The sequence below is a fragment of the Aliikangiella coralliicola genome (genome assembly GCF_007004725.1).
GTDB classification, from domain to species: Bacteria; Pseudomonadota; Gammaproteobacteria; order Enterobacterales; family Kangiellaceae; genus Aliikangiella; species Aliikangiella coralliicola.
The window spans coordinates 403,701-461,371 of sequence record NZ_ML660162.1 but is presented as its reverse complement, the minus strand read 5'-3'; the positions used below and the strand labels follow the sequence as shown (position 1 = coordinate 461,371).

The window sequence follows — 57,671 nt, the reverse complement described above, 5'->3', positions numbered from 1 at the left end:
TCCTCACCCAGTGGTTTACAGTCAATTACTGACACCGGAAGGCTTGTTGTTAGGTACTCGAGCCGGTGTTGCAATTTTTAAAGATGACAAAATTTTCTCGCCCCCCGAGTTCGAACCGCTCGCTTACAGTCATATCCGAGGTATTTTACGAATTGCCCCAAATGAATATTATTTCGCAACCGACTCCGGGTTATTTTATACCAAAAACCAACAAACAATACTTTATTCTCAAGATAATTCCGGCGCAGACGTCTCACTTCGTTTTGTAATGAAGTCATCCAAAAATAAAATTTTAATCGGCGGCGCAACCGGCGTCTATGAACTTAAAAATAACAGGCTAGTAAAGCTTTTTCCGTTAAAAGAAGTTGATGAGTTGTTTGATATTACGACGATATATGAGAATCTCGATGGATCTTTTTTAATCGGGACAACTGCATCAGGACTTGTCCATCATATCAATGACGAATGGGTTCATTTTGGACCAGAGTCTGCTGGACTACCGACGCCAGGCGCTTTTTTTATTGTTCGAGATAAAAATGAGTTTGTGTGGGTTTCTTCGTTTGATGGGTTATATCGATTTCCTTACGAGCAATTGCGCGCATTTAAAGAAGGAAGCATATCGCGTTTACAAGTTGACCATGTGCTGGAAGATACTGGCAGGGTGTTAGGCGCTGAAAAATCAGACTGTTGTACCGGCGCCGGGACTTCCAAAGGATTTTTTTACAATGATGTGATTACACTGCCTTCGCGAACCGGTGTCATTAATATTGATACACTCGACCTCTCTAAAGATATTGGCGCACCCGGCTCTTTGGTTGAGTCTATTAACATTAATCAAAAGTGGGACGAAGTGAGGCCTGATAAAAACTTTTTGATTAATAATGATTATCGTGATCTGGAAATCCGCTTTACAACGCTTAGCTTTGTTAACTCTCATAACATTCAACTTAGCTATAAGTTGATTGGTTATGATAATGACTGGAAATTGCTGGAAGATCCAACTCGCCGCCAGGTTTCATATACAAACCTTCCCCATGGCCGCTATCAGTTTGTAGTCAAAGGCAAAAATGATTCCGGGGTGTGGGGAAAAGAATCAGCGCCTTTGTCATTTTCAATTGAGCCTTATTATTATGAAACCTGGTGGTTTTACCTGCTGGTTTTGTCCATCGTTTTTGCATTGGCACTAGCGCTTCATCGTTTTCGAATAGTCAGTTTGAAAAAACAGCAGATTAGTCTGGAGGCTGAAGTTGGTAGTAAGACCAGTATTATATTGGCGGTGGCTGAAGCCGGCCAAAAAATTACTTCTGGTTTTGATTTTGAACACACCATGGAGACGGTTTATAACAACATAAAATCTTTTATGTCGGCGGATCATTTTGGTATCGGTATCTGTTCTGAAGATAATCAGGAAATTGTTTATGATTTTTGTGTCTCATTTGATAAAAGGTATAAACCTTATAAAAGAGATATGACGAACAAAAAATTGCTACCTGTGTGGTGTATCGACAAACGCAAGCCGGTATTAATTAACGATATCGAAACTGAGGGAAAAAAATATATCAAAGGTTATGTTCATAACGATCTTGAGGAAAGTAGTTATGAATTGGAAGACAACACTAAACCGAAAATGCCGAAGTCGATGCTTTATGTGCCGATCATGATGAATGAAAAAGTGCTGGGCATTATGGGCACGCAGAGTTGCCTACGTAATCAATATGAAACGCATCACGTTGATATGTTGCAGTCAATAGCTAACTATACTGCTATCGCGTTACATAATAATAAAATGCATCAACAGATGCTTGCGGCAGAAAAGCGCGAAAGTAAAAGAATTGAGAAACAAAAGAGTTTAGCTGAAGCTGCTAATAGAGCTAAAAGCCAATTTCTTGCTACCATGAGCCATGAAATTAGAACACCAATGAATGGTGTCATTGGAATGGTAGAATTGCTTAGAGCAACCAAGTTGCAGGATACTCAGCGCCACTATGTTGATATCATTTCTCGCTCTGGAAAAACACTTCTTAATATTATCAACGATGTCCTGGATTACTCGAAAATAGAGGCAGGAAAAATGCAGTTAGAGTCGGTTGATTTTTCTCTTCATCACCTTATCGAAGACTGTACCAATCTATTTGAAGTGACGGCCAACGAAAAATCGATTTGTTTTATAGGAAATTTGTCACCGGCAGTTCCTGCTTTGTTAGTCGGCGATCCCACCCGACTCACTCAACTTCTTATTAATCTATTGGGCAATGCATTTAAATTTACCGAAGGAGGAACTGTTGCGCTCAATATCGAATTAGTTGAAGCCTATTCTAAAAAGGAGGTTAAGCTGCGTTTTTCTGTCAGAGATACTGGCATTGGTATCTCTGAAGAGGCGCAGGAAAAGCTATTTGACTCATTTAATCAAAGTGATAGTTCTACAACACGAAAATACGGTGGAACTGGTCTGGGGCTCGCAATCAGCAAACAATTGGTACAGCTAATGCACGGTGAGATAGGTGTTGACAGCCAACCGGAGCAAGGGGCTGACTTCTGGTTTACCGCAAAGTTAAAAGTTGCTGACAATCAGCCGAAGAGTAAATCACAACTAAATAGCGAAAACTCTTCTGAGAAAAAAAATATATTGTTGATTAGCGATAACTTGATTTTCTACGAAAATCTGAAAAGTTATATGTCTCATTTTCACGTTGTGGTGAATCGTCAAAAACATATTGAGGGAAATGAGCTTGCAGAAGATTGGATGAAAGAACAATTTAAAGCTTTTGAATGTGTCGTTGTCGATCGAGAAATACTAGGTAAGTTATCGAGTGAAAGTATTGAGATTTTCACGCAGCTTATAGAGTCTATGCAGGTTAAATTAATCTTGTTTGGTACCTTTTTTGAGCGTGAAAACTTAACTCAAGTTTTTCTAAAGATTCAAAATCTGTCATTGAGAAACCCTATTAACTTTGCAGAGATAAAATATGTTCTTGAGCAGCCGATATTAAGCTTCTCCCGCTCTGAATATTCTGAATTTGGTCAATATGAAGAGCGAGACTTAAGCGGTAGCCCAAATAAGGGAATCGAAAAAGAACTACGAGAGCTGCCCGATTTAAACCATTTGAAAATTCTGGTAGCAGAAGATAATGCTATCAACCAGACAGTTATTAAAAGCATGCTAGAAAAGCTGGGAATCGATGCGGTCATTGTAGAAAACGGCGTGATGGCTGTGGAGGCGGTTAAATCGGTTAACGAGGCCTTCGACGTGATTTTTATGGATTGCGAAATGCCTGAAATGGATGGGTTTGAATCAACTCGAATCATTCGCCAGTATGAAGCACAGTCAAATCAATCTGCAACGACGATTATTGCGTTAACAGCTCATACCATGCAGGAACATAAGACCGCAGTTTATGAGGCGGGAATGGATTATCATTTGGCAAAACCTGTGACTCTCGCGAATTTGATCGGTGCGTTGAAAAATATGGAACTTGCATAGCCCGTCTGATGTCAGGTTAAGAATTTCCATTCCTTATCACTATCTCTAGAACCAAACTCTATTCTAGTTTTTGGCTCAATTAAATTTTGAGATAATAGTTGTATTTTATCTCTTATCGTAATAGCAGATAAAAAAGTAAAGAAGTTGGGGTATATTAGAACAATTTAAAATAAAACAGGTTAGCGGAATGACTGAGATGAGTGAAATAAAACATCGCCTCAAATCAATCGATATTCTACGTGGTATTATTATTGTTCTAATGGCCCTGGATCATACTAGAGATTTTTGGGGGCCTACCAGTTTCGATCCGACCGATTTAACTCAATCTGACGCGGGATGGTTTTTTACCCGTTGGATCACCCATTATTGTGCTCCCTTGTTTATTTTTCTTTCGGGAATAAGTGCCTATCTTTATGGTCAAAAAATCAATTCAAAGTCGGCGTTGAGAAATTTTTTGTTAACACGCGGATTGTGGCTGGTATTTGTCGAAATTATCATTATCAATGTTTCCTGGCAGTTTGCTTACCAGTTCATTATTTTCCAGGTTATCTGGGCTATAGGTATATCCATGATAATTCTTGCGGGTCTGATTTATCTACCGCAGAAATGGATATTCGTGATTTCGCTATTGGCTATTGGATTGCATAATGCGTTGGACGATAAAGCGATGTCGAGTCTGATGGGAAGCGTCGACTGGGTTTGGGCGCTGTTACATCACCAAAAATGGGTGCCTCTCGGTGCTGATGGATTTGGGCTTTTTATTGGATATCCTATTATTCCCTGGTTCGCGGTGATGGCGTTAGGTTATACCGTGGGAGCGATGTATTTAAGACCTCAATTGGACAGGCAACGAATGTTCCTGATCATTGGTACGTTATTGATTGTACTATTTGTGTTGCTTCGAACTTTGATTGGCTATGGTGATCCAACAACCTGGAGTTCTACGCCCGAACACGACCATTATATTTTGTCTGTATTAAATACCACAAAATATCCGCCGTCACTGCAATTTCTCTGCATGACATTAGGACCGTGTTTTATTTTGCTAGCATTGCTCGAAAATTTAAAAGCAAATAGTTCGTATTTCTTTCTATTCCGTTGGTTTCAAAACTTTGGCAAAGTCCCAATGTTTTTCTACATTTTACATGTCCCTTTAATTAATTCTGCAGCCCACATTTATACTTATTTTCGTTATGATCAAGCGGTCAATTTTATCCAGGGACCGTCAGCGTGGCCTGGTGGTTATGAACCGAGCTTAATGTTGGTCTATGGCGCCTGGCTTGCAGTGATTCTGCTGCTTTATGTTCCATGTAAAAAATTTGGTGAATATAAGTGGGAAAATCGCAATAACGAGCGGCGCAAAGCCTGGTTAAGTTACCTGTGATAAATAACCTCAGCTGCGCATAAGAAGAGCCAGCCAATGCAGCGCTTTGAGCGGTTTTCTTCGTTGAGCTTGTTTTTAATAGTTTGCTATTACTGCACAAACTCGCCTTGCTAACCACTCAAATCGCTGCACTGGCTTCACATTGAGTGACCCAATTGTCCTTAAGACTTGTTTTTTGGTGTTAATGCTTACCAATATTGACCTTCAATGACTCTTCTTATGCACAGCTGAGGTTAATTAAGCTGAACTGCTGATTAACGCAAATTTGCTAAGCAAAATGCTGCTAAAAAGCTAAAAATATCAAATTATTATCAGTTATTGTGTTAAAAAGTGCCGCTGCTGGTTGTAAATTACACAACCTTTAAATAACATGGCACGGTGACTTCTAACTCTTTTTGCGATTTTTGGATTGGTGGTGGTCGATTGAGATCATAAACGACACCTTTGCTATCGAATTAACCAGGGCTGGAGAACCACGGAATTTATTTGCTTAATAAAATATTTTATCAAAAATAAAAGCGCGATAATTAAAAGCAGTCATTGTTTCAGTTTTTGGGAATAGGCAGTTCGAACAAGTGAATATTAATCAGATCAAAAAAACGAAAATAAAACAATTAGCGATGACAACTCTGGCGTCACTGATTGCTTTTAAAGCCGGCGCAGCGGTTGATGGAGAATTATCGAGTTCATCCACTGGTAATATCGATATTACTTTAGCGCTTGGTGTGGCCGGCGTTATCGTTGACCTGCGTGACTTCAATTTTGGAAACTGGTCCGGCACCGGCGAGCTGAGAGATAACGACGATTTGTGTATTGGCACAACGGGAACCTCTCAGTACATCATCCGTGCTGACGGGCAGGGTGTCGGTAACGATTTTATTTTGTCAAACGGCTCGAACGAGCTTGCTTATCGAGTATTCTGGAACGATACCACAGGAACCGCTGGTAACTTTGAATTGTTTGCCGGCGTTCAAGTTGATAACTTAACTAATCCACCTAATAGTTTTACACCCATTGGGGGCGGCGGTTACATATGCACCGGTGCCAGAGATGCCAATGTTGAAGTAGTGATTGAAGAAAGCGCATTACAGGCTGCTGAGGCAGGGAGTTATTCCGGAGTGTTGACATTAACGCTGATCCCACAATAGAGAACCTGAGTTTGGGATAAAAAGCCTCAGTTTCTTGCCAGTTTTTCGAGAGGGTAGCCACTAAAAGACTTGTTTCTCTCGATAACTGGAAAGGTATTAAGTTTTACTACACCCAATTTAGATTCAAGGATCCGATTAGAAAGATTGCGCAATTCAGTCATATCAGACACCACAACCTGTAATAGATAATCAAAATTTGAGCCGACCACAAAGCTTTCAACGACTTCGTCGATTTCCTTGATAAAACCGTCAAACTTTTTAAAATCTTCTGGAAAATGATTGCCCAGGGTGACTTCCATAAAAGCCATTAACACCGGACCTAGTTTCTCGAGGATAATTTTGGTGCGGTAGCCTTCGATAAATCCTTGTTGTTCGAGTTTTTTTACGCGTGCCAGACATGCGCTAGGCGACAATGCAATTTTGTCGGCCAATTCTTGATTACTGATACGTCCGTCTTTTTGCAGCAGTTTAAGGATCTGCAAATCTCGCCGATCGAGGCTCATGGGTAGAATGCTCCGAATTTTCTGCGGTATTTTTTCAATATACCAAATTTGATGTCGTAGATCTGTTTATCTTTAACCACCCATTTCGTTTAAATTATGGTTTGATAAGCAATTGTAATTTATTGAAAATTTAACCAGGAAGAGTCAAATGAGTTCCACTGATATCACTCAACAACAACAACCGAATATTCTGCACCCGGCAACCTCAATTGTGGCTTTGGAACAAAATGGGGCACGTTTGATGAATGATGCGAAGGGGATCCACATCAAAGATCAAGAAGGCAATCAGTTAATCGACGGAATTGCGGGTCTATGGTGCTCGAATATTGGCCACGGTCGGACGGAAATTGCTGAAACATTAAGTAACGCCGCGCGTTCGCTAGATTACTTTCACACATTTAACGGTCATACCAACCAGGCGCAAGAAGAATTGGCGGCACGTCTGGTGGCAATGGCCCCGGAAAATTTAACTCATGTCTTTTTTGGATGTTCAGGCTCCGACGCGAATGACACGCTAGTTAAAATAGCCTGGCAATATCATATTATGCGCGGCAAACCAGAAAAGCGGAAAATCATTTCTCGTTGGCAAGCTTACCACGGTACTTCTATTTCAACCGCTAGCCTGACCGGGCTGAAGGGCTTTCATCGTTCATTCAATCTCCCGTTGGATTTTGCTGTGCATACTGAGTGCCCATTTTATTATGCTGAAGCTAAAAGTGATGAATCTGCTGAGGCATATACTGCCAGGTTGCATACGCAATTGAGGGAGTTGATCGCGCGGGAAGGTGCTGAAAATATTGCCGCGTTCATTGGTGAGCCTATCATGGGGGCTGGTGGTGTTATCACACCGCCGGAGGGGTATTGGAAAGGTGTCGAGTCAATTTGTCGAGAAAACGATATATTATTAATTGCCGATGAAGTAGTTTGTGGATTTGGCCGAACCGGCAAGAACTTTGGGGTCGAGCACTATGAGATACAGCCCGATTTAATGGCGACCGCCAAAGGGTTAACCGCCGGTGTATTTCCGATGTCAGCAGCTTTTGTTTCTACCGATGTGCATGATGTACTACGTCAGGCATCAGCTGAGCTTGGCGGTTTTTCACATGGGTATACTTATTCGGGCCACCCGATTGGCGCGGCTGTGGCGAACAAAGTCCTTGATATCATGGCGAATGAAAATCTGGTTGATAATGCGGCGGCAGTTGGTGCTTACTTACATGAAAAGCTGAATGCATCTTTGGCTGGACACCCGAATGTCGGTGAAATTCGAGGTAAGGGTCTACTCGCGGCAATTCAGTTAATGGATGACGCGCCCAATAAAAGATTTCTGGACCCTAAACACAAAATGGCTGCCAGGGTTTCCGAGGCCTGCTATCGCTATGGATTAATTATTCGCCCATTACCCTCGATAAACTCGCTGGCACTTTCTCCGCCGCTGGTACTATCAAAGGCTGAAGCTGATCAAATTGTTGAAAAAGTAATACTTGGCCTGGAAGAAATCTTTCATTAGAACATCAGGGGCCGGCGAGATTATTTGACTGACTTTATCAATCAGCAAAAGCACTTTTCACCAACACCAGATCACTCTCTGGTGGGCTAGTACCCACCAGGTAAAGATTGCTCAGTTTTTCGTCAACAGCTAACACCGGGTCAAAACGCGGTATATTGGTTGTCGCCTGATAGAGGGTTTCAATTTCTTTGGTGGTAAAGTTTGCCAGTTGGACTTCGCCAAAGCGGGTCGCGCTACGATTGAAATAAACAATACCCTGTTCCACCACGGTAAACGCCGCCCAATCGTCAGCGTGAAGATTTCGATTGAATAGCGTGGCGCTCTTTTCTGCAGGTGTAGCTGAATTCAAGTCCAGCTCCCATAATCCTGATTGGTTACGTCGGCTAAAATAAAGTTGTTTGCCGTCAACGCTTTCCTGGCCAAAATAGCCGCCGTCAGCCGTGATTTTAACTGCAGAACCACCGTCCATCGGTTTACGCCAAATTTGCCATTCTCCGCTTCGATCAGAGGCAAAATAAATAAATCGACCATCGCTGGAAATACTGGGAGCACTGTTAAGAGATTCATGATCGGTGAGTTTTAGTAGTAGACCATCGTGCAAACTGTAGGTATAAATCTGGCTGAATTGGTTTTCGTGAACTTCAAAAACCAGTCGTTGGCTGTCTCGGGAAAATCTTGGGGCAACCACATACTGATTAGTAAAAGTGGTTAAGGGTCGTGTGGCGCCTGAATTAATATCGCCCAACCAAAGTTGAAAGTCTCCGGTTCGGTCGGAAGTAAATACAAACTGTTTACCGTCGGGTGAAACCATCGGGCTCAAGTCCCAGTGATTTGAGTTAAACAGGATTTCTTTGGCGCCGGCGTTTTCAGGTTTAGACGTATTTGCAGCTAATGAAATTCGCGTAATGTCCGTATCGAACTTTCTAACGGTTGCAACCATATCACCGTTGGCGGCGATTTGCGGTTCGATCACTTCGTTAAGCGCCAGCGCCACACTTTCAAGTTTACCAGTTGCTAAAGTTATCAGCTTGAGCTGGTAATTGACGCCGCGCCGAGTTGCCAAGACCAACTGTTCGCCATTCGGTGTCCAGCTAGCGCCCATAATCCCGGAGCGTTGTCGCGTTAACTGTTTTTCCAGTTTGATAGATTGATTGGCTACGTCTGAGTGGGTAGGAATAACAAATAAATCGTGCTGCATCTCGGTATAAGCGCGGGTAAAAACCAGTTGATTACCGGCCGGCGAAAAAGTTGGATTGAAGTCTCCCCAGGCACCGGAAGGAGGTGATGTTAGCTGAGTACGTTGACCATTTTTCACGAGGATAATGGCGTGGGGTTTACCTTGCTCTGGTTGTGCGCTAAACGCAAAGCTCTCGCCATCGGAAGACCAGGTCAAATCTGGAAAGGCCGAACCATTGCAGCTCCCGGCGCTGGTCACCTGTCCACTGATTAGTCCCTTAACTTGAATTTCACACTGGCGACCTGCGCTATAGCGCATAAAAGCGACACGTTTACCATCTGCGGAAAACAAAGGTGACTGGTCGAGATGCTCCTCAGTTAATGTTTGCAGGGTTTGCCCCTGAATATCCTGGATCATTAGTTTGGGATGGTCTTTAGCTGATGACCGTGCTACATAAACCACATTTCTTCCATCGGGTGAGAGATTTCCTTTGTATTCCATGCCTGGGTCGCTGGTAAGAGGGCGAGCAGTCAGTGGAATGTTTTCAGTGTCTTGGTTCTCGTCTCGCTTTTCGGGAAAAATAATTGCTCCAACCGAAACAATTACCAGTAGTAGCAATACTATCGGCAGTCGATTATCTCGTTGAGATGAATGAGTCGATACATTCGCCGCCAGCTCACCATTGATTTCAGCCAGCCAGCGGTAGCCTTTTTTCCAGACTGTTTCGACGTAGCGTGGCTGTTTAGGATCATCACCAAGCACTTTACGCAACCGACTCACTGCCTGGGCAATTGTGTCATCAGAGACAACGCCACCTTGCCAGACTTCTTCAATCAGCTTGTCTTTGGTCACTAAGCCGCCATTTCGAGTCGATAAGGATAGTAATAACGAAGCTAAACGAGGTTCTAGCGAGGTTACCTGGCCAGACTGGCGGTGCTCTAATTGTAGTTCGGTTACTCGAACCACCCAGTCGCCAGTAATGAAGTCTAGCTTGGTGTTCGTGCTGTTATCTGATTGAGTCTGTTTCAAGGTACTTGGCTGTCTGTACGGGTTGTTTGTGGCTTGCTTTTCGGTGCCTGTTGTAAAAAATAATCTTCGATCCTACAGGCTAATAATAGGCCATTTAAGCAAAGAAAAGTGGCGTGTAAAACCCTGATCAGATAAAAGTGAGTGTTTTGTCAGACTTTATTCAAGCTTTAAACCGGCTCATCAGTATGCTGGATGATATTCAACCAATTCCATCAACGGGGAAACTTATGAATATCAACCTGATTGGCCACTTTGGATTAAACAGGCGCTTGGTTTGTACAAAAATTGCCATTCTAACCGTTGTTTTCTTATGGATGTCACCGTCGATAAGCTTGGCGAGTGATACTAAAGTTATCACCTCTAAAGTCCAAAAGCTCGCATCGAAATCTCGTAATCAGAGCATCAATTGGTCAACGTCATCCTATCCAGATTCTCCTCAGGTAGATCAAATCGATGATTATCATGGTCAGGCTGTTGCGGACCCCTATCGCTGGCTGGAAGAGTTGGAATCTCAGCAAACGGTAGCCTGGGCAAAAGCGCAGAACAAGCTCACTGAGTCGCTACTCGATCATCAATCGATTGCCGAAATTAAAAGTAACATACAGGCTTACTCGAATTTCCATACGATAGGTGCGCTCAGTTTTCGGGGAGATTACAAGTTTTACCTTAAAGGATGGTCGGGTACCTCGACAGCGGCGCTTTTTGTTGAATCGATCAAAGACGGAAAACCGCGTCATCTTGCTGGTCCAGATATCTTGAATAAGCCCGCAAAAAAACTCACTAAAAAACCAGAAACCTCAAAACAGGCCGAGCAGATTAGCGGTTATTGGCCAAGTCCCGATGGTAAACACATTGCCGTTTTGCAGAGTAAGATAGGCGAGCGTTGGGGGCAATTACTGGTGATGGACGTGGCTTCTGGCAAAGTGTTGTCTGAAATATCGGAAGGAATAACCGTGGGCCTGACAGGGATTTCCTGGAGCCGGCTCAATAAAAAGTTTTTATTAACTCGCTTTGATGCCGAAGGTAAGCAGCGTAGACCAGTTAATGCCCGAATTGAAGTATTCAAGCTGTCAGACCGTAGCCTCCAACCAGTGTTTGTTCCCGATGAAAAGGAAGATCGAACCCGACTTAGTTTAGGTGCTGCCATGCTCACCGACTCGAATCGATTTGTCGTGAGTTTACGCAATGGCAGCGATGCACAAAACAGAATTATGTTAATGGATCTGGACCACCCCAAGTCTCCTGCGTTGCCGCTTTTCGATAAACTGACTGCCAATCGACTTTACCTGGGTAACAAGGGCGATCAATTATGGTTCTACACCGACGAAGAAGCAGTCAACGGTAAAGTGGTAAGGCTTGATATCAAGCAACCACGGAAGCAACAGGTGGTTATTCCTGAATCTGCCAATCCGATTTCAGCCAACAGTCGTGTGGGTGGCAATGCACTAGGAATGTTCGGTGAACGTATCGCGTTAACTTACCTGGAGGCTGGCGGTTATTTTGTTAAAGGATTTGATCTGAACGGCAAGTCAATTTTTCAGTTCGATGTACCGGCGTCCGGCTCAATTTGGGGCGGATTTAGAGGGGACCCAGAGACAGATGATTTCTATTATAGTTTTCTCGGTGTTGGGCAACCTTCTAGCTTTTATCGAGTGGACAGCAATGGGAAACAGACACTGGTGGCGGCGCCTGAATTACCATTTGATATGCAAATAACAGCCAAACGGATATACGTGAAAAGTACCGATGGAGCAATGGTGCCGGTGGTAATTGCTCATCGAAAAGATTTAGATTTATCAAAGCCGAAACCTTTGTTTCTTTACGGTTATGGTGGATTTGGATGGGTGAGTTTCGCCTGGTATCAGCCGCATTTAATGGAATGGTTTGCGCGAGATGGTATATTTGCTGTGGCTGGCGTTAGAGGTGGTGGTGAGTATGGTACGCCCTGGCATGAAGCCGGTGTTAAACATAATCGGCAAAATGCGATCGACGACTATGTGGCTTCGAGCGAATGGTTAATTGAAAAGGGATTGACCAGTCAACATCAGTTAGTTGCCAACGGTGGCAGTTTTTCCGGCGCCCTGGCCGCCAGTGCCGTTGCGCAGCGCCCTGATCTTTATGCGGCCGCCATTATCGATTTTCCCATCCTGGATCTCATACGGTATGTCGAATTCGGTCAGGCTCGTTTCTGGATTTCTGAACTGGGTGATCCCGCGTTAAAGGACGACTTTGAAGTGCTGCTATCACAATCACCTTATCATGGTTTATCTAAAAGTAAGTGCTTGCCTGCAACTTTAGTTCGAGTGGGCCAATACGACAATATAACTACGCCAATGCACGGCTATAAATATGTGGCGGCGGCTCAGCAAAAACGAAGATGTGAGCAACCTGTATTGCTGGATATTATGGAAGGGGCTGGACATAACTATGGTTCAAACCCGGAAGAAATTGCCCACGCCAATGCCGTTGCCCTCAGTTTTATTGCGGCGCAGTTAGCGAGAAAACAATCTGACGAAAAAAAACTGACCAGACGATAATAGATAGTCCTTAATCTGAACTAACGCATATATTGATTTAGCGATAGATTTAGCGCAAAAGTGTTGACCCGACTATCACTTCATACTTTAAAGTTCTGACTTTCTAGTATTCCTGCGCTCAAACTACCGGCTCTGCTGGTAGTTTGGGCGAAGTTGGTGAGGGTGAATAAATGAGTTTATCGGATCAGCAGTTTTTATATGAATTTGAGAGCAAAACACTTGCTCCTTCCGAATTTGGTCATTTTGGCCATTTGCGCATTGCCTGGCTTTACCTTCGCCAGTTTTCTCTGGAAGAGGCAATTTCAAAAATAACCAATGGTATTAGTGCCTATGCAACCAGTCTTGGTGCTACCGAAAAATTTCACCATACAATGACTGAAGCTATCGTGAGAATTATGCACCGACGTCTTGCCGCTAATTCTTTTGAAAGCTTGGACGAATTTCTTCAGCAAAATAAAACGCTGACCGGAAGCATGCACGAGCTTTTGTACACCTATTACTCTGAGTCATTGTTTAATTCGAAAGAAGCTAGAAAGCAATTTGTTGAGCCTGATTTGAAGCGCTTATAAAGTTTACCTGAGTTTGTTTTGTGGGGCGAATTTGTTAGCATGACAAAAATAAATTTACCTTATTTAAGCCTCAATGAAGATAGGTTATCGACTTCAACAACTCGATAAAATGATTATTCGACAGTATGACCATATATGGGATTGCTGCTGTGATCATGGTTTATTAGGGATGCTGTTGTTAAAGCGAAATGCGGCAACTAAAGTTCATTTTGTTGATGTGGTTGAGCCATTGATGTTTGAACTGGAACGGAAATTAGAACGCTTTTTCCCTCATGATCCAGTCAACCGACGGTGGCAAGTTCACTGTAAGGATATCAGGCAGTTAGATTTGTCCGAAACCGCAGAAAGTAGCCACAATTCTCCAAGCCATTTAGTCATTATTGCCGGTGTCGGCGGTGATAAAGTGATTGAGTTTGTGGATGCAATATTAAGTCGTCACCCCAATAAAAATATCGAATTTCTGTTATGTCCCGTGCATCATAATTATAAAGTTCGTGAAGCTCTAACTCTGTTTGACATGAAGCTAAACTATGAAAAACTAATCAGAGAAAATAATCGTTTTTATGAGCTGCTCCATGTTTCCGAAAATGGAAAATACCCTATTTCATTGGTGGGTTCTTTGATGTGGGATTTTAGCCGTTCAGACGATAGAGATTATCTGGAAAAAAATATTCACCATTTTGCACATAAAGCCAAACAAGGTGATGTAAATTACGAAAAGATACTTTTGGCCTATCAACAACTCAGTAAGGAAATAAGTTGAAAAGAATAATGCTACGCTTGCTTTTGTTATTAACCGGAATATCGAGCTCTTTTGCTAATTCTGTCGGTAACCCTATCTGGGAAACTAAATTAAATGAGGTATTAAACGAAATTATTATTGCTCATAAAATTCCAGGCATGTCTGTTGCAATTCTGGAAAATAATGAAGTTGTTTATCAAAAAGGGTTTGGAATAGCCATTGTTGGTCAATCTAAACCGGTTGATGAGTTTTCTCGGTTCAGAGCGGCTTCAATCACAAAGCTGTTAACTGCTCAAGCGGTAATGATGTTAGTTGAACAAAATAAACTAAAACTTGATCAGACTATTGGCCATTATTTACCACAGTTTAAAGGTAGCGAAATTACCATTTATCATCTTCTGACCCATTCGTCAGGTTTTACTGATCAGGTAAAGCCTGGTTTGAAAGAAAGGCGGATATCGGAATATTTGCATCAAGTTGCAAAAATTAAAAAACTTTCTCAACCGGGGGCAGTGTTTTCATACAGTGACACCGGTTTTAATATCCTTGGTGCAATCATCAGTAATGTGAGTGGAATGAGTTACGTTCAGTATATTGAAAAGTTTATTTTGCAGCCGTTAGCGTTAAAAAACACAGGATTCTATGATGATGTAACGGTGGATGCCGAACCTCACTACAAAGGAACACCTATACCAAAGCATCAGCAGCGGCCGTATGATCGGTCATTTGCGCCTTCAGAAGGATTAATTACTAATGTCAGTGATCTCATCACCTGGACAAAAGCTACAATGTTAATGAAGACGTTGCTTCTCGATAAGAATTCCTATGAAAAAATGTTGGAACCTCAGATTAAAACTTCATGGGGAGAAATATGGATGGGGCTAGGATGGCAAGTTTATCAATCTGATAATGGGCAAGTTGCACGCCATCCTGGTAGCGTTCGAGGATATAAATCGCTGTTACTTATGTATCCGCAACAAAAAAGAGCAATCGTCATATTAACCAATTCAAGTCATACACCACGATTTGAGGTGGCTAAAACGATTGAAAAGATACTCGCTAGTCATCAATCGAAACAGCATTAACTCACCCGGGTTGTGACTAAACTGATTTTACGTAAACAATTATGCTTTAGCTTCGCCGATAGGTTCATAACCAATTTGTGCGTTCAAATATTTAAAAAGCCTGATGATCGGTTTTGCATCATTATTATCGGTCCTTTTAAGACCGAGTGCCTGGTAAATTTCCAACACTATCGACTTTTGTTCTCGAGCTTCTTGTGCAAGGTATTGAAGTTCGAGTGCAAGCTCCCTTCGCTGTAACTCCAGCTTTTCGATTCGTTTGTTTGCTTCAATAAGCAGTTCGTGACTTTTCTTCATCATTAAAGGGGATACCATGAAATATTCTCCTTATTGGTCTTGTGAACATCAAATAGTCATCGTTAATTACTTTGTAGCAATCTTTTGCTGAACGCTGGCTGAAGTTATCGAATTGTTTGATGTCAATTAACCAGTTGTAAGATGAATGAGCTTACGAGACCGAAGAGTGTGATTTTCTTGATATGTTTTTTTGCAAAATCGCAAAGCGGCTGGATTGACAATAGGGGCTGGGGTAAGAACTCAATAAGGCCTGGCGTGACCTTATTGAGTTGATTGAAAGCTACTTCGCCGTTTGCTCAACTAACTTGGCATTGTTTGACCAGCTTGTCATTTTGCTGCCTTTCAATCCGTAAAACAAAATGAACAGGTAAGCTGGAATAGATACAACATAAGCTTGTTGGCCGTCGCCGGTATCTGCCAGATAACCGTACAACAATGGTAAAACTGCGCCGCCAGCGATACCCATAATCAATAGTGCTGCACCTTTACTGGTATACTTACCCAGGCCTTCCAGCGCTAGTGGCCAAATAGTTGGCCAAACCATTGCATTGGCAAACCCAAGAAGTGCGACGAAAAAGACACCATTAGGTATTTCGGGTAATCCAAAATAACTGATAGAAGCCGCGGAGAATGCAGTGCTTTCGAGAGAGCCGACCATCACACTAATGGTAAACACAATACCGAGGATTGCTGAAACACATAATGCGGTTTGTTGACTGATTAGTCGAGGGATAGCCAATGTTCCAAAGAAATAACCAATAACCATGAAGATCATTGTGTAAGACGTTAACATAGTACTAATATTGCTATCTAACCCTGCTTGTTTTCCCAGCAACCCAATGGCATCTCCCGCGATTACTTCGACGCCAACGTACAAGAAAAGAGTGATTGCACCTAATATCAATTGCGGAAATTGCAACAGGCCTGACAGACTTGCCTGCGAGTCATCCTGACCTTCAAGCGGTTCGTCCTCAATATCAGGAATTGGCGCAAACATCATCGCCACAGCAAGGACACTAAGCGCAATCGCCATACCGATATAAGGCGTGACTAATTGACCGGCCAACTGATTCAATTTGTCATCTTTGGCTATTTCCGACAGCGCTGTCAATTCGGCTTCAGAAATACCGCTAATTCCGGTCAAAACAAGTGCCGTGAAAACGATTGGTGCAACAATTCCCGCTGCTTTATTCAATATTCCCATAACGCAAATTCGTACCGCAGCAGATTCACTTGGTCCCAATTTAATCACATAAGGGTTTGACGCAGTTTGCAAGATTGTGAGTCCAGAACCAACGACAAATTGACCTAACAAGAAAATACCGAACTCGCGACTGTAAGCGGCGGGGATAAAAATAAGCGCGCCGGCACCAATAATTAACAGCCCAAGTGCCATGCCTTTTTTATAGCCTGTGCGCTCAATAATTGCAGCCATGGGTAAAGCCATTACGGTGTACGCGATATAAAAGGCTGAAGCGACAAGCATCGCCTGAAAAGCATTTAATTCACAAATGGTTTGTAAAAAAGGGATAAGGGCACCGTTAAGCCAGGTGACGAATCCGAAGATAAAAAAGAGTGTGGCGATAATCGCCATGGGTATTAAATAACTGGTTTGAGATTGTTTTTCATTCATATGGTCCTTTTCCCCTGTTGGTATTTTAGAAATTTTTACCTGTGTGATACTAATATGAGTCTGGCTAAAAAATAAACTATATTTTGGTTATAACTCACGCCCTAAAGCATTTTGTCACAATATCCATCTAATCAAATAGTAATATTGTTGTGAAAATTGTCGGGAGAGTTTTGTTTTTTTAGTTGATTAAATAAATGTTGCTTGATTTTATTGATCTTTTTCTGGTTTTTTATCGGAATAGTGCACTTTGCCATTCTCATCGACCCAGCGGTGAATCGTTGTTTTTTTAGTTGGTTTGGGTTCTTGCGCTGTTTGCGCTTGCGACTCAAAGTCGGTGAAAGTAATTTCAGGGACTTCCACTGTCGAAATGATATTAAATAGCGACTCTATTTTTGCGCTATTCATCATTTGAAATACGTTTCGAGAATGGATCATATTTTTAACTTCGGGATCTTGAGTTAGTTGAATAAAGCGTGGGTCGTTTTGAACTTGTTCAACTTGCGCCCAGGTTTTGGTGATTTGAAGCGCCATTTGTTTTTGCATTTCTTGTGGCTGCGAAGAAAATTTCATCGCTTTGGCTAATTCAATAAAGTCTGGATCTTCTACCAGGTTTTGAAATTCCGATTGCCTCATTAACGCAACTGGTTTTTTAGCCACTAACGCTCGTCTTGCTTCATAATTGTTAAAGAGTTTCTGTAAATAGCCGGCTTGAGAAATCCGTTGAAATCGTTGAATGTTATCTGCCGGACTGGAGAGAAGCACCGCAGGAGCGCTTGTCAACGAAGGTTCACTTTTGTCACCGGGCATTAAATTCATCATAGTGTCAGCAGTTATTTGCTTAACCGATTGTTCGAAAGTTGTTGGCTGTTTTTCGACTCCCTTTTTGACTTCGAGCAATGTTTTCATGGTTGTGAAAAACCAAACTGCTAACACGCCAATGATTATGCCGATAAAACCATTGAGTAAAGCGCCTCCAACTGAGGAAATTTGACTCACACCGCTTTCTTTTGGCGTCATTAATTTGTGAATGAGTGAAAAAAGCCCTGAGAGTAAAGCGTACACAACAAAAAAGAGTATCCCGCCGGCAACCATATAAGCCATAAACCCTTCAACGGCGGTAGTTTCTTGCAAAACACGCCCAAATGGTTTGGCGAATAACCAGGTTGCGACATAGGCTGCTGGCAAACTGATCAGTCGAGACAACACGACAATTACACCGGCTTTATATCCTCGAAAAGCAAAGATGATGACGATAGCAAAAAACAATATGAGGGAAATGTCCACTAAACAAACCTGCCTGATGATTAATCGTATGAAATTGAAATATTACTGGCATGACTTCTAGGGTAATCGATATAAGATGAAATTCAAGTTATGGAGTGAAACTTGTTACACTTTCCCTGTTTCTGAGCCAACTCGATCAATGTCTATGCTTTGCCCAGCAAGCTAAAAAAGTGTTTAATGCTCCCAAGGCAACTACAATATAGTTGTTGGTATTTAGTATGGTAATCTTGCGTCACCCCAATTGCAGCGAGTCGAGAATATTAATTATTTAAGGATTAGAAAATGGCAGGTTTAAAAATACATAAAATATTAGTTTTGAGTTTACTTCTATTCTTAGTGGGTTGCGAAACCGTTAAGTTGGGAACGCTTGAGAAATTAGGCTATGAAAAGCGGGATATATTAACCGGCAGAATTGAAAAAGCGAAAGACGCGCAACAAGATGCGAAAGAGCAATTCAAATCGGCATTGCAGGAATTTCAAAGTGTGGTTAAGTTTGATGGCGGCGATCTGGAAGCACTTTATGAGCGTTTAAATGATGAGTATGAACAGAGCCAACAGAGCGCAGAAGAGGTTTCGGAACGTATCGCTAGTGTCGAGTATGTTGCTGAGAAATTATTTGATGAGTGGAAAGAAGAGCTAGGACAGTATTCAAGTGCTGACTTACGACGAAAAAGCGAAGGACAATTGTCGAAAACGCAGAGACAGTACAAGAAGTTAATGGGGGCGATGAAAAAAGCTGAGAAAAGTATCGCGCCGGTTCTCGCATTGTTTAAAGATCATGTTTTGTTTCTCAAACACAATTTAAATGCGCAGGCAATTGCCTCCATGAAAAATGAGCTCAAAGTTGTTCAAAATGATGTTTCCAGGTTAATTAGCCAGATGAATCAATCTATTAACGAAGCGGATAAATTTATCGCGCAAATGAAGAAGCCTTGAAAAGGAAGTGCTTTGCTTAGCCAAGATTAGCGCGTAACGAAATGGATTATTCTTTTATGATTAACGGGCTTTACAAGAAAACTAGGCTCTGTTATTTTATGAGGCATGAAAAATATAAATATTAATTTTGTGACCACCACCACCAAGAAATTTCTTGGAGGGTAGTGTTTATTTAAAATTTTAGTAAAGACCCTCTGAGCGAAAGCCAGAGGGTCTTTTTTTTTGCCGATGGTTTTTGCTCAGGATTTAAACCTGATTAATCAAAGAGGAAAAACCATGAAACATCATCGAGAAATTGCTAGCGCACTCAATTTATTTCACTCTGAACCGGCAGCACCCGGTATGGTATTCTGGCATCCAGATGGCTGGCAGCTGTTTAGAAAAGTTAAACAACATATGCGAAACATCTATCATGAGTCTGGCTTCCAGGAACTCTCTACTCCAATATTTTTAAAGAAAGAATTATGGGAGTTATCCGGGCACTGGGATAAGTTTGCGGAAAATATGTTTGTGGGTGGTGGTAGTGACGTTGACGCAAAATATGCGCTAAAACCTATGTCATGTCCTGCGCATATTTTATTTTTTAAACGGGATGTAGTGAGTTATCGCGCATTGCCTTACCGAGTGTTTGAGTTTGGGGTCGTGCATCGCAATGAGCCTTCAGGCGCGTTAAATGGATTGATGCGGTTAAGACAATTTACTCAAGACGATGCTCATGTGTTGTGTCGTTGGGAGGACTGTGTTGATGAAATTTTACAATTTCTTTCACGAGCAAAGCGTGTGTATCGTGACTATGGCTATAGTGATTTAGACGTTCGTATTTCAACTCGTCCGGAAAATTCCTTTGGTAAAGATAATGATTGGCTTAAAGCAGAAGAGCGATTGGCGCAAGCTTGTGAAAAAGCCAACGTAAAATATAGTCATCAAAAGGGAGAAGGCGCATTCTACGGACCCAAAATTGAATTGATCTTAAGAGATAGTCAAAACCGTCAATGGCAATGCGGAACTATTCAATTAGATTTTAATATGCCACTGCGATTTCAACTGAACTACATTGACGAATTCGGAGACTCTCAACAACCCGTGATGCTACACCAGGCAATTTACGGTTCGTTAGAACGGTGGATTGGTATTTTGCTAGAGTCACATCAGGGAAAATTACCTGCGTGGGTTCACCCGATTCCAGTTGGAATCGCGCCTATCAATGCATCATCGAATGAGCATTGTCTGGCGATGAAAGAACAGCTTTTAAAAAAGGGTATTCAAGTTAATTTAAATGATCAACCACAAAGTATTGCCAAGAAAATTAAACTTTTTCACAGGCAGAGAATCCCCATTGTTTTGATAGCCGGTGATCAGGAAGTGGAATCAAATAGTTTTGTTGTTAGACCTATTGACGGTGAGCAGCAAACACTTTCTTTTGATGAGGTCATCAAAATGCTAATGGGTTTGACTAATAAGTAAATGTGATATTGTTTATTTAAATAATATTAACGTGTTTTACAAATTAAATAACTAGCGCTATAGGGCTTTACTGGTTGCCCTTTAAGCAAAATAGGCTGCTTTCTGTAGGTGGCTTATTAACTGCAATACTCAGTTTGAGATAAAAAGTGAGATATAGCTAGTTCCAATCAAAATCCTTTTGAAAATTACTAAACAGAAAGTTATGATCGAGTTCCGATTCACTAAATTTAATGCCAAACATGGAGTGGTTATTAGATGGAACTATTTATAGGTCTTTCCCTTTTTATTATTATATTTATTATCTTCCTTGCTATCGTAGGCCCCGATATTTTGAGTAACAAAATTGGGTCGATGTCGGTTAATAGTCTCAAACAAAGAGATAGAGGGGATCTAAATGGTTAAAGGTGTTGTTGGTTATTGTCGCCACCTTTCGCTGTACCCATAATATCCTATTCTCAAAAACACTATTTTGCGTATGCTTGTCAGATAATTCGGCAGATGCAAGGTCACTTAATATTCGATTTTCAAAGAAGTTCGGCTTTTTACAAGTTTGCCAGAAAATCGGCAACCGCCTGATGCTGAGCATCTAATGCACAAGCAACCGGTAATTTGCCGGATATATTCTTGATCTCAGGATCGGCTCCCTTGTCGATAAGTAATCTGCACTTTTCTAAACTGCCGATACGAGCTGCGCTATGCAAAGCTGTCTCGCCTACGTTGTTTCGAAAGTTCAGATTGCAATCAAAATCCAGAATTATCTTAACCATGTAGTTAGAACCATGTAAAACAGCTTGTTGTAAAATCGTTACCGCGCTTTTATTGTTGACTTTTTCTAGTGCAAAAAAACCGGAATTGTTGGCACACAGCAATTGAATTTTCTCAATATTATTGTGGTCGATGGCATCAAAGAATTCTTTTTGGATGTTTCTGAAGGTGTTTGGTTTTTGGGGGAGGGGATTTCCTAATTTATTTTTCAGACTATTTTCAAGTCTCTTTAACATCAAGTTGTACCGCCTTTCTTCTAATTGAATAAAGGTTTTTTCGTCACAATGTTCATTAAATTGTCTTATCGCCGGGCCGACAAACTTTTTATAGTAAATCTCATTCAGTACATTCATGTTGTGAAGAAATTGCTTTTCTTCTTGATTAATAACTTTGGCGTTTCCAAATATCGCGAGTGCAAGGGATAAAAGGCCCAAAATATAGTTGGAAAGAATTTCTATTTCGCTTCCCAATAGTTCATTCAAATCAGCGTAGGAACTGAAAAAGATAAGCGTAATCAGACTCACTATTTCCGTAAGGCGTCGTTGAATTTTTTGCTTGACCTGGGTGAGTATTAAAGTTCCGTTTGCGAGCAAGTTAACTAAGTGATTTTCTTCTTCGTTGAGTTCGTATTTGATATTTCGAAATTCGGCCAGTGTTTTCACCAGCGATTCAAAAGTATTGGTTTTGCTGATTTGATGCTTATACGCCAGAGTGGCAATGATTAGTGAACAGCTACCGATGATTAACGAAAGTGGCTCCATTTTTATCACCTTTTCCTTAGTGGTGGGCCTTGAGGGCGATAGAACGGCGTTAACTGTTCCGCCGCTGCACCTGAATAGAATAATACATTTTTGCTAAATAGCGAAAAATGCTTGCCTATCCTTTAATCTGTGGCTTGGCGCTTAACTTTCTCAGGATAAATTGTGCTTTTCCCAGTGGTCCAGATTCTCTAGTGTTATGTCGATAAATTTTTTCGGATCATTGTCCAAGAGCGCCTGTTTATCCGCTGGGATATCTAGAAAATCATGTAAGTGTTTTTTAGCCCACAGCACAATATCGGTCATGACATAGATTAAGTCTTTTCCCATGGGAGTGAGGTAGTAAAGCTTTCTACGCTGGCTATCAGGATGCGGCACCGACGCAATCAGTCCATCTTTTTCGAGTTTTGATAATCGGGTGGTCAAAATACTACTGGAAATTTGCTCCTCGGCTTTCAACATATCTTTGTATTCATGTCGCTCGGAAAACATCAAATTGCGGATGATTAACAGCGTCCAATGATCGCCAATGATGTCCAGAGAACAAGCAATAGGGCAACCAGTTCGATTTTTGTGTTCAATTTTTGCGACCATTAAATAATACTTGCATTATAGAATTGTTTATTCATAATACTTTTATTATAGAAGTATTGGTTGGTCAGGTAAATCAATATTGGTTGGTCAGGTAGATCAATATTGATCCGGACCATTTGGCGCATATCCAAGCTGAAGGCTAATAGAGCTTTGAAATGATGGTAGTGAATGGGAGATGAAAATGGTCAATGAAACCGATAAGGTCCTGAAATTAAAAAAGTTATTGACCTTTGTCATCGCCTACTTCGTTATTACGATGGCCTGGGCTTATCCATGGCATGTGGTCTGGTTTCACGATCTTTATCAGTCCTGGGGAGCAATAACCCGTGCTCATCCGATTGTGCCATTGGGTATTGTGGCCATAATCATCCAGGGCGTGGTGATTGGTTATCTCTACCCTTACTTTTATCGCGGGGGAAATCCTATCCTTCAAGGAATCAAATTTAACCTGATTGTCGGGCTGATGACCTACTCAGCGATGGGGTTTGCTACAGCCGCGAAAATTGAGATTGAACCCGTTTCCCAATTCTTAACCTACCACACGATTTTTCAGATAATTCAGTTCAGCTTAACCGGCGCTGCATTAGGCTGGATTTATCAAAACAAAAGGAGCTGACGTGAGCTACGAGCAGGTAATTAGCAAGATTGTTCGCGAAGAAGGTGTAGAGCATTCAACGATGATGAGCACGCCATGCATCAGGTATAAGGGTCAGTTTATGTCGATGATGTTTGACCGAGAAAATGCCTTGATCATTAAAGTTTCGGCAGACCGAGTGAATGAACTTATCGCCCAGGGACGAGGCCTGGAGTTTAATTTTACTAAAAAGCGTTTTAAAGAGTGGGTACTCATTCCGCTTGATTATGAAGCTGACTATGAATCTTATATTTATGAGGCTCTGGAATACGCTAAAACAAAAGCTTAGGATGCCTTTAATCCAATCTGCTAACATTTGCTTATAGCGTAGTTTATGCCCTACTAGATACTCGTCTGAGAAAAGTTCGCTTTGACCATTCCGCTGTTGCGGATGGTTTTTGATTTCGCCCGCCAACTATCTTGAGTTTTTATATCAGCCTCCTATTATTCGCCCGGTAAAAGTTCGAATGCAAACCATACTTTGAAGACTAATTTGAAATTCTCCAGGTGATTTTGCGATAACGCCGAACTTGAGTGCTTAATATTTCCGCATAATTATACCCAAACTACTTGAAGATGCAGGTTTCAGAGCTTAGCTAGGAAGCTTGAGTAAGGCACCGTCCGCAGGGAATGACTAGTCCTTTTCAAGGACGGTAACGCGACGCAAGTTTTCTAGCTAAGCTCGCCTTGCTGAATCCTGCATCTTCAAGTAGTTTGGGTATAGAATTTACAATATAATGAACAAGTTATGTAAGCCATACTTGGCCATTCGCTTGTTTCAATGTTGAGGATAAGTGGAAGAGGCTGTAGAGTATGATAAATAATCTCATAATCGTATGTAAAAGACTCGATTTTAGGACATACAGTGGATGTCGATGACTAGTACACAAGATGAAGACAATTTGGCTGAGCCTGCCGATCAAACTGCTGTGACAGGGGCGGCGCTCACCAAAATAGGCAAAGTCTTTCAATCTCAAGATACCAAGCAGGGATTTATCGATGCCAGAAATGATGCTAATCAGGCATTGGCTGAGAACAAAATCATTCTTAAAAATCGGTTTGTACTCGAATCGGTTATCGGCGCGGGTGGCATGGGGACTGTTTACAAAGCTCAGGACCTGCGAAAGGTTGAGGCCAGAGATACCAACCCCTATGTTGCTACTAAGGTTCTGAACAACGACTTTAAAGATCATCCTGACGCGTTTATTTCGCTACAGCGCGAGGCAAGCCGTTCTCACCTGCTTTCTCACCCAAATATTGTAACCGTGCATGATTTTGACCGCGATGGCGATGTTATTTTCATGACAATGGAGTTGCTGAAAGGCGAAGGATTGGACACTTTGCTGTCTTGTTACCGTAAATCAGGGCTACCAAAAAACGAAGCTTTACAGATCATCCGAGATTACTGTCAGGCGGTAACCTTCGCTCATCAAAAAGGCATCATCCATTGTGACCTGAAGCCTGCCAATATTTTTGTCACTGACGACGGTGCAAAAGTACTCGATTTTGGAATCGCACGGTTAGCGCGTGAGTCTCAGTATAAGGATCACTTTGATGCAGGTTCATTAGATGCGTTGACTCCAACTTATGCCAGTCTGGAGATGATTCGCAAAGAGCCGCCTGATGAGCGTGACGATGTGTTTGCTGCGGCAGTGATTGCTTATGAGTTGTTTACTGGAAAACACCCTTATCAGGGTAAAACTGCCGCAACGGCTTTGGCGATGGGCATAAAACCTGAACGTATTCCTGAGCTCTCCAAGCACCAATCTCGGGCTCTGTCATCTGCGCTAAAACTGAAAAAAGAAGAAAGAACTGCGACAGTTCAAGAGTTTATGGAAGCAATGACGGTTACGCCTAAGTTCCCTATTTTTAGAACGGCGAGTATCGTATTGTTAGTTGTGCTGAGTGGTTTTCTCTATAGTGCGTTTTTCAGACCAGATGAACTAAAAGTTTTGGTTGATGAAACACTAAACACGGCAGAAAATTGCTACCAACAGCGTGATTTTGACTGCGCAATTAGTAGTGCTAATGCTGTTTTGAAAATGGCACCTGACAATATTGAGGCAAATGCATTATTGCAAAAGGCAAAGGCTGACTATGCTGAGCAACAAATGCAATTAGCGATTCAAAAATCATTAACGACCGCTAACCAATGCCTGACCCAGAGTGACTATATTTGTGTAAAGGAAAACACCAATAAAGTATTACAGTTAGACCCTGATCACAAGGTCGCGCGTACCTTGGCAATTCAGGCGCAGGCTGCCCTGGATGCTGAAGAACTTAGCTTTGCTAGTTATCTTGAAAAAGCAGAAGGTTGTTTTCAGCAACAAAATTATCCGTGTGCTATCGAAAACGCAGAGGAAGCTCTGAAAATTAAAAGCGAACACTCAGGTGCGACTGCGATTATCCAGAACGCGACTTATGCACAAGGTCAACAACAACAAAATCTGGATAAAGCGAATAATATTCTTAAAGATGGGCGACGTTGTTTTAGCAAATACGACTACAGTTGCGCAATTGCTAAGTCAGAGTCAGCACTAGAGTTTGTTCCAGGGCATCGAGCGGCGTTGAAATTGAAGGCAGATGCAGAAAGAGCAATAAAAAATGCCAAAGGTGCAATTAAAATAGAATAGTTTTATAGTCATATCGCTGGGCAATTCAGTGATTGGTATAATGAGACGATATTGGACGATTTTGAGCGGGAGGAAAAATGAAGATCAATAAGAATAGTATTTTAACGGTTAGCGTGCTTTCGATAGTGCTGTTAACTGGTGTTGGTTGCAATTTAAATTCTAAGAAGCTGAAGCAAATTGGAACGGTGATTGCCATTGGCGTGGCGGCAAAATTAATTTATGACATGATCATCGAACATAATTCGAAGCAAGTGAGTGATGAAAAACAGGTCGCAGAAAAGTATAAGGCCACTCACAATACTTTGCCCAGTCAACCGAGGTTAGTTTCTTACCAATCTAATATTAAGCCGGGTGGAGTGGTGAATGCGGGCAGTCAGATTTCTATTTTATCTTCATTAGAAGTTGTCAGAGGAGTCACCACAGAAAATATCGAGATCAAAGAGAAAATAACTATTTTTGATAATGAAGATAGTTCTAAAGAGCTTAAGAGCCTGGTAAAAGTTGTCAACGCGGAGAGTAACACAGGCGGCGCTTTTGAAAATGAATTTACTTTTAAGCTGCCTAAAGGAATGCCGCAGGGAATTTATCCGATTAAAACTTCGGTGATTATCAATGGTAGTGAATCTGCACCAGTGAGCAATCAAATGCAGCTTGTGATGAATCCTGATGAAAACCTGGAAAAACTTCGGTTTGCTTTTAATAATTAGATTCATTGTAAAGTAGCTGAACGAAGAAAAAGTCTCGCTTCGTTCAGCTAGTTCTAACTACTCGATCTAAAGATTGCTAATGCACTAAATAAATTTAAATTTCTCTCTTATTTTATATCTTTACTAAGTCCATTCAGATGCAACCAAATCAGTTACCGGTTATTTTTTCCGGGCCGGATTGTTGTGGTTGTATTTCAAAAAAGCACTGTCAGCTAGCTGTTTATTATCTCTGATTATTAATTCGAAAAGAACAATCTCACAACTGTATAAATTTGCTAATTGTTTTTCAAAAAACGCAGTTTGAGTTGCTTTTAAAGCAAACAATTCTATGGTTAATAATGTTTCAACAAAAGTATCACAGGAGGAGACTATGGACGAAACAATATTTTTCTATGAGCCGGATGACCCCTACGGATTCCTTTCAAATTTTGCCTGCTACCCCATCGTTGTTGAGGAAGAAAAATGGTCTTCAACCGAACACTATTATCAAGCAAATAAATTTTTAAAATCTCAAATGAGAGATGAAATAAAATATGCAGGAAGTCCGGATGAGGCTTTTAAACTTAGTCGGCACTATGAAAAACATATTCGTGAGGATTGGTCATCGGTAAAACTTGAAGTAATGAAAAAAGCAATATTCGAGAAGTTTGCTCAACACCCAAAGCTTGCGTTTTTATTGCTTAACACTGAAGACCACGAACTGAAAGAACACTCGCACAAAGATGCTTATTGGGGCGATGGCGGAAATGGTAAAGGTGAAAATAACCTTGGAAAAATATTGATGGAGGCAAGGGAATTTCTGAAAGAGATAAGGCCATATAACTTGATACGCTATGTCGATTCTTCAATTCTACCGACAGAATGGGGGACTTTTGCGCTACATGGGTTTGTTGAGCCAGAAAATCAGCAAGAACATGTTGCACTGACGCTAGGAAAGTGGACTGCAGACTCGGCCGTGTTAACTCGTTTGCATTCTGAGTGTTTAACTGGAGATGCATTTGCCAGTATGCGATGTGACTGCGGCTATCAGCTAAGGAAGTCCCTTGAACTGATAGCAAAGCAGGGAAGCGGCGTGTTGTTGTATTTGCGTCAGGAAGGAAGAGGTATTGGCTTGCTCAATAAAATTAAAGCGTACCATTTACAAGATGACGGTGACGATACGATAGAAGCCAATTTGAACCTGGGATTAGCGGCCGATATGCGGTACTACGATTTTGTTGAAGGCATGTTGTCCTATCTTAACGTGAAGAAAATTCGCTTGTTGACAAACAATCCAGAAAAGATCAACGCACTAAATAATTGCAATATCGAGATAACGGAAAGAGTGCCAATGGTTGAAGGAATTAATCCCTACAACTTTAATTATGTAGAAACGAAAGCCATGAAAATGGGACATAAAATTGATATCGGCCCAGAGGGACAGCGCTTTCGGGCTAACGCCAAAACTTATAACTAAAAAAACTGAATTGAAGTCGGGAAAATTTAGTTGGGGTTATTGGTACTTTTGGATAACCTCGTTCAACCACGCTTCATTAGCAAGGAGTTTTAGACGTTTGTTGATAAACTCCTGCAGTTTTTCATCCATGTTTGAATCGAGTGCCAGGTAAATATTGTAATCAGGTATCACCGAAGAAAACGATTGGGAACGAAAAGAATTTTCCTTGATCGATAAAATCTTTTGATTGTATTTAATTCGCAAATCCATTTCGATAAAACAAGCTCTTTTACCTAGTCGCTCAAGAAGCTTGAATGCAGCGTTAAAATTTTTCACCCGTATTTCTCTCAGCCTTTTCTCTTTGATATATTTCTCAAGCTCAGGGTAGTCAAATCCCGCGAGTAATATGATGGTTTTATTATCCAGATCGCTCTTTTGTTTGAATTCAAAGTCGTCTTGCCGGTTGACTACAATATTATGTCTCACTTTTAGTATTGCTTTATCGGATAAATTATCGGACTGAACACTGACCCAGCCTGGAGAACCATAGGTGATCCAATTGGCATATCGTGATGATTCGAGATCAGATATTAATTGATCAAATGGCAGCGTGTTCGTATTTATACGGTGATTTGAGCCGTCAAATATGGCGTAAACGATATCGGTAACTATTCCTCGATGATTCTGATTATAGTCTTCAATTTGCAACGGTCTTGATTGTTTTTGAACAACCATATAGTTAAAGGTTGCGGCAGAAAGATCAATTGAGAATAGAATCATGAAAATTAAACTAAATTGATTCAAGAGCTTTAGTTTCATAGAAGCCTCTAAAATTATTTATTTCCTTTGGCTTTGCGCAATACTTTCGTCATTTTTCCGGGAAGTACTGGTTTGCCAAAATAGTAACCTTGGATGAAATCGCATTTGTGCTTTTTAAGGAATGCCAGTTGTTGTTGGTTCTCAACTCCCTCTGCAACGACCTTCAATTCTAAATTATGTGATAAGGCGGTAATTGCTTTCACAATGGTTTCGTTCTGCGTACTGATGCCTATGTCCTGAATAAAGGAGCGATCAATTTTTAATGTATCGATTGGCATTTGACGTAGATAACTGAGTGACGAGTAGCCTGTTCCGAAGTCGTCGATAGAGAGCTTTACACCGAGAGCATGAACGTGCTTCAGGATATCAATGGTGGTCGCTGGGTCTTCCATCATGATACTTTCGGTCACTTCTAATTCAAGACAGGATGCCGGTACGCCAAATCGATTTAAAATGTTACGAATATCATCGAGTAGATCGTCCGCCATTAATTGTCTCATTGATAAGTTGACTGAGATTGGAAAAGATTCACTAATTAATCCCTCTTTCAACCATTTGGAGGCTTGCTCAGCAACGCTTTCTAAAACCCAGCGGCCAATGGGAAGAATGAGTCCCATTTCTTCGGCCTTGGGGATAAACTGGCTAGGCGGTATTAACTTTCCTTCGCCGAGTTCCCATCGCAACAAGGCTTCTAAACCGACAATTTTTCGCTGATAGGGGCAACACTTAAGCTGATACTTTACCGAGAACTGCCGTTTATCGATAGCGCATCTTAACTGGTTTTCCAACTCAAGTTCTTCCATCACTTCTTTTTGCATTTCATAAGTAAAAAAGCGGTAGTTATTGCGCTCCATTCGTTTTACTTTATACATTGCGATATCAGCACACCTTAACAGTGCTTCTGCATCAAAGGCCGACTCAGGAAACTTGGCTATTCCGATGCTTGTGCCGATAAATATTTCGTGTCCGCGTAAATTGAAAGGCTCGCTGAGTATTTTGATAACTTTTTCCGCAACTGTTGCAACGCTCCGATTGGAAACTGCCGGCTCCAGAATAATCGTGAACTCGTCACCGCCCAGCCGACTTAAAATATCTCCATTGCGAATGCACCTTTTTAGTCTTGACGCGACTTCCTTGAGCAATTCATCGCCGATTTCATGTCCTAAATTATCATTAACCTGCTTAAACCGATCTAAATCTAAAAACAGCAATGCAATAGATTGTCGGTTTCTTCTTACTCGAGAAATAGACTGTTCGGCTTGTTTTATAAAGGCGTTCCGATTGAGTAATCCGGTGAGAGAGTCATATTGTGCTAAATGTGCAAGTTGTTCTTCAGTACGTTTTCTTTCAGTGATATCCTGAAAGGCAACAACAATACCAACAAATTGTTTATCATCTTCAATGGTTGTGGCTGTCAGTTCAATGGGCAGTAAGCGTTTTTTACAATTCCAGAAAACCGCCAAACTGTCATGATAAGTATCACCTTTCATACAGGTTTGATAAAGTGGCGTGTCGACCCAATCAACTTCAGGTTGCTCCGAGTCGCCGACGTAAAGAATATCCATGATTCCCATGGTATCCAGTTCATTGTTTTCATAGTCAAGGATCTTTGCTGCAGCCGGATTGGAAAATGTAATAGTACCTGATTTATCCAGGCCGATAATACCTTCTCCGACTGATCGTAAAAGTAGCTGATTTCTTCGCCTTAATTTTTCAACCGCGTCCAGCGTTTTTTTCAGAATCGATCGTTGACAATCCAGGGATAAAAATACCTGTACTTTACTTCTTAGTGTGTGGGGTTTAATTGGCTTAAATAAATAATCAACGGCGCCCACTTCATAACCTTTGTTTTCAAATGACTCATCGCGATCCGCTGCTGTAATAAAAATAATCGGTGTGTTTTTTGTGTCGGAATTTATCCGCATCAGACTGGCGGTTTCGTAACCGTCCATTTCCGGCATCATTACATCCAGTAATACAACGGCAAAACGGTACCTGAGGGTTAATGAAAGTGCTCCTTCTCCAGAGCGGGCATTGTAAATATTCGCATTTAAATTGGAAAGTACACTTTCCATTGCGCGATGATTTTCTCGTTTGTCATCGACAATTAAAATATTTGGCAGCGAAGATTCGTATTCTCCCGAAATTAATTCAATCGTATCGGTTCGTACCATTCATTTTACCTCAAAGGTTTTCCGAAAATAGTTTCGAAATAGATTTTAGCGCTATAGCGATTGCCGATAGCAACTTTGATTTAACTTATAAATTTTTGCTTTTCGTTCAAAAAGAGTAAATTCCTCTGGCTTTGTCATTCCTGTCAGCGATTCTTTATCGCCGATACAGAGAAAACCGCCAGGATGCAGACTATTTTTTAGTAATTTAATCACTTCTATTTTCAGTTCTCGATTGAAATAAATCAGAACATTGCGACAAACAATAACTTGCATCTCTCCGAAAATGCCATCACTAACCAAGTTGTGAGCGGCAAACGTAATATTTCTGGCAATGGTCGGCGAAACGATTGCAGAGTTATAGCGGCAGTAAAAATATTTGTCTAAATTGGAACTTCCACCGGATTTTTTATAAGCCTTTTTTGCACTATCGATTTTTTTTATCGGATAAATACCTTCTCTCGCACTCGCTAAGGCGTTGTGGTTTATGTCTGTTGCATACAAACGAGCTCTATCGTAAATACCTTCTTCATGTAAGACGATGGCCATTGAATAAACTTCTTCTCCGGTGCAGCACCCTGCGAACCAAACTTTAAAAAAAGGAAATGTCTTAAGAAATGGAACAACCTTACTTCTCATCACCTGATAGAAATATTCATTTCTAAAAAATGAAGTAACTGTGATCGAAAAATCTTCGACGACCTTAAATGCAAACTCCTGTTCGTAAATCAGCCGGGAAATCATATCTGACACACATTCAAAGCCTTCAATACATGCCCTTCTTTTGAGGCGTCTGGTAATGGTCGACTGAGCATATTTAGAGAAATCATAACCGTAGCACTTGGAAATTGCGGACAATAGCAACTCCATTTCTATTGACTCGCTATCCTTTTTTGAATGGCCTACTGATACATCCATACTTTTACCATGTTCACTAATTTTTTGGTATTGACCGGCTTGGCCATATAATCGTTTGCGCCGACAGAGATGCATTTTTCCCTGTCCTTATTCATTGCTTTTGCCGTTAACGCAATTATCGGTAGTGTCTTCGAGTAATTATCACGCACGCGTTTGATGGTCTCGTATCCATCCATGATCGGCATCATAATGTCCATGAGGATCAGTCGGATATTAGGTTCTTCTTTCAGTTTGGTCAGGGCTAATTCACCATTGTCAGCGAGCACGACATCAAGGTCGTGCTCCTTCAAAACTTTTGACAGGGCATAGCTATTTCGAAGATCGTCATCTACCAACATTATTTTTTTCCCACTCAGCCTGCCATTCTCAAATTGATTCACTTTTTTCGGTGAAATAGCCGAAGTGCTTTTTTTTAGGCGGTGGAGGAAGAGACTAACTGTTTCCTTAATTCTATCGGGAGAGTAATCTCCCTTAATAACTACGTGGGCGGTGTACTGAGTGAGCTTTTTATATAGGTCCTCGTCAATAGGTGAGCTGCAGACGACCAGTGTTGGCGGCAACTTGGTATCAGCACGGCTACAAAGAAACTCAAACCAGTCAACAATTGAAATGTCGGGCAGGTTGTTACTGACAATAACGCAATCAAATTCGGTTTGGTGCATGAGGTTGAAACTCTCTAGCCCTTTGGGCACTTGAGTAATTTCCAGCGCCAGTGTATCTAACCCATTTTCGACATCATCCAATTCGTTATCATTACAAATAATCAGGATTTTTTTGAGTTGTTGTTGATTAATCGTTTCAAATTTTAACAACATATTCTCTAGCTGTAGAATCGTGGCTGGTTTTGTGAGGAATCCAATGGTCGCCCGTTTAATCAAATCAAATTCTGCGTTGGTTCCTGATACTATATGAACAGGAATACCTCGTGTTATTTTTGAACGCTTTAATTGCTCTAAAACCTGTACTCCATTGATATCCGGCAGTCCGATATCAAGTATGATCGCACTTGGTTTAAACGAGTTTGCAAAATCGATTCCCTCCCGGCCTGACTGAGTCGCGATGACTGTATATCCTTTTTCTTCCGCCAGGTTCTTTAGAATTTTCAGGAAGTTTTCATCATCTTCGATTATCAAAATAGTCGGTAAAAAGTTATCCGACTTAGCACTTGGTAGCGTTTCTTTTTTGGTGCTTTCTAACGGTGAGTCTTTTGTTTCCGCAGTAGATAACTGTGTTTTTGCAAAAGTGCGGTCTGACTTATTTTTAACTTCTACCAATGTTTGTTCGGTTGAACGCTTATGATCACTTTCACTCTCATTACTTTCTGTGTTGCAGTCAGAAACCAAGCTGGTTGGATGGTGCGATTCTGAAGTGGCTACCAGCGGTAGATTAAACGGTAAAAACAAAGAAAACTGACTTCCTTTTCCCAACTCACTTTCAAAGTGGATAGAACCGCCTAAAAGCTTGGCTAATTCCCTTGATATCGTCAGTCCTAGTCCGGTACCGCCGTAACTTCGACTAGTGGAACCGTCACCCTGGTGAAAGGCTTCAAATATTTCGTGTTGCTGGTTTTCTGAAATGCCTATGCCGGTGTCACTTACGATAAAAGCGACACCTTTACTTAATTTCGTATCACTCTTAAATCGCTTTTCTTTGACAGCTGAAATTGTCTCAACATTTAAATGAACGCTTCCTTCCTGAGTAAACTTAAATGCGTTTGACAAAAGGTTTCGTACAATTTGTTCGAGCCGCTGAATATCTGTCGTGATTTTTTCCGGAAGGTTTTTGTCAATTAAGACTTCAAACTTTAAACGCCGTCTATCGGCAACCGGTAGAAATTGTTCCTTTAGTCTCGAGCATAAAGATTCAATGCTACACTCATCTTGATAAATGTTGAGTTTTCCGGCCTCAACTTTTGATAAATCTAGAATATCGTTTATCAGGTCTAACAATGAGAGACCACCATCATAAATGACTCTTGCATCTTCAACTTGGGCATCAGTCAGGTTTCCGCTTTTGTTAGAACTTAAAGATTCAGAAAGAATCAGCAGGCTATTTAAAGGCGTTCTTAACTCATGAGACATATTGGCTAGAAACTCAGATTTATATTTACTTGCTCTTTCGAGTTCTTGCGCTTTGTTTTCGATAATTGCTTTCGCTTCTTGTAGTAATCGGTTCTTCTCTTCTTGTTCGCTTTTTTGAAACTCCAGGAGCTCGTTGTTTCGCAACATCTTTTCGGATTGAAGCTTTAGTTCTTCCTCCGATTGTTTTAACGCTTCTGTTTGCCCCGCGAGCTCTTCGTTTGCAGTTTGCAATTCTTCTTGCTGGGCCTGAAGTTCTTCTGCCTGTTGTTGGTATTCCTCAACTAGCTCTTGCATGCGTCGATTAGATTGTGCAGATTCTAGACTAGCCGCAAGTGTGCCTGCCAGTTTTTGTAATAGTTCTTTTGCAACATTGTTCAGTGAGTGTCTAACACCAAGAACAAAAACGCCTAGTGCTATGGGTTGTTCAGATAGAGGATTTAAAACCGGAACTGTAACTAATGTATTTGGGTAAGCTTCGCCGATACCGGAATTTATTGAATAATTGTAAAAAGAAGAGGGCAAATCTTCGATGCTATGGATTTTTTGCTCCAATACAACTCGTCCCAGTATTCCCTCGCCAACGCTCAGTTTTTGTTTTTGAATGCTCTCTTCCCTTATTGCGTATCCAGCGGAATAATAGAGTTGTTCTTCGTGTCGAAGATATAATGCCGCCACAAATGCCCCGGAATAATTGGCGATGAACTCGATTGCTTTTTTTGTGATATCTTTTTCTCTTTTCAGGCCTCGTAATAATTCAGAGAATTCAGCCTGACCTGATTTAAGCCAGTTTTCCTCGTCTGCAACCTGGGTTGCTTTTTGGAGGTTTTCAGTCATGGATTTTAAAGATATCCCCAAAATATCTTTTTCGCTTTGAGGCTGATAAATATTATTGTACTCGCCCTTAGAAACCTGGTTAGCGTGGTTCGCAACTTTGCGCAAGACCATGGTCATATTGCTGAGAGAACGCCTAAGATTTTCAATTTCGCTCGAGCCACTGATTGAAATGGACTGGCTAAAATCACCGCTAGCTATTGCATTCGCTGCATCAACCACTTTATTAATTGGCCCTACAATTATTCGGATGAGAAAAACGACTAATAAAGTGCATAAAAGAATCGAAATCAGTAGCAAGGAAGCGCCGACGACTATCAATGAATTAAACTCTGCTTCAATATTATGAAAGCTCGATTCCATGTCGCTTGTTTGAAGTTCTACAATTGCTGAAATGGCATGTTTGATTTTGTCGGCTAACGGAGATATCCATTTATCCATCCTGAGTTTGGCAACGTCCCAGTCAGCACTTTCCCTTAAGTCAAACATTTGATCGGGGTAAACAATAAATTCATCACGGTAGGCTTGCATTCGTTCGAAGAGAACTTTTTGCTCATTGTTAAACTGATTTTGAAGGGTTAATAATGCCGACAAGGAGCTCTCATTGTTCTCCCAGTTTTGATTAAAGGATTTTGAAAACTCTTTATCATTGGTGATCATAAAGGCGCGAGTTGCTGCAAGTGCACTAGCCATGCTGTGTCTGAACTCAACCAGGTTAATAAACAGTGGCCGACGATTAATGGATGCTTTCCTTTTCGACTCCAATTCAATCATTCTGGAAACCAAAGTGAGTATGTGGTTAGCCCTCGGAGAAGCTTCATCCAGTAGCATTTTGAGGCCTGGATTATTTTCCGGAGTATGAACGATTGCCTCGATGTCATTTTGATAATTACGAAGTTGTTTCAGGTCGGCTTGAAGTTCGAACAGATAACCGTCGATATATTCGTCCTGTTTTGATCTGAGTGCTAACGCCAGGTTATTATATGCAGCATCAATTCCTTTCCAGGCATTTCTACGCTCTTCTAAAAATCGCTCCTCGCCCAGGTTAACCCAACCTTTCAATGCAGAGAGTGAAGAGTTAACTTCTGATTGAACTCTCAGGCCTTCGGTAACGCCAGGCACCTGACGATTAAAGATACTGACGGAATAAGATTTCATTTCTGAAGTACGACTCAGGATAAGGATCAGAACCACAGCCAGAATTGCTATTGAAATAAAGTAGCCTAGGATAATTTTTAAGGACAATGAGTTGAATTTCACAAGCGGCCTTCCCTATACAAAAATCTCCATTACAAATGCAGGTTATTTGCAGTATGAAACCTTACAGGTAAAGCTTTCGAAAACTCCCTTGAACCATCTAATGAGTAATTCGAAATCCTATCGTCAGTATAGTTAATAGAAGAAGATTGTCAGGAAATTATTGGGGATAAACGGCTAAATTTTGGTGACTATCGATATTATTTTCAATTAAATTTCTATCCGAGATAAAAGTTTAATTGTAATATCTCATACAATAATTATTGTACAAGGTTGTTTAACTACCCCGAACTCAGGTTAATTAACTGACTTCAAAGTAATTGTTTACAATCGCTAATGTTTTCGCGTATTGAAACGAATTATTAGAAGATTATCAATCGTTGATTCATCATCGCAAATGAGCTAATTACATTCGATATTTAATCTAGATCAATGACTCATCATTGAGGAGTTTTAGTGAAGAACTCTTGTCATGTTGTTGGATGTATTGTTCGAGACGTTGATCGCTATTATTAATAAATTCTTCGAAACGACAACCCACCATACACAGTTCAATTGACTTTCTCTGAACATAAACAATGCCACATTTTATTTCCAATGGCTGAGGCTTAATATCTAAATTATCGTCACTGCTGAGTTCGATGTTAAGCAGAATTGGAACAGGGCTAAGCGTGTTGGCTTGTCCCATATTAGGTAATAGTTCTGGGATCTCTGCTTGATTCACCAGGAATTGCAATCCAGATGAAGAAATATTGGTGACTTCGATTGAACTAACATGACCAGCTTCCGTTACTGCTGTTCCTGGCAAAGAAACAGAGTAGCGTGGTGCACTACGGCGTTCGACTATTGACATAATGGTATTGATCGCTCTACTAAGAGCATCCGTGCGATGGGAAGAAAGACTTAACTTTTATACTAGACGAATTTGACAATAAAAGAGTTTCAATCAATTAAATTAGTGGAAATTGAGATAGCTGGTAAAAGCTAATGAAGCTTCTATGTAGCATCCTGAAAGGTTTTGATAAATAAGATTTTTTTATTGATACATTGCGATGCACCATGGCCATAATTCACCAAATCAAATGAATAAAACTACCTTTCAAATTTTAGAAAAAGCTAACTTATTGTTTTTCTAATTCTTTTTATCAGTTGGAAAATAGTGGTCCAGCGTTCTGAAAAATACACTGCTAAATCTCATTTTTAGTATATAAATCAAACTATTAGTTGTTGCTTGCCTTGTTCTGGTCAGAGGTCTAATGTTGGTGTCGATTTTAGTAAGATAGCCGTTAGAGCTAATTCCAGATAACAACATAATGATTAAAGCGGAGACTAATACCATGAAGCGAAAATTGACAGGTTTGTTGGCATTCTGTTGCCTAACAATGAACACAGTAATGTCGAACGCATTTGCGGACAAAATTTCTGATTTTCAAAATAGCTGGCAGGGAAAAACACTCCAGGCGCAACGGCAACTGGATGTCTATTCGCCGATGGTGGATAACAATATCCCTGGCACTCATAACACTTATAATTCTGAAGCTTATACCAGTTGTAATTTCTCTGTAGGTTGCCGGTATCTCGATCCGCAACAAAAATATAATATTCATGACCAATTACGAATGGGAGCCCGTTTCATCGAAATTGACGTTCATTGGACGACTAAAATGGAAGGCATTTTTTCTTATCCAAAACGGCTTTTAATGTGTCACGGGTTTTGCAGTCTGAATGACAAATATTTTACCGAAGGATTGAGCGAGGTGAAAAGCTGGTTAAATAGCGCTGACAGTCATAACCAGGTGATTATTTTATACGTTGAAGACCATATGGATGGTCGTCATCAAGACGCCTACAATCAGATTAATTCGTATCTTGGAAACTGGATATACCGGAGTGAGGGATGTAAGAGCATTCCTGATACGTTAACCAAAGCCGATGTTATTGCCGCAGGTAAAAAGGTTTTGGTATGGGGAGATGGTGGTTGTCGAAATAATTCCAATTGGAAAAACATGGCATTTACCGGTCTTGGTAATATAGGTCGTATTTGGGAAGACAGAACTACTATTGGAACAATTGGTAATATTATTACCGGTGGGAGTGATGATTATATTACTGCCAGTGATGTGACAGATTACTTTAAGCAGGGCGCAAATATCGTCAATCTGGACGATATGGTGACTGATGATGGTCGACTTGAAGCAGGGATCTGGAGTTGGGATAACAGCGAGCCTAATAACTGGAACGGTGATCAAGATTGTGCGTTACAGTGGGGAAATGGACGCTGGGATGATCAAAGTTGCGACAATATTTATGCGTTTGCCTGTCGTGATGCTCGGTCAGGGGATTGGCAGGTAACATCAAATGTAGGTGTCTGGTCTCAAGGTCAAAACGAGTGCCAGAATTTAGGGGCCGATTTTCATTTTGAAGTACCAACCAATAGCCTCGATAATGAACGCTTGAAATCAGCAAAGGAAACGAGAAACTTTTCAAACGTGTGGTTAAATCACGATGATCGAATGAATGAAGGCGATTGGCAGGTAAAAGGAAAAAGTACTCAGAGTATTCAGCAAAACAATCCTGTTAATCAGAGAATACTTAATGGAAAGTTAACGCTAAATGCTGGTGATTCTCTGACGACTCAAAATCGAATTTTAATCATGCAACATGATGGAAACCTGGTTCTTTACCGCTTTAGTAATGGTGTGATCCGAGAGCCACTTTGGGCAACAGGGACTAATTGGAGTAACCATCACAAAGCCATTTTTCAAAGCGATGGCAACCTCGTCGTTTACAATAATTTCAATAATCCAGTTTGGGCGTCACACACACACTCAGCAGGCAGAGAACTTGTATTACAAAGTGATGGAAATCTAGTTATTTATGATAATGCCGGCCAAGCGGTCTGGGCGTCTAATACGCAAAATTGAAATAGTAAAATTAGAAAAATGATAAATATAATGACGCGTTAAATTAGTGCCGGGAGCTGAGGTCTAAGCGTATAGTGCAGCCTTAGCTCCTAAGGCGGAGGGGCGATCATTCGGTCGTGAATCTTAGATCTTAATATGGCTTCCGCCATTTCTTTACTTGAAAAAAACCGCAAAAGCGCTTTATAAAATAATCCTTTTATTTACCCACTTTGTCGGTAAATTAAATACCAAAGAATAACAATAGCTTAAAGTAAAATCTGGCGGAATTTGGTATCTCTCCATAAGATATCAGTTGTTATTAAGTCTATTTTTCGGTAGGGTGATTAGCGATTGTAAACGACAAAATTTATGTTTTGACGATGGAAACCAGATGAAAAGTTTTCATTTAATCGAGTCAAAAGGAGTTTAAAATGGCAAAGCAATCAGTTTCTACTAATAAAATGATTAGCATCGCACTAATCATCGTTGGGGCCGGCCTCGTTTATTGGGGTTATCAATCTTCTGGCTCAATCGGTTCTCAACTCTCGCAAACATTTACGGGCTCACATTCAGATAAAGTGATGATGCTTTACATTGGCGGCGCTGCCAGTTTAGTCGTCGGTCTTTATCTTTTCTTTAAAAAGTAAACAGGAGGGACTATGGATACCAATAGTTTGATTATGGTTTTAATTATTGGGGCTATTGCCGGATGGCTTGCTGGTAGCATTATGAAGGGAAAAGGTTTTGGCGTAATCGGTAATATTATCGTCGGGATTATCGGTGCAATTGTTGGTGGATTTCTTTTCGGACTGCTTGGTATTAAAGCTGGCGGTATCATTGGATCGCTTATAACGGCAACAATTGGTGCGGTTGTTTTACTCTATGTGGTCAGTTTGATAAAAAAGGCCTGACTAAGCTACGTTTAAATTTGTTGACCTCTAAAAAGGCTGTAAATGTGTTACAGCCTTGAATTCTCTTCCAATAGCAGATCGCGTTAAGAATAAACCGCTCTATCAATAAAATAAACTGTTACTTTCGCATTTCATTTCCTAATATTAATACTGGATAATCTCATTGAGAAATACCGGGATCTTGAATTGATTAACTCGAAGAAATTTTATTCCAAGCTTGCTGTTAGTCTTTTTTTATTTCAAATATACACCATTAGCGCAAATGATTATCAATTCCGCACTATCGGTGTCGTTGACGGCTTACCGCAAACTTCTGTGCTCGCATTACATCAAGACCAATATGGTTTTACCTGGATAGGAACTCAAGGAGGATTAGTAAGGTATGACGGCTATCGTTTAAAAGTTTATAACCGCGAACCCAACGATGAGTTTTCGTTATCGAGTGATTATATTCGGGTAATCAAACAGCTTAACGAAAAAGAGCTTTGGATCGGCACGCGCAAGGGGCTCTACCAATTTCGAATGGACAAGGAGCTCTTCTATCATATCCCCCTGGGTGACAACGCTACTGAAAACATCACGTCAATTGTGATAGACGAAAAAAGGAAACTTTGGGTTGGTACAACAAGCGGGCTATATTATTTAGATCCATTAACTATTAATATTCAACGATTCGACAAAATACAAAATAACTCACTGGTCCATAACTACGTTAAAGCATTAACAATTGATAAACAGGGAAACCTCTGGATTGGTACAGAAAAGGGATTGAGTAAATTTGAAACGAATAATAAAAGCTTCCATCATTTTCTAAATCATAAAAGTGATCAGAACTCATTAAGCTCAAACAATATTCGAGCATTGTTTACCGATAGTGGGGGAAATGTTTGGGTTGGTACCTGGGACGCTGGTCTCAATAAGATTAACCCTGAAACTGATCGAGTCACTCGAATACGCGACACGAACTTGAGAACTTATTCTGAGTCCATTGAAAACCAGAGAATTTTTTCTTTTCTGGAAGATAAAAGCGGGCTCATGTGGATTGGTTCTGCCCGCGGTTTATATCGCTACGACCAGAAAAATGATGATTTGCAATTTATTCGAAACCATATTAATGAAGCTAACAGTTTGGGGGCGGGGTCAGTGCAGTCGCTGCTGCAAGATTTTTCTGGTCATTTGTTGGTTGGAACCTGGAGTAGTGGGCTTTCGATTTTTGATCCAGACACCAAATTTAGCTATCTCGATTCAAACACCTTGGGAGATAGTCGTGTAACCGGCATTGTAAGGGATAAAAAAAATCGCTATCTGGTGAGTACTTTGAACGGAATGAGCGTTCTGGATGAAAAGTTTCGATTGCAGACGAGAATCGTTAATAATGATCTCCACCAACCTTTGAAAAGTAACTTGATTCGAGAGCTCACTATTTTTGATAATGAAATTTGGCTTGGGACAAGCAATGGTTTATCGCGATTTTCAATTGATCTGCTGGTTTCAAAAAAAAGTAATGAAAAACCTTTGCAGTTGAGTGCTGCCAATATTTCAACTTTTCTGGTTGTTGATTCTGATAACTTGCTAATTGGCACAGAAAGTGGTCTAGACTTAGTTACTCGAACCCAGTCGAGCGAAGGCGAGAGTCTTTTCAGTGTAAAAAGAAATATCGGTATGCTCAATAAAACTGTCAATGCAATTGCTGTGGATCAAGATGACAGAGTCTGGATAGGGACCCACTACGGGCTTTATTTTATGGATAGCAATTCAAACAAAGCTGAACTGCTAAGAATTCACAAAGATAATTCCGAACATTATTTTGATGAGTCTATTTCTGCGATTTACCTGGATTCTTCGGCAAGGCTCTGGATTGGATCAAAGCGTGGTTTGTTTGAAATAACCAAAATAAACAAGTTTCAGTTTCACAGCAAACGATACGCAAAAAGTCTGTTGTCTAGTGCAATCGGCTCAATTCAGGAGGATAGCGCTGGGTATCTATGGTTAAGCACTCGGGCAGGCATTAGTCGTTTTAATCCTGTGTCAAAATCAGTCATTAACTTCGGACCAACCGATGGAACATTGTCGAGCTCCTACTATATTGACTCAAGCTTCCATGATGGAAAAAAAATTTTTTTCGGCGGGCATCTTGGATTAACCTATTTTGATCCTGAAGAAATTTCTCCAAACCCCTTTGGACCCAAAATTGCTATTACCGATTTTCGAGTCAACAATCTGGAAGTTACACCAGAAAGCAGCCATGGTTTACTTGGCCGAAGCCTTGAACAAACAATTCATACCCTTCGATCGTTGGAAATCCCCTACAGCAAAAATGACTTAACTTTTGAAATTACAGCGGTCCATTTTGATTCTCCACTGAATAATCAGTATAAGTATTATGTTCGAAACTATCACCAAGACTGGTTGAAATCTGACTCTTATCGAAGAGAAGTTAATTTAAATAAGCTTAAGCCCGGGAAGTATACGATAGTCGCGCAAGCAGCAAACAAACATGGTGTCTGGAGCCGGCCGCAAGAACTGCTTACCTTGAATATTCTGCCGTTATGGTGGATGAGCTGGTGGTTTAAATTATCGTTAGCCGCAATGTTGGCGATAATGCTTTTTTTACTTTATCAGGGCTGGTTGCGAATAAATAAAAGGCAAAGGCTTAGTCTGAAAAAAAGCATTGATGAAAAAACTCGATCACATCAATTGAAATCTGAAAAGCTTGAGCTAATTGCGTCTGTTTCTACTTGCTTATTAAAAAATGAAAAAGAGAGTATTGTCGGTGAAGTTAATAACGTGTTAAGAAGGCTTTGTCTGTTTCTTGGTGCGGAAAGAGGATTTGTTCTGTTAATAAACAAAAGTAATTCTGCGATGTTGATTCACTATGAATGGGTGTCAGATAACTTTCCGCCAATCAAAAAAATAGGTGAAATCAAAGCCAAGAATTTTCCCGCATTTTATCAGTCAATACTCAGGAATTTTGTTGTTAATGTGTCAGAGTTGTCTGCAATTCCATTAAATGCATCACATGAAAAAAAGTTTTGGCACGAAAATCACATCCAGTCATTTTTGGCATCGCCGCTTCTTTTTAGAAACAAAATAAGAGGTTGTATTGGCGTTATTAGTCATTCTAATCAAAAAATATGGCAGTCCTCTGATATTGCATTGCTGCAACTGGTGGGCAATTTATTGATTAGCGTCATTAGAGGAACGCGCAGTAGAACTTCTTATTTTTCGTCGGACAAGCCGAATCACCTGGAAAGGAAAGCGATAAGCCAGTCCGGTTTAATCGAACGAGAAGAGTTTAACTTCAGATTAGAGCAAATACTAAAAAAAGCGGCTTCCAATAAATGCCATATTTCGTTAGTGATATGCGATATCGATTATTTTAAATGGTTTAGTCAATATTTTGGTAACAGGCTTGGAGATGAGTGTCTGGTTAAAGTCGCGGCTTGTGTGAAAGAAATATTTAGTGAATCCGCCGAAATAATCGCACGTTACAGTACCGACAAAATTGCGGTTGTTATTCTGGACGCGAAGCCAGCAGTACTTGAATTGCAGTGTGAAAAGTTGAGGAAGATTGTACAGGGCGACAAAAGTTCGGAAAGTCAGAAGCGGGTAACCATCAGTATCGGGAGCTCAACAATTCTTGCCGATAATCTTTTGTCTGCAATAGAATTGATCAATCAGGCAGATATCGCACTCTACGAGGCGAAGTCAAACGGAAGAAATTGCGTGCGACATTTACGTGAAAGACGCGATTAGTTGAAGTGACGGTTTTACACGCCCTGATAAACAATAGAAATAAAACACTGACTTCTCTTAATTTCATTCAACATGAAGCTAAATAATAGAAGTCAGTATTAAAGCAATCGGCCTTAGTTGCTTGTTTTAAAACCCAGAGCTGGTGCTTCCGGTGCCGGTTGAAGGCGTCGTGTAAGTATTGTTGGCACCATTTTGCCATTCAATATTGGTTCCCTGCTTTTTGATGCACTTCCATTCGATTGCAGTATTTTGCGGTAAATTAATCGAGTTTGTCCAGGTAGGATAGCTTGTGGGATCGAGCTTTACTGCGTTTGCAGTATTCCAATTTCCCAGTTCGTTAATATTACCGACAACATAAACATTTTGGCCCCAGGTCGTGTATCCATTACTGCAACTAAAGGTCACCGCAACATTTTGACTATTCGTTGTTTGTTCAACCCAAACGGAATAAGAACCTGCATTTACTGGAAACTCTGCCCAGCCGTCGTTGTTACTGATCACCTGGTCCGAACGATTGCCTGTGACATCAACAAAGGTCTTATTGGTTCTGGAGACATTCATCCATTTTGAGCCACCCGGACCGTCACTCATAATGACAGCCATTGCATTCGTATGCGTGGCATCTCCCAATCGGGTCCAGCCGATAATATCCCAATGATCCAGGTAGTCAATTTGTGTACCGTAAGCGTACTTTTTACGAGCGTCTAATAATTGATTGATGCTGGTTTTATGAGAGTTAATGGTGATTGAGGAATTGTTACAGCCATTATCCGAAGTTGTATAATTGGCTCCGTAGTAGTCGGCATAAAAAATATTCGGGTAGCCTTCCTGACGTAATAAAATGAATGCATAAGCCATCGGTTTAAACCAATCTTGAACGGGCGACTGTAACGCCTGACAAGGTTGAGTATCGTGATTATCGACCAGGGTTACGGCCAGACTTGGTTGCTCTTTCATCAAGGTATTGTCTAAAATTGCTCGCATATCATAGTGGCCGCCGCCGGCAGAAGCTTGATGAAAATTAAGATGTAATGGGGCGTCGAATAATGACATTCGTCCACCGGTTTTGGCGATGTAATTGTGAAGTTTTTCTTTATCGTAACTCCAGAATTCACCCACCGTAAAAAGGCTTTTTCCGGTGGCAGTGCGAACATGATCGAGCCAGTCATTAAAAAAATCATATTTAATATGCTTGATGGCATCTAAGCGAAAGCCATCAACCTGAGTTTGCGCAAGATACCATTCTCCCCAGTCTTTTAGTTCCTGAACAACATCTGGGTGTCCAAGGTCTAGATCGGCAAACATCAGGTAGTCGTAGTTACCGTTTTCTGTATCAACTTCCCAGTCCCAGGATTTTCCGGTTCCACGAAATTTAAAAATATTATTTTCAGATAGGTTTTGCGCCCAGTCAACGCCGTCAAAATGATACCATCGCCATTTAAAACTCGAGTGGGTATTGCCCCTTGCGCTAAAGTCGAAGCGAGTCCAGGCATCTATTTGAACGTCACCGCCAAATTCATGGTCTCGATTATTTCCGGCGACACGTACCGCGGTGACTGACTCTGTTGCATCTGCTCCGCCGCGATGGTTGAATACCACATCACCATATATCTGAATACCTTTATTGTGCGCTTGGTTAATTGCGGAAAGGTATTGGCTTTTAGTGCCGTATTTTGTGCGTACGGATCCTTTTTGATTAAATTCCCCAAGATCATACATATCGTAAACACCATAGCCGACATCAAAACCACCGGCGGCGCCTTTATAGGCTGGGGGCAACCACAAAGCAGTAATGCCGGCGTCCGATAAGTTTTGCGCTTCTTGTTCAACTTGAGACCACAAGGTGCCATCACTGGGCAGATACCAGTGAAAATATTGCATCATTACGCCGTTGTCTGCACGGGCTGACAGGCTGGAAAAAAAACAAAATAAAGTGATCAAAAAATATTTGAAAACGCGACGAAAATTCAAAGTATTTTTTAACGGTATTGATCGAGTTAAATACTGTTGGTTCATAATATCTCCTGGCGCCACCTTAACTTCACAATACCGGGTTTGAATTGTTCAAGTTAACAGTGAGGCATTAGTTTTCATCTTGATTGGGTAATCTCTTCTCGTTGTTTACCTGCTCGCCAACTAACCAGGCGGTGACAAACAATCAGCGTGATCCCCTTTTTTATTTTCTGAGAACTAACTAAAGGCAAATTCTATGAGCTTATAGAAATAGTGTCGCAACCTATCTCAGTGTGTTACTGCGAATTAAAACTATCACAATGAAAACGTATTCATAACGATATCTCGGGTTTGACCGGTATGAATACGTATGCAAAAAGGTGTATTGTATTTTTAAGCTGTTAGAAAATTTATTTTTTCTGGTTGAATAACATCAATGCTGCTTTAGTCATTGCTTCAACGCCGGTTTGAATAGTTGGTTTTGGCGCTGGCGCAAAGTCAGCAGAGTGTAAGGTTGGTAGACGTAGTTTTCCTTGCTGGAATTGTTTAAATGTTTTTGAGTCGACGGTGCCAAGCCGAAACATCAGACTTGGGATTTTAGGTTCAACCTGTCCATAGCGACCAAAATCTTCACCGACCATTTCAGGTGTCAGCTCGATCATTTTGTCATCCCCGAATGTTTGTTTAAATAAAGCGATGACTTTTTTGGTAAGCACTGGGTTATTGTAGGCCGCTGGGGTCGATTCATCCAGCACGGTTACAACAGGCAATAAGTTGTCAGGTAGTCCCGCGGCCTTAGCTAAATTAGCAGTCATTCGTCTGATGGCTGCAATAGTGTTTTTTCGCACTTTATCAGAATAAGATCTGAGCGTTAATTGCATTTTCACTTCGTTAGAAATGATGTTGTGTTGCGAGCCGCCGTGAATGGAACCAACGGTTACAACAGCCGGCTCTAGCGGTGATGTTTCTCGACTGACAATGGTCTGCAATGATTGGATGATTTGTGCTGAGAGAACAATGGGATCTTTGGTATTTTGTGGATAAGCCCCGTGACCCCCCTGGCCTTTCACAACAATATCAACAGAATCCACGTTAGCCATCGCGAATCCTTTTACCGCGCCGACAGTTCCTGCTTCTAAATTGGCCGACACATGAATGGCGAGGTTATAGTCCGGTCGGGGAAACCGGGTAAACAAACCTTCCGCCAACATCGCTTTAGCGCCACCACTACGCTCTTCGGCGGGTTGACCTATCATAAGCAAAGTACCTGACCATTGATTTTTATTAGCGACCAATCGTCGTGCTACACCGGTAAAAACGGTCATGTGGATATCATGGCCGCAGGCGTGCATGGTAAAGGTGTCTTTTCCATCACGGTTTTTCATTGATTTGACGCTGGCATACTCAAGACCGGTTTGTTCCTGAATCGGTAAAGCATCCAGATCGGTTCGAATCATAATCGTTGGCCCGCTACCATTTTTTAATACTCCAACAACACCATGCCCGCCAAACCCGGTGGTGACATCAAATCCTTGTTTGCTTAGCTCCTGGGCAATTCGTTGTGCAGTTTCCTTTTCTTGAAATGATATTTCTGGATTGCGGTGTAAATGCTGATAGAGGTTTTCCAGGTAGCTGTAATCCTGGCTTATTTGTTCTGCAAGTTTCGAACTCGCTATAGCGAGATGGTTGAATGACGTTGCCGTCAATAAAAAAACTGCCAGGAAAAGTTGCTTTGCAAAAATAGTTTTAGTCATGGTATTTCTTCTCGTTATTTTTTTCTGTTGTCGGCTTTATTATTTTATTCTTGGCTAGCGCTTGATAATACCCTAGCAAAGATAGGGACATTAGGGAATGGCTTGTTAATCAATTCAGGCTGTGCGGTTACTTTCGGCAGCGTTCGAGCGCTTCTTTAAACTTTAGCGCGGTTTCCTGGGCTTCCTTATCCGGGCAGCCAGCAATGATCCCAAATGCGCCAGAAATTCCGACCACTTTACCGCGTTTTCCCAAGCTTTTTTGCGCCTGTTTTACCGGATCCATTCCAAGCTCCAGGCTAACGCCTAATTTGCCAAGTATGTGTTTAGCCGCTTGCTCCAGCGTACCGAAAGCTTCAACTGAGCGATCGAAGGTATCATAAAAAAATAACATGCATTTCCCCTTAAGACTCTCTATTTTTCTCGTTTTGATAAACAGAGGAATAATATCGACAAGATTAAAAAGTATAGTTTATTATAGAGGTAACATTGTAGTTAGTTGTTTCTCTCAGAAACACCATAAGCAGGCCCTAAAATACCAACAAAAAGGAATGAAAGATGGCAGAGAAAAATGATAGAGATTTTGAGAAAGAGTATTCTACGCAAGAAACAGTTGAAAAATTAAGGCGTCTTGCCGATTGTCTTGAACAAGGTAAAGCTTTTGAGATTATGGTTGGTGGAGAGCGTATTTACGTTCCGCTTCGGGCAACCTTTAATATCGAGCATGAAAGAGAAGGTGGAGAAGAAGAGCTAGAATTCCAATTCAAGTGGTCTGTGGCCCATTAATATTTGGAATTGAAAATTCGTATTGTCGTTTAATTCGGGTTATTACGCCTGAATGATTAAACCTGTCAAAATCTGTACCTGAGACTTTAATTTCACAGCCAGAGCGACCTAATAGGTCGCTCTGGCATATTGAGGTTGAACTAATTTAGTATAGCTGATCGAGTTGATGAGTTTATCCGTTTCAATCATCAATCATTTTGATGTGAATATCGCCATTTGTGGTAGTTAAATTGATCTTGTCACCACCGCCGTTAATATCTCCCCTGGCAGAAATTCGATTGCTATTCTCTCCCTTAATGGTCAGCGGAAAATCAGAGTAAATACGATAGTCGCGCCTTGCATTTCGAGTTATTTTTAATGAGGCTGAAACGCTACCGGCTAAACTTTTCGGTATGCGTAGTTCTAGCGTTCCACCGTTGGAATGAAGGTCAATATGAGTGTCCAAACTATTGTCATCGGCAATCATTTCAGCTTCGATTCTACCGCCGTTAGTTGATGCTTCAATATAACCGCGGGCTTGTAAAACTTTGATACTGCCGCCGTTGGTTTCGGCAATGACCGGGCCACCGCTGCTACCAACATAAATACCTCCACCAGAGGTATCGACATTAACTTTCCCTTTGCTGCCTTCTACTTTGATAGATCCACCAGAAGTTTCTGCCTTGACGTCACTTTCAGCCATACCGATACGAATGCTCCCGCCAGAAGTGTCAACGTCGACCTTTCCGTTAACCGGACCAATCTTGATACTCCCGCCAGAAGTTTCCGCCGTCACATCATTGCCACCTTGCTCTAATCCGATACTACCGCCTGACGTATCGATTGATGAGGTGCCCTTCACTTTACCTAATCGAATACTACCGCCAGAAGTATTCACTTTGAGATTACCGTCAACATCACCAACCTTAATACTGCCACCGGAAGTATGAGCGTCAACATTGCCTTCGGAAACATTGCCGATTTTAATGCTGCCACCACTGGTGTTAACTTTAACATCGCCACTGATGTCTTTCACACCAATAGAGCCACCACCGGTTTTCAGGTCCAGGTTAAATTGTTCAGGAACAGTAATGATAAATTTAACGGAGACACGATTATTCCATTCGCCTTCACCTTCAACCAGAATATTGTTGCCTTTTTGATCAAAATTAACCGAGAATTCATTCAGGCGCTCCTGATTTCTAGCACTTTTTTCTACAGTTATTTTAACTTCGTTTTTATTCCAGGTATCGACTCTGATTGAACCTTCGTCACTTTCTAAGGTTAAAGTGCCTCCGGCATCGACGGAAAATGTTTTATCGATATCCTGACTTGCGCTTTTGGCGGGCATCGTTAGTAGCGTGCCCAGTAAAACTGCAGCCAGATAAGCGAGTTTTTTTGCTGCGTGATTCATATGTTCCTCATTCAAAATTGATTAATAATTAAAGTTAAATTTGTAATTGTTAAACCTGATATTGCTAAATCTGTGTCGTCTCATCGGGACTTTTTTCAACTGGCAACTGAGTGTTATTTTTATTGTCATTAATGACGCGTTTTGAAAAGTCACGAATGTATTGGTTACTATCTTTCAGGCTATAGCTTTTTAATGTTTCTATCGTTTTCTGATCATCCAGATGCTGGATTAGCGCTTGAAACGCCGCTACTCTGATTCCTGAATTTATATCGCTGCTAAGGGCTTGTCTTAAAACCTCTCTGACTGCTTCATTATCAGATAACTTTGCAAGAGATTCAGCTGCTGCCATGCGAACACCTGGATTGGGATCGTTGAGCAAGCTGTAACTGAGTGCATCTTTTACTAAAGATCTGTTGCCTTGATCCTTAAGCGCCTCAATGATATCCAGTCGGGTAGAGTCACTGACGTCGTTTTTAATACTGGCGGCTAACAAATTTTGTATCTCAGGATCAGTAATACTTCCCTGAACTTGCGCCTTCGAAGCCAGGGAATAAACCACTTTCACTTTATCACTCTGGGGTTCTAATTGTTTGAGTTGTAAATCAACAATCTCGTAGTTATCACTTTCAATTAACTGAAGTGGGCTTCTTAACTCGGTATGGCTTGCCAGTGGTTCACCTGAAATTGATTCGGTGCTATTTGATTGCGCCAGCAAAAAACCGAAAGAAAAAGTCAATAACATGCCAACAAGTTGTGCACCAAAGCTAACGGGTTGTGACCAAAGTGCTTGTAGCATATTTTTAATGCGGCTAGATAATGTTCTTTGACGGTTGGATTCTTTGCGTAATCTTTTTTGCAATGACCACTGGACGGCGTGAAGTCTATCGTCATTAATAACCGGCTGAGTGCCGCCAGGCATTAATTTATCGAATGCGTTTTGTTGTTCAAAAAGCTTCTTCAATTCAACTTCAGATTGAAGTCGTTGTTCAAATGCTTGCCGTTGTTCGGCGCTCAAGTCGCCATAAATATACGCCAGGATTAGCATTTGATCATCGTTGATATTTTGATTGTCATTCATCGGTATTACTCTTTCATACAATTTCTTTTATAGAAGGCTGGCGCATTCGTTGATGCTTGAGCTTCATAATCGATTGAGCAGTTCAACACTAGCATTTTATCCAATAAAACTTTGTAATTGACTACGCATTTTGTCACGCGCACGAAACAGGTAACTTTTAACACTTCCCTCACCGCAACCCATAATTTGTGCGGCATCAACAATCTTTATTTCTTGTTGATGGCATAGTACAAAAGCGATTTTTTCTTTATCACTTAAGCTTGCCAGCGCCTTGTTTATTGCTTTGCTTAATTGGTCGTTAGACAACTGAGCCTCCGGGTTACTTTCTGAGCCATATTGTTCGTACCCTGAGATGCTGGTATTTTCATCATTCTGCGGGTCGTAAAAAGTAATGAGTCGATTAATTTTACTTTTCAACTTGCGCCGGCTACTAATCGCGGTATTGACCAGAATCCGGTATAACCAGGTACTAAATTGACTGTCTTTACGAAACTTGGGAAGTGCTCTAAATGCATTGATCATGGCGTCCTGATAGATATCTTCTGCATCATCAGGACTTGCCGCAAAACCCGCCGCAATACTCAGCATTTTCCTCTCTGTTCCGTTGATCAACTGCTCAAATGCGCTGACATTGCCTTGTTGAGCAGCTTCAATCAAATCTTTTTCAATACTTTCCAATTGGCCTGTTGTCCCATTCCCCTAGTGAGTTTTTATAATAGAGCTGAACCAATATAAAATGACAGCGTAAAATCGGCTATTTTGATGTCTGATGTCGTTGCTCATTTTGCCCGTAGGTTAACTATGCGCTGCAATGAGCGCCTAATCAGCCACCAAAATCTCTCGATTTTCTTAATGTCATTTTATATTGGTTCAGCTCTATAGAGATTATTGGCTCAGTAGTTAGTTTTATGTGCTTATTAACTTAGATGGAATGGATGAAGGTTTGGTTGGCGAGGATTCTGAGATTAATATTTTTTAGTAAAAAGTTATTTAATTTCAATGAGATAGTAGGGGTTTTAGTTGCTGGAAGAATAAATGTAGGTAACTGTAAGCCAACCCCGCCTGGAAAAATCAGCAGGGTTGGCAAATACTCAGCGCCAGGCGGTTTCTATGATGATTTAGATGAGGATTTTTCTTTCAACCACTGATACAACGCATCAGGTTTTACTCGCATCTTATAACCTTGATAAAAGTATTTGTGCGCCAATGTGCCATCGGGATTGATGATCATAATACCGGGAAAAGGGATCCCATAGTGTCGCGAGCCCGGTTGATAATCGGTGTTTAGTACTTTGAATGCCTGCATTGTCCGGCTTTCTTTATCTGCCAATAACTTAAATTTTATTTGTTCGCTTTGTTTAAACGTCGCTAAGATTTGTGGCGAATCATAAGAAATGGCAGCCACTTCATAACCTAGCCCGGATAATTTGTCATTCCATTGATTAATTTCGGCCAGGTGCTTTTTGCAGTAAGGACACCAATCTGCGGAACGAAAAAAAACAAGTACCAGACCTTTTGAGCCAGAGAGTTGAGCTAACTTTTGTGGATTTTCCTGGCTGTCAACAGCCATTATTTCCGGGACTTTTTGATTAACAGAAACACCAGTTTCAATAGGCTGAAGCTGGTTTGCGGTTATATTCTGGTTGAAAACAGCTAATAAAATGGCTGTGCATACGATAAAAACCCTGAGCATAAACTGACCTTTATTGATGATATTTATATTGATTGTGAGTCGCTTATGACGAGTAATTGTTCAATTTGTTACAACGCGCAACTACGAATGTCTAATCTAGCTTTAAAAAATAGAACGACCGTGCTATTATGGTTTTGCCCGGCAACAGCGTCATGGGTTAATCTGATTGAGTTTCAAATTGATAACCTGATTGACGCACTAATCAAGTCAGCAGGCTAGATTAGCGTGATTAAGTAAGACGATTAGATGAATAAAGCAGCCCAAACAAGACAGATTATATTGACTGAAGCCCTGAATATGGCGACTCATACCTGTCTGAGTGATGTCACGATAGGTGCGCTGGCGCGTTCGGCAGGATTATCTAAAAGCGGATTGTTTGCACACTTTAACTCTAAGGAAAATTTACAGGTTGCAGTGATTGAGTATGCCAGTGAATTATTTGCGCAGCGGGTGATAAAGCCGGTTGATCAATCGTTAGGGCCGGTTGGCCAGATCAGAGAGCTCGCCAATAATTGGTTAAACTGGTTTGATGGTTACGCACGTAGTTGTATTTTTATTGTGGCAACTGTTGAGTTTGATGATCAACCGGGGCCGGTACGGGATGTTATATTTCAGCAGTTGAATCGCTGGGTTAATTATCTCGAAAAAATAACCGAGGCGGCGATTGCCCAAGGAGAGTTTCAACCTGACACAGATGGTAAACAATTTGTGTATGAGCTTTATTCGCTTTACCAGGGAAGCCATATGTTCCATTGGTTGAAAAAAGAAGATGAGCAACGAACACGATTTCATACGGCCTTTAATAATCTGATAGAGAAACATATGAATTAAAAGTTTTCGTCATTTTTTTTGAAACTAAATAGCACGATCGTGCTTTTATTGAGAGTTATAAAAGGTAATATTATGAGTAGCAAAATTTATTTTTCTAATAATCAAAGTCGAAGTTTTTCCTGGTGGTTAACACGCGCGTTGACTTCTTTTATTTTGTATTTACCTCAAAAACAAAGTCTGCGAATGGGTAAAAAACTGTTATTAAAGCCCGTTCGCAGAACGGTGAAGAATGTGCCGTCTAATATGCAATTGGAGCGTATTGTTATCCCTGAAGGTGAAATTCAGTTATATAAACGGGGGCAGGGTCCGATTGTGTTGTTGAGTCATGGTTGGTCGGGCTCAGCCAGTCAGATGTTTCCACTGATGGAGAAAATCTCAAAGGCGGGTTATCAGGCGGTTGCATTTGATCAATTGGCTCACGGCCGAAGTAGTAGTGACGAAGCCAACCTTTTTCTTTTTATCAAAACCATGCGGCACCTGGTTTCTCATTTTGAAAACAGGCATAGGATTGAGGCAGTTGTTTGTCACTCAATGGCGGCAGCGGCGGCGCTAAATGCAATCACTAATCCCTATCCAATGTTACTGATTGCACCTGTATTTGACTTTCTTAACTCATTATTTGAAAAAGTGGTTGAGAGTGGCGTTCCTAAACAATTATTGGTCAATGTTCTGAATGATCTGGAGAAACAGCATGATATGAAAATCAGTCAGATCGATCCCAGAGACAAAGTTAAAAATTATCCTGGCAATATCCATATTGTCCACGACCGAGGAGATCGCTTTACACCGCATTCAATAAGCGAAACTATGTCGCAAAAACATCAACAAGTGAACTTGGTTTCTACCAATGATCTTGGGCATGGGCGGATCATTAATTCTGATGAAACCTGGCAGGTTTTTACCGATATGATAAATGAGCAACAAATGAAAGTTGCCAATTAACTGGCCAAAAAAAGAGAACAATTGATCAACTTCTGTTGTTGTGGATCTTTTTCTCTTTTTTCAATTTCATCATGATTGAGTCGGCCTGTTCGATCAGTTTTTTTAATTCCCGGATGGTTTTTATTTTTGCGGCTTTTCCACCTAAACTGATTGAAAGAGGTATCGATTTATCTTTGGAAACTAAAGAAACTATCGTGTCCTTTGTTGCCTGATTCAATCTTTGAATTAATTTTTCCATATCTTGTCGACGTTCAATTGCGGCTACGACTACAAACTCATCACCACCAACTCGAGCAGCAATATCATGGCTGCGTAAAACAACAGATATGGTTGTTGCACTCGCCTTAATCATTTTATCTCCGATATCATGACCGAAGTTATCATTCACTGATTTAAGATTGTCCAAGTCAACATATAGCACCGCGATATCCAGCTGGTTTCTATTAGCGATTGAAATTATGTGCTTCGAAGCTTCCAATAACCCTCTGCGATTATAAAGACCTGTCAGGTCGTCTAGCACGCTAAGTGACTTTAACTTTTGTGTGGTGTCAATTAGCTTGAGTTCAAATTCGATGATTTCTTTAAAGTTTTCCAGTAAAGTGTAGTACTCATCCGAATAGTCTGTGGTAACGCGCTCCAATACGCACAGAGTTCCAAAAACGCGTCCATCAGGCCAATTGAGCGGAACACCAAGGTATGAACGAAACCCCTCTTTAGTCCATTCGGGATTATCTTCCCAGCGACCATCTTGTTCGGCATCTTTAACATACAGCGATTTGTTTTTTTGGACGACATGGTGGCAATAAACATTACAGTCCAGTGGCACGCTGTCTCCATAAGAATAAGGATTTTCTTGATTACTGCTGCTGGCTAAGACTTCTAAGCCTTTTTCATTAGCATGGGTCAGCATCACGCTTGGCGCGGAAAAAAGGCGAGCGATTGTGTCTATTAGTTTTTGCCAACGGGTTAACTTAAGATCTTCCAGAGTTAGTTCGTTAAAGGGCAAATGATTGTAAGGCAGGAAGTTTCGTGTTTGTGGTGATTCATCCATATAGATTACCTCGATAACTAGTGACGAATTAATCATCCAATGACGCGAGATATTTTAGTATTATAGTCTATCACTTGATAGGCATTTTTCCTTTCTATTGTTTACTGATATTTAGCCAGCTCCTGGCTGGCGTTATCTGGATTTGAAAAAAGTAGAATCAGTCATATGATTGGCGTAGTTACTCAAGTTTTTTAAACTAACACCAATAATCACATCCAGCGCTTGTTCAAATTGGTATCCTGCAGCTAGAAAAAAGTTGAGCGGTTCGCCATAAACTTTACCTCTCAGTGTTACCACGTGTCGAGTGAAGTCTGCTAATGCATTTAGCTTGGGGTCATCAAGCGGTTTTGATTGCTGAATTGCTTCAACTGTAGCGTGATCTAAACCAATTATCTGTGTTGAAATAAAAGATTCGGTAGAAAAACAAAAGTCACACTGATTGGCAATGCAGGTTGTTAACAAAACGATTTGCTGCTCTTTAGCATTTAAACTACTTTTCTCAAATGTCTTAGCGAGAGAAATATATGCTTCGAGAGCAACGGGAGACTCTGAGAGGTTGGCATACCAGTAAGGAGTAAACCCAAGGTGACTTTGAATTTTTTTCAAAATCACCTTGGGGTCCTCAGGAGCATTCTTGTTTAAAACATCACTCATATTGAGCTTCTAACTCATTTCTGTCAGTTATTTAATGGTATCAATGTCATACCAGGGAGTCGGGTTTATTGGGCAACGAAAGCGAACGCCATCACTACCAATTTTAACCTTTGAAATTCTAGTTTGACCGGGCTCTAATGGAAACATATCGAGGTTAGTTTTAGTGGCTAAATCCTGGATCTGAAAACCAACGAGTTTCTTCGCTTTGTTGGTGATGACAAATTCATAGGTTCCAGCCTTTAAACTGGCCAATGTTTCTTTGGCTGCAAAATAGCCATTAAATTCGTCAAGGTGAATGACAGTGACACCATCTTCTCGAGTTTGCGGTGTTTCCGCAAAAGCTTGACCACTCAAACCAAATGCAATTAATAAAATAACGGCAGATTTTGAAAGGAAAGTTTTTAACAGGTTCATCATATTGTCCTTTTTTCAGTGCTTAAAATAATGTTTAGATAAACATTATGGTTAAAATCATATTTGTTCAGTTAGCTGCCTCAGTAATAGCTGCGCTCACTAAACAACGGCTAACGGAGTTAATTTATCTCCTAAGTCATGGTTGTATTGGAGACACAGGAACACTATATTCGAATGACGTTTAATTAGATGTGCTCAACAATGCGGGTTTTATGTCCGATAGTCCAAACAGGCTTTTTAATCATCCTGATGCGTTAAGTTCCCTGCTATTGCGTCTTCAACTTAAGGCTGAGGTATACGTGAATGGCGATTTTTGTGGTTCATGGGCCGTTGATACTTCAGGTAGCCGTCGTATCCCTTTCCACCTGGTCAGTGTGGGCAAGGCCTGGCTGCATATGGACGGAGTAAAAGCGCAACAACTCTATGCCGGTGACTTGGTGATTTTTCCCCGTGACCATCAGCATGTTTTGTCCAATTCATCCTCTCGTCCAGCCGTAGAGCTGGTAAATAGTGAACAATTTGACGAAACTGGCCCGATTACCCATTTAATCTGCGGTTTTTTCGAATTTGAAAATAAAGCAGTATGGCCGTTATTAGACTCTCTTGCGCCGGTCATTGCGCTGGATCTCAACGAACAGAGCAAGCAACCAAATGCCCAAAAACTGATCGAGTTGATTGTCAGTGAGCTGGAACGCGCGCAACCGGGTCATTATGCGGCAGTTGATCAGTTAGCCTATTTGCTTTTTATTGAAGTGTTACGTCAGCAGATTACTTGTGGGCAGTTGAATAGTGGTCTTTTGGCGGCATTGTTTGACAGTAAAGTTAGCCGGGCGCTGGCAAGTATTCACAACCATCCTGAAAAAAAATGGACGCTGGAAACGCTGGCCGGCGAAGCGCTGATGGGTCGTTCTTCTTTTGCACAACACTTTTCCGAAAAAGTCGGTATGCCTGCAATGCAGTACCTCGCAACGTGGCGTATGCAGACGGCGACCCAATTGCTCCGCGAAACTGAAGTCTCAATGGCGGAAATTGCTGAGCGTATTGGCTATGAATCAGAAGCGGCTTTTCGTAAAGCTTACAAAAAGGTCGTTGGTAAAACGCCGGGACAAGCCCGGCGTAATCAGTGAAATAACTTGCGGTAAGAACTTTTTAGATTCGCTCGAACACCGTTGCGAT

The 57,671-nt window shown here is 41.0% G+C and carries 47 protein-coding genes and 1 pseudogene (2 of these 48 cut by a window edge); 25 read left to right on the top strand and 23 right to left on the bottom strand.

From position 1 onward, the window contains the following. From FLL46_RS08090 to FLL46_RS08080, 3 genes are all read left to right on the top strand, one after another. Positions 1–3,481, top strand: partial view of an ATP-binding protein gene (locus FLL46_RS08090; protein WP_142892983.1) — the 3' portion only. It extends 1,157 nt beyond the left edge of the window; 3,481 of the gene's 4,638 nt are visible here — the last part of the coding sequence; its start codon lies beyond the left edge, outside the window; it ends in the stop codon at positions 3,479–3,481. 187 nt (positions 3,482–3,668) lie between these two features. Continuing rightward, positions 3,669–4,865: an acetyltransferase domain-containing protein gene (locus FLL46_RS08085; protein ID WP_142892982.1), complete on the top strand. Its 1,197-nt coding sequence runs from the start codon at positions 3,669–3,671 to the stop codon at positions 4,863–4,865. Positions 4,866–5,440: 575 nt separating this feature from the next. After that, a complete protein-coding gene (locus FLL46_RS08080; RefSeq protein WP_142892981.1) occupies positions 5,441–6,013 on the top strand; it encodes a hypothetical protein in 573 nt (190 codons plus the stop codon). A gap of 26 nt (positions 6,014–6,039) precedes the next feature. Here the strand turns inward: FLL46_RS08080 and FLL46_RS08075 are convergent, their stop codons facing one another. Further along, positions 6,040–6,516 (bottom strand): Lrp/AsnC family transcriptional regulator, encoded by a 477-nt coding sequence (locus FLL46_RS08075; RefSeq protein ID WP_142892980.1) that lies wholly within the window; start codon positions 6,514–6,516, stop codon positions 6,040–6,042. Positions 6,517–6,664: 148 nt separating this feature from the next. On the opposite strand from FLL46_RS08075, the gene FLL46_RS08070 reads away from it, so the two are divergent. Then, entirely contained in the window at positions 6,665–8,026 is a 1,362-nt protein-coding gene (locus FLL46_RS08070) for an aminotransferase family protein (RefSeq protein WP_142892979.1), read from the top strand. A 37-nt stretch (positions 8,027–8,063) separates the two neighbouring features. On the opposite strand, the gene FLL46_RS08065 is transcribed toward FLL46_RS08070, so the two are convergent. Then, on the bottom strand, positions 8,064–10,232 hold the full coding sequence (locus tag FLL46_RS08065; RefSeq protein WP_142892978.1) for a winged helix-turn-helix domain-containing protein: 2,169 nt from the start codon (positions 10,230–10,232) through the stop codon (positions 8,064–8,066). A 146-nt stretch (positions 10,233–10,378) separates the two neighbouring features. Between FLL46_RS08065 and FLL46_RS08060 the strand changes: the two genes are divergently transcribed. The 4 genes from FLL46_RS08060 to FLL46_RS08045 all read left to right on the top strand — a co-directional run bounded on the left by FLL46_RS08060 (position 10,379) and on the right by FLL46_RS08045 (position 15,165). After that, complete coding sequence (locus tag FLL46_RS08060; RefSeq protein WP_142892977.1) at positions 10,379–12,769, top strand: prolyl oligopeptidase family serine peptidase; 2,391 nt, start codon at positions 10,379–10,381, stop codon at positions 12,767–12,769. A 170-nt stretch (positions 12,770–12,939) separates the two neighbouring features. Continuing rightward, on the top strand, positions 12,940–13,338 hold the full coding sequence (locus FLL46_RS08055; protein WP_142892976.1) for a hypothetical protein: 399 nt from the start codon (positions 12,940–12,942) through the stop codon (positions 13,336–13,338). 73 nt (positions 13,339–13,411) lie between these two features. Next, a complete protein-coding gene (locus FLL46_RS08050) occupies positions 13,412–14,101 on the top strand; it encodes a tRNA (adenine(22)-N(1))-methyltransferase TrmK (protein WP_142892975.1) in 690 nt (229 codons plus the stop codon). Continuing rightward, positions 14,098–15,165 carry a serine hydrolase domain-containing protein gene (locus FLL46_RS08045; RefSeq protein ID WP_210418626.1) on the top strand — a complete coding sequence of 356 codons (1,068 nt, stop codon included), beginning with the start codon at positions 14,098–14,100 and terminating at the stop codon, positions 15,163–15,165. Before FLL46_RS08050 ends, FLL46_RS08045 begins: the two co-directional genes overlap by 4 nt. Positions 15,166–15,204: 39 nt before the next feature. Here FLL46_RS08045 and FLL46_RS08040 read toward each other — a convergent pair whose 3' ends face one another. The 3 genes from FLL46_RS08040 to FLL46_RS08030 all read right to left on the bottom strand — a co-directional run bounded on the left by FLL46_RS08040 (position 15,205) and on the right by FLL46_RS08030 (position 18,376). Continuing rightward, positions 15,205–15,477: a hypothetical protein gene (locus tag FLL46_RS08040; RefSeq protein ID WP_142892974.1), complete on the bottom strand. Its 273-nt coding sequence runs from the start codon at positions 15,475–15,477 to the stop codon at positions 15,205–15,207. A gap of 262 nt (positions 15,478–15,739) precedes the next feature. Further along, a complete protein-coding gene (locus FLL46_RS08035) occupies positions 15,740–17,092 on the bottom strand; it encodes a sugar MFS transporter (RefSeq protein ID WP_142892973.1) in 1,353 nt (450 codons plus the stop codon). Between the two features lie 207 nt (positions 17,093–17,299). Next, complete coding sequence (locus tag FLL46_RS08030) at positions 17,300–18,376, bottom strand: CvpA family protein (RefSeq protein ID WP_168204093.1); 1,077 nt, start codon at positions 18,374–18,376, stop codon at positions 17,300–17,302. 282 nt (positions 18,377–18,658) lie between these two features. Here FLL46_RS08030 and FLL46_RS08025 point away from each other — a divergent pair, with 282 nt between their 5' ends. Both FLL46_RS08025 and thrS read left to right on the top strand, forming a co-directional pair. Next, a complete protein-coding gene (locus tag FLL46_RS08025; protein ID WP_142892971.1) occupies positions 18,659–19,312 on the top strand; it encodes a DUF2959 domain-containing protein in 654 nt (217 codons plus the stop codon). 228 nt (positions 19,313–19,540) lie between these two features. Beyond that, complete coding sequence (gene thrS / locus FLL46_RS08020) at positions 19,541–20,776, top strand: threonine--tRNA ligase (protein WP_142892970.1); 1,236 nt, start codon at positions 19,541–19,543, stop codon at positions 20,774–20,776. Between the two features lie 542 nt (positions 20,777–21,318). On the opposite strand, the gene FLL46_RS08015 is transcribed toward thrS, so the two are convergent. After that, positions 21,319–22,302, bottom strand: a complete 984-nt coding sequence (locus tag FLL46_RS08015) for an ankyrin repeat domain-containing protein (protein ID WP_142892969.1) — start codon at positions 22,300–22,302, stop codon at positions 21,319–21,321. A gap of 150 nt (positions 22,303–22,452) precedes the next feature. Then, positions 22,453–22,893 carry a winged helix-turn-helix transcriptional regulator gene (locus FLL46_RS08010; RefSeq protein WP_142892968.1) on the bottom strand — a complete coding sequence of 147 codons (441 nt, stop codon included), beginning with the start codon at positions 22,891–22,893 and terminating at the stop codon, positions 22,453–22,455. A 181-nt stretch (positions 22,894–23,074) separates the two neighbouring features. Here FLL46_RS08010 and FLL46_RS08005 point away from each other — a divergent pair, with 181 nt between their 5' ends. The 6 genes and pseudogenes from FLL46_RS08005 to ribA all read left to right on the top strand — a co-directional run bounded on the left by FLL46_RS08005 (position 23,075) and on the right by ribA (position 28,323). Then, positions 23,075–23,509: a DUF1761 domain-containing protein gene (locus FLL46_RS08005; RefSeq protein ID WP_142892967.1), complete on the top strand. Its 435-nt coding sequence runs from the start codon at positions 23,075–23,077 to the stop codon at positions 23,507–23,509. A gap of 1 nt (position 23,510) precedes the next feature. Continuing rightward, positions 23,511–23,816 (top strand): hypothetical protein, encoded by a 306-nt coding sequence (locus FLL46_RS08000; RefSeq protein WP_142892966.1) that lies wholly within the window; start codon positions 23,511–23,513, stop codon positions 23,814–23,816. Between the two features lie 586 nt (positions 23,817–24,402). Next, positions 24,403–26,160 carry a serine/threonine protein kinase gene (locus FLL46_RS07995; protein WP_168204091.1) on the top strand — a complete coding sequence of 586 codons (1,758 nt, stop codon included), beginning with the start codon at positions 24,403–24,405 and terminating at the stop codon, positions 26,158–26,160. 77 nt (positions 26,161–26,237) lie between these two features. Beyond that, complete coding sequence (locus tag FLL46_RS07990) at positions 26,238–26,867, top strand: hypothetical protein (protein ID WP_142892964.1); 630 nt, start codon at positions 26,238–26,240, stop codon at positions 26,865–26,867. Positions 26,868–27,195: 328 nt separating this feature from the next. After that, positions 27,196–27,657, top strand: a pseudogene (locus tag FLL46_RS27580) (NADAR family protein); the annotation flags it as partial. Further along, positions 27,649–28,323 (top strand): GTP cyclohydrolase II, encoded by a 675-nt coding sequence (ribA, locus tag FLL46_RS27575; protein ID WP_246119291.1) that lies wholly within the window; start codon positions 27,649–27,651, stop codon positions 28,321–28,323. The pseudogene FLL46_RS27580 and the gene ribA, both read left to right, overlap by 9 nt. Before the next feature lie 36 nt (positions 28,324–28,359). Here ribA and FLL46_RS07980 read toward each other — a convergent pair whose 3' ends face one another. The 5 genes from FLL46_RS07980 to FLL46_RS07960 form a co-directional block, all read right to left on the bottom strand. After that, positions 28,360–29,121, bottom strand: coding sequence for a type 2 periplasmic-binding domain-containing protein (locus FLL46_RS07980; RefSeq protein ID WP_142892962.1), 762 nt, complete (start codon positions 29,119–29,121; stop codon positions 28,360–28,362). Positions 29,122–29,135: 14 nt separating this feature from the next. Beyond that, positions 29,136–31,295 (bottom strand): EAL domain-containing protein, encoded by a 2,160-nt coding sequence (locus FLL46_RS07975; protein WP_142892961.1) that lies wholly within the window; start codon positions 31,293–31,295, stop codon positions 29,136–29,138. A gap of 51 nt (positions 31,296–31,346) precedes the next feature. Next, a complete protein-coding gene (locus FLL46_RS07970; RefSeq protein WP_168204090.1) occupies positions 31,347–32,210 on the bottom strand; it encodes a CheR family methyltransferase in 864 nt (287 codons plus the stop codon). Then, a complete protein-coding gene (locus tag FLL46_RS07965; protein ID WP_142892959.1) occupies positions 32,195–36,280 on the bottom strand; it encodes a response regulator in 4,086 nt (1,361 codons plus the stop codon). Before FLL46_RS07965 ends, FLL46_RS07970 begins: the two co-directional genes overlap by 16 nt. Before the next feature lie 523 nt (positions 36,281–36,803). Further along, positions 36,804–37,232: a PilZ domain-containing protein gene (locus FLL46_RS07960; protein WP_142892958.1), complete on the bottom strand. Its 429-nt coding sequence runs from the start codon at positions 37,230–37,232 to the stop codon at positions 36,804–36,806. 541 nt (positions 37,233–37,773) lie between these two features. Here FLL46_RS07960 and FLL46_RS07955 point away from each other — a divergent pair. From FLL46_RS07955 to FLL46_RS07940, 4 genes are all read left to right on the top strand, one after another. After that, positions 37,774–39,303 carry a phosphatidylinositol-specific phospholipase C domain-containing protein gene (locus tag FLL46_RS07955; protein ID WP_246119285.1) on the top strand — a complete coding sequence of 510 codons (1,530 nt, stop codon included), beginning with the start codon at positions 37,774–37,776 and terminating at the stop codon, positions 39,301–39,303. 410 nt (positions 39,304–39,713) lie between these two features. Continuing rightward, positions 39,714–39,929, top strand: a complete 216-nt coding sequence (locus FLL46_RS07950) for a DUF3185 family protein (protein ID WP_142892956.1) — start codon at positions 39,714–39,716, stop codon at positions 39,927–39,929. 12 nt (positions 39,930–39,941) lie between these two features. Continuing rightward, positions 39,942–40,193 (top strand): GlsB/YeaQ/YmgE family stress response membrane protein, encoded by a 252-nt coding sequence (locus FLL46_RS07945; RefSeq protein ID WP_142892955.1) that lies wholly within the window; start codon positions 39,942–39,944, stop codon positions 40,191–40,193. Between the two features lie 186 nt (positions 40,194–40,379). After that, entirely contained in the window at positions 40,380–43,949 is a 3,570-nt protein-coding gene (locus FLL46_RS07940; protein ID WP_142892954.1) for a two-component regulator propeller domain-containing protein, read from the top strand. Between the two features lie 126 nt (positions 43,950–44,075). Here the strand turns inward: FLL46_RS07940 and amyS are convergent, their stop codons facing one another. The 3 genes from amyS to FLL46_RS07925 form a co-directional block, all read right to left on the bottom strand. Beyond that, positions 44,076–45,965 (bottom strand): alpha-amylase, encoded by a 1,890-nt coding sequence (amyS, locus tag FLL46_RS07935; protein WP_142892953.1) that lies wholly within the window; start codon positions 45,963–45,965, stop codon positions 44,076–44,078. A 347-nt stretch (positions 45,966–46,312) separates the two neighbouring features. Beyond that, positions 46,313–47,656, bottom strand: coding sequence for an amidohydrolase (locus FLL46_RS07930; protein ID WP_142892952.1), 1,344 nt, complete (start codon positions 47,654–47,656; stop codon positions 46,313–46,315). Between the two features lie 127 nt (positions 47,657–47,783). Next, positions 47,784–48,047 (bottom strand): hypothetical protein, encoded by a 264-nt coding sequence (locus tag FLL46_RS07925; RefSeq protein WP_142892951.1) that lies wholly within the window; start codon positions 48,045–48,047, stop codon positions 47,784–47,786. Between the two features lie 164 nt (positions 48,048–48,211). Here FLL46_RS07925 and FLL46_RS07920 point away from each other — a divergent pair, with 164 nt between their 5' ends. Continuing rightward, positions 48,212–48,439 (top strand): amphi-Trp domain-containing protein, encoded by a 228-nt coding sequence (locus FLL46_RS07920; protein ID WP_142892950.1) that lies wholly within the window; start codon positions 48,212–48,214, stop codon positions 48,437–48,439. Positions 48,440–48,620: 181 nt separating this feature from the next. Here the strand turns inward: FLL46_RS07920 and FLL46_RS07915 are convergent, their stop codons facing one another. The 4 genes from FLL46_RS07915 to FLL46_RS07900 all read right to left on the bottom strand — a co-directional run bounded on the left by FLL46_RS07915 (position 48,621) and on the right by FLL46_RS07900 (position 52,603). Next, entirely contained in the window at positions 48,621–49,832 is a 1,212-nt protein-coding gene (locus tag FLL46_RS07915; RefSeq protein WP_142892949.1) for a DUF4097 family beta strand repeat-containing protein, read from the bottom strand. A gap of 64 nt (positions 49,833–49,896) precedes the next feature. Next, positions 49,897–50,910: a HEAT repeat domain-containing protein gene (locus FLL46_RS07910; protein WP_142892948.1), complete on the bottom strand. Its 1,014-nt coding sequence runs from the start codon at positions 50,908–50,910 to the stop codon at positions 49,897–49,899. A 96-nt stretch (positions 50,911–51,006) separates the two neighbouring features. Then, a complete protein-coding gene (locus FLL46_RS07905) occupies positions 51,007–51,588 on the bottom strand; it encodes an RNA polymerase sigma factor (protein WP_142892947.1) in 582 nt (193 codons plus the stop codon). Positions 51,589–52,018: 430 nt separating this feature from the next. After that, positions 52,019–52,603 carry a peroxiredoxin family protein gene (locus tag FLL46_RS07900; protein WP_142892946.1) on the bottom strand — a complete coding sequence of 195 codons (585 nt, stop codon included), beginning with the start codon at positions 52,601–52,603 and terminating at the stop codon, positions 52,019–52,021. Between the two features lie 87 nt (positions 52,604–52,690). Between FLL46_RS07900 and FLL46_RS27835 the strand changes: the two genes are divergently transcribed. The 3 genes from FLL46_RS27835 (at position 52,691) to FLL46_RS07890 (ending at position 54,376) form a co-directional block, all read left to right on the top strand. After that, entirely contained in the window at positions 52,691–52,822 is a 132-nt protein-coding gene (locus FLL46_RS27835) for a hypothetical protein (protein WP_281281953.1), read from the top strand. Positions 52,823–52,849: 27 nt separating this feature from the next. Then, positions 52,850–53,434 (top strand): TetR/AcrR family transcriptional regulator, encoded by a 585-nt coding sequence (locus FLL46_RS07895; RefSeq protein ID WP_142892945.1) that lies wholly within the window; start codon positions 52,850–52,852, stop codon positions 53,432–53,434. 72 nt (positions 53,435–53,506) lie between these two features. Then, positions 53,507–54,376 carry an alpha/beta fold hydrolase gene (locus tag FLL46_RS07890; protein ID WP_142892944.1) on the top strand — a complete coding sequence of 290 codons (870 nt, stop codon included), beginning with the start codon at positions 53,507–53,509 and terminating at the stop codon, positions 54,374–54,376. 25 nt (positions 54,377–54,401) lie between these two features. Here FLL46_RS07890 and FLL46_RS07885 read toward each other — a convergent pair whose 3' ends face one another. The 3 genes from FLL46_RS07885 to FLL46_RS07875 all read right to left on the bottom strand — a co-directional run bounded on the left by FLL46_RS07885 (position 54,402) and on the right by FLL46_RS07875 (position 56,498). Next, positions 54,402–55,427 carry a sensor domain-containing diguanylate cyclase gene (locus FLL46_RS07885; RefSeq protein WP_168204089.1) on the bottom strand — a complete coding sequence of 342 codons (1,026 nt, stop codon included), beginning with the start codon at positions 55,425–55,427 and terminating at the stop codon, positions 54,402–54,404. A 132-nt stretch (positions 55,428–55,559) separates the two neighbouring features. Further along, positions 55,560–56,081: a carboxymuconolactone decarboxylase family protein gene (locus FLL46_RS07880; protein WP_142892942.1), complete on the bottom strand. Its 522-nt coding sequence runs from the start codon at positions 56,079–56,081 to the stop codon at positions 55,560–55,562. A gap of 27 nt (positions 56,082–56,108) precedes the next feature. After that, on the bottom strand, positions 56,109–56,498 hold the full coding sequence (locus FLL46_RS07875; protein WP_142892941.1) for a hypothetical protein: 390 nt from the start codon (positions 56,496–56,498) through the stop codon (positions 56,109–56,111). A gap of 209 nt (positions 56,499–56,707) precedes the next feature. Here FLL46_RS07875 and FLL46_RS07870 point away from each other — a divergent pair, with 209 nt between their 5' ends. Then, positions 56,708–57,622, top strand: coding sequence for an AraC family transcriptional regulator (locus tag FLL46_RS07870; RefSeq protein WP_142892940.1), 915 nt, complete (start codon positions 56,708–56,710; stop codon positions 57,620–57,622). 22 nt (positions 57,623–57,644) lie between these two features. Here FLL46_RS07870 and fadA read toward each other — a convergent pair whose 3' ends face one another. After that, on the bottom strand, positions 57,645–57,671 hold the end of the coding sequence (gene fadA / locus FLL46_RS07865) for an acetyl-CoA C-acyltransferase FadA (protein ID WP_342779780.1). It continues 1,140 nt past the right edge of the window; 27 of the gene's 1,167 nt are visible here — the last part of the coding sequence; the start codon falls outside the window, past its right edge — the gene reads right to left on this strand; the stop codon is at positions 57,645–57,647.

Coding starts and splice junctions, on each gene's coding strand:
- FLL46_RS08085 (WP_142892982.1), top strand. CDS start 3,669: ATGACTGAGATGAGTGAAATAAAACATCGCCTCAAATCAATCGATATT.
- FLL46_RS08075 (WP_142892980.1), bottom strand. CDS start 6,516: ATGAGCCTCGATCGGCGAGATTTGCAGATCCTTAAACTGCTGCAAAAA.
- FLL46_RS08070 (WP_142892979.1), top strand. CDS start 6,665: ATGAGTTCCACTGATATCACTCAACAACAACAACCGAATATTCTGCAC.
- FLL46_RS08055 (WP_142892976.1), top strand. CDS start 12,940: ATGAGTTTATCGGATCAGCAGTTTTTATATGAATTTGAGAGCAAAACA.
- FLL46_RS08050 (WP_142892975.1), top strand. CDS start 13,412: ATGAAGATAGGTTATCGACTTCAACAACTCGATAAAATGATTATTCGA.
- FLL46_RS08040 (WP_142892974.1), bottom strand. CDS start 15,477: ATGGTATCCCCTTTAATGATGAAGAAAAGTCACGAACTGCTTATTGAA.
- FLL46_RS08035 (WP_142892973.1), bottom strand. CDS start 17,092: ATGAATGAAAAACAATCTCAAACCAGTTATTTAATACCCATGGCGATT.
- FLL46_RS08025 (WP_142892971.1), top strand. CDS start 18,659: ATGGCAGGTTTAAAAATACATAAAATATTAGTTTTGAGTTTACTTCTA.
- thrS (WP_142892970.1), top strand. CDS start 19,541: ATGGTTTTTGCTCAGGATTTAAACCTGATTAATCAAAGAGGAAAAACC.
- FLL46_RS08015 (WP_142892969.1), bottom strand. CDS start 22,302: ATGGAGCCACTTTCGTTAATCATCGGTAGCTGTTCACTAATCATTGCC.
- FLL46_RS08010 (WP_142892968.1), bottom strand. CDS start 22,893: ATGGTCGCAAAAATTGAACACAAAAATCGAACTGGTTGCCCTATTGCT.
- FLL46_RS08005 (WP_142892967.1), top strand. CDS start 23,075: ATGGTCAATGAAACCGATAAGGTCCTGAAATTAAAAAAGTTATTGACC.
- FLL46_RS07995 (WP_168204091.1), top strand. CDS start 24,403: ATGACTAGTACACAAGATGAAGACAATTTGGCTGAGCCTGCCGATCAA.
- FLL46_RS07990 (WP_142892964.1), top strand. CDS start 26,238: ATGAAGATCAATAAGAATAGTATTTTAACGGTTAGCGTGCTTTCGATA.
- ribA (WP_246119291.1), top strand. CDS start 27,649: ATGGAGGCAAGGGAATTTCTGAAAGAGATAAGGCCATATAACTTGATA.
- FLL46_RS07980 (WP_142892962.1), bottom strand. CDS start 29,121: ATGAAACTAAAGCTCTTGAATCAATTTAGTTTAATTTTCATGATTCTA.
- FLL46_RS07975 (WP_142892961.1), bottom strand. CDS start 31,295: ATGGTACGAACCGATACGATTGAATTAATTTCGGGAGAATACGAATCT.
- FLL46_RS07970 (WP_168204090.1), bottom strand. CDS start 32,210: ATGGATGTATCAGTAGGCCATTCAAAAAAGGATAGCGAGTCAATAGAA.
- FLL46_RS07965 (WP_142892959.1), bottom strand. CDS start 36,280: ATGAAATCTTATTCCGTCAGTATCTTTAATCGTCAGGTGCCTGGCGTT.
- FLL46_RS07960 (WP_142892958.1), bottom strand. CDS start 37,232: ATGTCAATAGTCGAACGCCGTAGTGCACCACGCTACTCTGTTTCTTTG.
- FLL46_RS07955 (WP_246119285.1), top strand. CDS start 37,774: ATGTCGAACGCATTTGCGGACAAAATTTCTGATTTTCAAAATAGCTGG.
- FLL46_RS07950 (WP_142892956.1), top strand. CDS start 39,714: ATGGCAAAGCAATCAGTTTCTACTAATAAAATGATTAGCATCGCACTA.
- FLL46_RS07945 (WP_142892955.1), top strand. CDS start 39,942: ATGGATACCAATAGTTTGATTATGGTTTTAATTATTGGGGCTATTGCC.
- amyS (WP_142892953.1), bottom strand. CDS start 45,965: ATGAACCAACAGTATTTAACTCGATCAATACCGTTAAAAAATACTTTG.
- FLL46_RS07930 (WP_142892952.1), bottom strand. CDS start 47,656: ATGACTAAAACTATTTTTGCAAAGCAACTTTTCCTGGCAGTTTTTTTA.
- FLL46_RS07925 (WP_142892951.1), bottom strand. CDS start 48,047: ATGTTATTTTTTTATGATACCTTCGATCGCTCAGTTGAAGCTTTCGGT.
- FLL46_RS07920 (WP_142892950.1), top strand. CDS start 48,212: ATGGCAGAGAAAAATGATAGAGATTTTGAGAAAGAGTATTCTACGCAA.
- FLL46_RS07915 (WP_142892949.1), bottom strand. CDS start 49,832: ATGAATCACGCAGCAAAAAAACTCGCTTATCTGGCTGCAGTTTTACTG.
- FLL46_RS07910 (WP_142892948.1), bottom strand. CDS start 50,910: ATGAATGACAATCAAAATATCAACGATGATCAAATGCTAATCCTGGCG.
- FLL46_RS07900 (WP_142892946.1), bottom strand. CDS start 52,603: ATGCTCAGGGTTTTTATCGTATGCACAGCCATTTTATTAGCTGTTTTC.
- FLL46_RS27835 (WP_281281953.1), top strand. CDS start 52,691: ATGTCTAATCTAGCTTTAAAAAATAGAACGACCGTGCTATTATGGTTT.
- FLL46_RS07895 (WP_142892945.1), top strand. CDS start 52,850: ATGAATAAAGCAGCCCAAACAAGACAGATTATATTGACTGAAGCCCTG.
- FLL46_RS07890 (WP_142892944.1), top strand. CDS start 53,507: ATGAGTAGCAAAATTTATTTTTCTAATAATCAAAGTCGAAGTTTTTCC.
- FLL46_RS07885 (WP_168204089.1), bottom strand. CDS start 55,427: ATGGATGAATCACCACAAACACGAAACTTCCTGCCTTACAATCATTTG.
- FLL46_RS07880 (WP_142892942.1), bottom strand. CDS start 56,081: ATGAGTGATGTTTTAAACAAGAATGCTCCTGAGGACCCCAAGGTGATT.
- FLL46_RS07875 (WP_142892941.1), bottom strand. CDS start 56,498: ATGATGAACCTGTTAAAAACTTTCCTTTCAAAATCTGCCGTTATTTTA.
- FLL46_RS07870 (WP_142892940.1), top strand. CDS start 56,708: ATGTCCGATAGTCCAAACAGGCTTTTTAATCATCCTGATGCGTTAAGT.